This window comes from Pseudoalteromonas luteoviolacea NCIMB 1944 (genome assembly GCF_001625565.1).
GTDB classification, from domain to species: Bacteria; Pseudomonadota; Gammaproteobacteria; order Enterobacterales; family Alteromonadaceae; genus Pseudoalteromonas; species Pseudoalteromonas luteoviolacea_F.
On record NZ_AUXS01000075.1, the window covers coordinates 57,672 to 114,646 of the forward strand.

Sequence of the window (56,975 nt, forward strand, 5' to 3'; positions counted from 1 at the left end):
GATATCGACAATGCGCAGTTTTTCCAGTTTGATTTGACCCAAGATATGGCAACAGCAGAGTGGTTCAGCAATGAGTTAGATACTTTAGTGTTAGACCCGTCACGAACGGGGGCTTATGATGTCCTCAAACAAATGCCACTGAAGCAATTCAACAAGGTTTTATACGTGTCATGTGATCCGGTTACCTTGGCAAGAGACAGTGCGCTTATTTTGGCCGCTGGGTTTACTGTTAGCAAAGTCGCACTGATGGATATGTTCCCTCACACCGGGCATATTGAAACAATGGCGTTGTTCCAAAGGAGGTAGTCAATAATGGTAGCGACTCGCCAATCTCACCACGCAACACTTCCGGCTGATTTTGACGCGCGTTTGGCGTTGTTAAGTTTGTCTGAAGAAAAAACTGATCGACTCAATGAAGCATATGCTTTATGTCCCGCGGAGACCGATGGGGATCTGCTGGAGAAAGCCATTGAAATGGTTGAGATTTTGGCTGAGCTGAATTTTGACTCAGAATCCCTTGCAGGGGCGTTTCTAACCCCCTATTTTCTAGCGCAGCAATTAGATATTGAAGCGATTGAAAAGTCTTTGGGCGAAAATATCGCGCTGTTATTAAAAGGTGTGGAGCAAATGGCTTCAATAAGCACCTTGGCGCATCAAAGCAAAGGCAATGTCCAAATAGACAAAATCCGTCGTATGTTGCTTGCGATGGTAGAAGATGTGCGTGCAGTTGTGATCAAGTTGGCAGAGCAGATCTGCTATTTGCGCAGTGTAAAGGATGCCTCAGAAGAAGAGCGCGTCGTGGCGGCAAAGACCACCGCGAATATTTTTGCGCCGCTAGCAAACCGTTTAGGCATTGGTCAACTTAAGTGGGAACTTGAGGACCTTTCTTTTCGTTATCTACACCCAGAAAGTTATAAAAAAATTGCCAAAAAATTGGCCGACAAACGCCTTGCTCGTGAAGCATATATGAGTGATATGGTTGCAGCGGTACAACAAAAATTGACTGATGCGAATGTCACGGCAGAAGTTTATGGCCGTCCGAAGCACATCTACAGTATTTACAAAAAGATGTCTCAAAAAAACTACGAGTTTGAGCAGCTATTTGATATACGCGCTATGCGCATTGTGGTAGAACAATTGCAGGATTGCTATGCGGCACTAGGTATCGTACATACTAACTGGCGTCACCTCAATAAGGAGTTTGACGACTATGTTGCGACCCCTAAGCCAAACGGCTATCAGTCAATTCACACTGTCGTATTTGGCCCTGAAGGAAAAACAGTCGAAATCCAGATCCGCACCCATGATATGCATAAAGATGCGGAAATGGGGGTGGCTGCACACTGGATGTATAAAGAAGGTGCGCTGCCTGGTCGCGGCTCCGGCTATGAACAAAAGATAAGCTGGCTAAGAAAACTACTGCAATGGCAAGAAGAAGTTGTTGATGGCAGTGAATTTGCCGAAGAGTTAAAGAACCAAGTTGTTGAAGATCGGGTTTATGTCTTCACGCCACGCGGGGATATTTTTGATCTACCGCTGGGGTCAACTCCGCTCGATTTTGCCTACTACATACACTCCAATGTAGGACATCGCTGCATTGGGGCGAAAGTGTTTGGCAAAATAGTGCCTTTTACTTACAAACTTTCAACTGGGGATCAAATTGAGATCTTAACCCAGAAAAACCCCTCACCGAGTCGTGATTGGCTCAATCCGTCTTTGGGATATATATACTCTTCTCGTGCGCGCAGTAAAATCCATCACTGGTTCAAACAGCAAGACAGAGATAAAAACCTACAAGCGGGTAAGGAAATTCTTGATAGTCACCTACAAAAGCTGGATATCAGTTACAAAGAGTTAGAGCCTGCCATCGAGCGCTTTAACTTTAAAGAGTTGGACGACTTGATGGTGGCGATTGGTGCGGGGGATGTACGTATCAATCAGTTTTTGAACTTTATTCAAGATAAACCAGAATCTGAGCCTAAATTAAAGCTAAGCACCCGTAAAAAGCACAAAGGTGATAAAAACGGCATTGTAGTCGAAGGTGTGGGTAGCTTGCTCAGTCACGTTGCAAAGTGTTGCCAGCCTGTACCGGGTGACGCCATTGTTGGCTATATCACTCAGGGGCGGGGTATTGCGGTACACCGTGCCGATTGTGACTCATTTGCTCACATAACGGAGCTACACCCGGAGCGCGAAATTGCAGTCAGTTGGTCTGATGATGTGCAATCATTCTATGAAATCACTATTCGGATAGAGGCCAATGATAGGCAGGGGCTTATCCGAGATATTAGTGCGATTTTAGCGAATGAAAAAGTCAATGTACTCAATATGAATGTGCAAACTCAACATGAAAAAGGGGTGGCAATCTTTACAATGAAAATTGAAGTCGGCGATTTATCCGCAACCAACCGTTTACTGACAAAGCTTCTACAAACAGAAGGCGTGTTTGAAGCCAAGCGCCAGCATTAGGGGGATTTGATGAGTGATAATATACAGCGTCTTGTAGACATTATGGTTACTTTACGCGACCCTGAAAGAGGTTGCGATTGGGATAAGCAGCAAGACTTCAGTTCGATTGTTCCTCACACCCTAGAAGAAGCGCATGAAGTGGCTGATGCCATAGAGCAGAGAGATTTTGCTGCACTCAAAGATGAGCTCGGAGATCTGCTGTTTCAAGTTATTTTTTATGCCCAGTTAGGCAAAGAGGCTGGCCTGTTTGATTTTGAGTCCATTGTCGCAGGACTCAATGAAAAGCTTGTGCGTCGTCACCCTCATGTGTTCGACAAGAAAGCATCTTTGACAGAGCAAGAGTTGGATGCTCAATGGGAGGCAATTAAACAGTCCGAACGTAAAGAGAAAAAAGCATTCGGCGATGATGTGATCCAAGGGCTGCCGGCATTAACAAGAGCTAAAAAAATACAAAAACGCGCAGCTTCTTTGGGGTTTGACTGGCCTGATTATCATGGCGCACTGGATAAGGTTGAAGAAGAAGTAGACGAAGTAAAGGAAGCTATGGCACAGGATCCGTATTCAGAACATAGCGCGGAAGAGCTTGGCGACCTGCTTTTCGCGACAGTGAATGTTATTCGTCATGCGAAACGTGATCCCGAGCAGTTATTGCGTCAGGCTACCAGAAAATTTAGCAATCGATTCATCCAGATAGATGAGGTTTTAGCCAAGCGAAACCTGACCTTAGAGGAAGCTAGCTTAGAGCAAATGGACGATGCTTGGGAGCACATAAAAAAGCGCGCAAAGTAATCTCGGTGTTTGAGTAGACAATTTTTGCTGGATTGCTAATCGCGCTTTTGCTATACTATTGCCCCGTCTTGATTCTTATTTAAATTCCATTTTCCTTGATATTCTAGGGTTCGCATGAGTACAAAATTTATCTTCGTAACGGGCGGAGTTGTTTCCTCCTTGGGTAAAGGTATTGCAGCTGCTTCATTAGCTGCGATTTTAGAGGCACGTGGCCTTAACGTGACTATTCTTAAGCTGGATCCTTATATCAATGTTGACCCGGGCACAATGAGCCCTATTCAGCATGGTGAAGTTTTCGTAACTGAAGACGGGGCTGAAACTGACCTAGACCTTGGTCACTATGAGCGCTTTATTCGCACCAAAATGACTAGTCGTAACAACTTTACGCAAGGTCGTGTATTTGAAGACGTTTTACGTCGTGAACGTAAAGGCGAGTACTTGGGCGCAACAATCCAAGTTATCCCACATATTACCAATGACATTAAGCGCCGAGTAATTGAAGGTGCAGAGGGCCATGATATCGCGATCGTAGAGATCGGTGGTACGGTTGGTGATATTGAATCACAGCCATTCCTTGAAGCGATCCGTCAGCTTGGGACTGAACTGGGTCGTGAGCACGCATTATTTATGCACCTAACGTTAGTGCCTTTCCTTGGTGCAGCTGGTGAAGTAAAAACTAAACCGACTCAGCACTCAGTAAAAGAGTTACGCTCAATTGGTATTCAGCCAGATATCCTAGTCTGTCGTTCTAATTGTAAGTTGCCGGCAAATGAAAGAGCGAAAATTGCACTCTTCACTAACGTAGAAGAAAAAGCAGTAATCTCGCTTCAAGATGTTGATAGCATCTACAAAATCCCAGCGTTGTTAAAGTCTCAGGAACTAGACAACCTAGTTTGTCGCCGTTTCTACCTTGAATGTCCTGAAGCTGATTTATCTGAGTGGGAACAAGTGCTTTATCAAGAGTCTAACCCGACAGGTGAAGTAACAATCGGTATGGTGGGCAAGTATATTGAGCTTCCTGATGCATACAAATCAGTTAACGAAGCTCTTAAGCACGCAGGTTTGAAAAACCGTGTAACAGTTAATATTGAATATGTTGACTCTCAAGATATCGAAAGCAAAGGTACTGAGCGACTAGACCACCTTGATGCAATTCTAGTTCCTGGCGGATTTGGTAATCGTGGCGTTGAAGGCAAGATCCTTGCTGCTAAATATGCCCGTGAAAACAAAGTCCCTTATTTAGGCATTTGCCTTGGTATGCAAGTGGCACTAATTGAATATGCGCGTAATGTTGCAGGTTTAGAAAATGCTAACTCTACTGAGTTCGATGTGAATACGCCAAGTCCAGTCGTTGGTTTGATCACCGAATGGCTAGATGCAGATGGTAATGTTGAAACTCGTACCGAAGAGTCAGATCTTGGTGGGACAATGCGTTTGGGTGCTCAGCTATGTCATTTAGCTGAAGGCTCTAAAGTACGTGAAGTATATGGTAGTGCAGAAATCACAGAGCGCCACCGCCATCGCTACGAAGTGAACAACAATTTTGTTGAGAAACTAGAGCAAGCAGGGTTGGCATTCACTGGTTTATCTGAAGACAAAAAGCTAGTGGAGATCATTGAAAATAAAGATCACCCTTGGTTTATTGCAGCTCAGTTCCACCCTGAGTTTACCTCGACCCCTCGCGATGGACACCCATTGTTTGAAGGGTTTGTTGGTGCAGCATTCAGCTACCAAAAAGAAAACTCTTAAGAGAAAAAGCCGTGCACGAGTGCACGGCTTTTTTGTTTAAATACCTTAGGTATTGCTATGCGACTGAAACACACAAAGGCGGTTGCATAGCAATGCAAATTAAGCAGAAATAAAAACACTCACCACTTTGGGAAAAGAGGAATCAAGATGTCAAAAATCGTAAAAGTGATTGGCCGTGAAGTTATGGACTCACGTGGTAACCCAACCGTTGAAGCCGATGTTCATTTAGACTCGGGTGCTTGGGGCCGCGCGTGTGCACCATCAGGTGCATCAACAGGAACTCGCGAAGCACTTGAATTACGTGATGGTGATAAGTCTCGTTACTTGGGTAAAGGTGTACTTACAGCAGTAAACTTTGTAAATAAAGAAATTGCACAAGCGCTAGAAGGCCAAAATGCGCTAGAGCAACGTGCTGTTGACCAAATCATGCTTGACCTAGATGGTACTGAAAACAAAGAAAAGCTAGGTGCAAACGCAATCTTAGCTGTATCTCTAGCAACAGCTAAAGCTGCTGCGCAAGAGAAAGGTGTTGCATTGTACGAGCACATTGCAGACATTAATGGCACAGCAGGTCAGTTCTCAATGCCAGTACCTATGATGAACATCATCAACGGTGGTGAGCATGCTGACAACAATGTTGATATTCAAGAATTTATGGTTCAGCCTGTTGGCGCTTCAAGCTTCCGTGAAGCATTACGTATGGGTGCAGAAATCTTCCATAGCCTGAAAAAAGTATTGAGCGCACGCGGTTTAAATACAGCTGTTGGTGACGAAGGCGGCTTTGCACCTGATCTTAAGTCAAACGAAGAAGCGTTAGAAGTAATCGTTGAAGCAGTTGCGGCTGCAGGTTATGAAATGAACAAAGACGTGACGCTTGCACTTGATTGTGCATCTTCTGAGTTCTACAAAGATGGTAAGTATGACCTAAGTGGTGAAGGTAAGGCGTTCGATTCAGAAGGTTTTGCTGATTTCTTAGCTGATCTTGCTGCACGTTACCCAATTGTGTCTATTGAAGATGGCCTAGACGAGAGCGACTGGGATGGTTGGAAGATCCTAACAGACAAAATTGGTGAAAAAGTGCAGCTTGTTGGTGACGATCTATTCGTAACTAACACGAAAATCTTAAAGCGTGGTATCGATGAGAAGATCGGTAACTCAATCTTGATCAAATTTAACCAAATCGGTTCTCTTTCTGAGACGCTTGATGCAATTAAGATGGCGCAAGATGCAGGCTTCACAGCGGTTATCTCTCACCGTTCAGGCGAGACAGAAGATGCAACAATTGCTGATTTAGCAGTTGGTACGGCGGCAGGCCAAATCAAAACTGGTTCTCTATGTCGTTCAGACCGTGTTGCTAAATACAACCAGCTTCTACGTATTGAAGAGGCATTAGGTGACAAGGCTGTTTACAATGGTCGTTCAGAGATCAAAGGTCAGTAAGACTTAATATTTGATATGTATTGTTGAAAAGCCCGCTGTACGCAAGTACAGCGGGCTTTTTTTATTGCATTTATCAAGTGGCTCTAAGGTAGATTGGAGATGGGTTGTCAATGAAAATAATATAGGTACAATTACTGTCGGCTGGATAGCCAACTCAAATAACTAAAAAGGAAAATAAAAAATGATACATAAAGTCTCTACTCTTGCCGCTTTATTTTTAGGTGCTACGCTGAGTTTCAATGCAGCAGCCACTAAAACTCACTACTGCTTTGGCAAAGTATCCAACGTACACTTGACTAAAAATGGTTCCGTTTCAGCCTCTTTTAGTGGTATTGGTAGCACACCTTTGAGCGTAACAAACTCTGTTGTGTGCAGCTTACAAGGTGGTTCTGACGGCCATACTAGTGAGTATTGCCATGCGATGTACAGCGCTTTATTACTGGGGTTGTCGACTCAAAATACTGTGACTATGTGGTTTAAAAACAATGAGAGCAGTTGTCCTACAGGGGATTGGACTTCACTAGTATCAAAAGGTTTATACCATTTCAGAATTGTTAAAGCCTAATACTATTGTGGGCTTCACTCTACCAGTATAGGGTGGATAATTGCGAATTAAGCTGATGCTTAATTCGCAAATTGATTGACCAAAATCGTGTGTGTAAATTGCGTTTTTAAATAAAACCCTCTGGGCAATGTTTTGATTAATCCACCTCGTGGACCAATTGCATCAGTTAAAACTTTACTGTTGGCCGCTTTTGGCCTGATCTGCATGACCTCTCCTAAGTGACCTGATATTTCATCTACGCGTCCAAGTGCGATTAATTCGATTTGTTCTTCCCAATCACGTTGCAATTGCGCCTCTTGCTGCGCATCAGGTTGCCATAAAAATCCAGTGCCAATAGTTCTATCAATCGGGGGAATATCACGCTCAGCTAGGATTGGAAGCCAAAGTACATGATTGAGTTTTTTCTTAACGCTCGAGCTTTGCCATGTTAATCCCGTCAGGTTGGTCAGTGGCACAACAGACACATAGGTTGTTTCAAGGGGCTTTCCTGCATAACTGAGTGGTAAGGTTTTGAGTTCTATGCCGATATGTTCAAAATCAGGCACAGGCTTTGAACCTGCACTGGCGCCCAATACATATTCTAATAGCTGTCCGGGCCAGCCTTTTTCTCGTAGTAAATCATCTGGACTTTTAAAGTGATATTGAGCAGCTAGCTCACCCAGAGTTAACCCGGCGATCGTCTCAACACGCTGCAATAATTCTGAAACACTAGTTGGCGGAGCGGGTTTTAGCATTGCTTTACTTACCTAATATAGAAGTAGGGAAATTTTATCAGAATATAAAGGGGTTGTGGATTAAGTTGGGTTGGTTGTTTTTTGAACTGAGTTTGTTTGGTGGTATTTTAAACAGCTTTTAGTGGGGTGTGAATAGTTTAAGTTTATGATATTTATGTGTTTTATTGGTTTTTGATAAGATTTAGATGATTGCGAATCAACAAGAATTTGGATAAATACAGATATATGAACAATATTATCCACAGTTTCTGTGGAGAAGTTAGCTTTTTAACTGTAAATCTGTGGATTTGTTTGTAAAATGTGCTTGATGGTATTGAGTTATGCACAAGCTGTGAGTAACTTGAGTAAAAGCGGGAATAATATTTGCTGATGCCAGCTATATATGGAACAATCAAATAAAATAGACATAAGAATGAGGCGCTAAGGTGATTGATGCCGAAGGATTTCGTGCCAATGTGGGAATTGTAATATGTAATAACCAAGGGCAAGTATTTTGGGCAAGGCGCTATGGTCAGCACTCTTGGCAGTTTCCCCAAGGAGGTGTAGATGAAGGTGAGACCCCTGAGCAAACTATGTATCGCGAGCTTCACGAGGAAGTGGGGTTAAGGCCTGAGGATGTCGAAATTGTAGCCAGCTCTAAGCACTGGCTCAGATACAAATTGCCAAAAAGGTTAATTCGTAAGGATTCAAGTCCTGTTTGTATAGGGCAAAAGCAAAAATGGTTTTTACTCAAACTTAGGTGTAAAGACGAGGAAGTTGACCTATTGAGAACTCACCATCCCGAATTCGATGATTGGCGGTGGGTAAGTTACTGGTATCCGGTAAGGCAAGTGGTGTCATTTAAAAGAGATGTTTATCGTAGGGTTATGAAAGAGTTTGCACCATTTGCAATGCCGTTTAATCGCAAAGAACATAGCCATAAAGATCATTGGCGAAGACGATAGATAGGGTAACAAAGTGCTAGCAACGTTAAGGTCAATTGCGCAGTCAGTTTCTCAACAAGATAACTTAGGTGACGCTCTAAACCTTTTCGTTGTGATGGTAAAGCAGGCCATGCACACGGACTGCTGCTCAATTTACTTTGCGGACTACAGTCAAGACAATTTCGTTCTTATGGCTAGTGATGGCTTAAACCCCGAAGCTGTAGGCCAATTCAGGATTGGATTTACAGAGGGGTTAGTTGGCCTAGTCGCACAGCGCGAAGAAACGATTAACATCGCCCAAGCGCAGGTGCACCCTCGTTTTAAACACTCTCCTGAGGTTCAAGAAGAAGGTTTCAATGCCTTCTTATCGGTGCCAGTTGTCCACCAACGAAAAGTTCTCGGTGTGATTGTAGTGCAGCAAAGAAACACGCGAGAATTCAGTAACGACGAGGAGTCATTTTTAATCACCTTGTCTGCCCAGTTAGCGTCTCAATTGGCCCATGTTGAACTACAAACGTTGTTAAAACAAGACGCGACCAATCACAAAACATCTGTGTTAAAAGGTGTTGCCAGCACCCCAGGAATTGCACTTGGTAAAGCGTACGTCGTGTTGCCCAAACTGGACTTTTCCAGTATCGAATCAACAAAAAATACCAATCTGAGTGAACAAAAAAAGTTATTTAAACAAGCTGTGGATGCAACTAGACATGAGTTTCATGTGCTTGCTAATCGCCTATCGTTATCTTTACCCAAAGAGGCATTGGCTGTCTTTGAGGTTTATCAACAGCTTTTAGATGCGCGTAGTCTAGGTCAGCAAGTTAACAAAGAGTTAGAGCTCGGCTGGGATGCGAAATCTGCGCTAAAACATGTAATTGAAGATCTGGTAACTCAATTTGAGGCAATGCAAGATCCTTATATCAAAGAACGAGCAGTGGATGTAAAGGATTTAGGGTTAAGAGTATTACATCATTTGGTTAGTACTGAGTCGGTAACAAAGTCATATCATGAGCAGACCATTTTAGTCGCGGAGACACTCACTCCCGCCATGTTAGCACATGTACCTAAAGACAAATTGGTAGGGGTGATCAGTGTTCATGGTTCAGCGAATTCTCATGCTTCAATATTAACTCGGGCAATGGGGATCCCGGCAATTTGGGGGATTGAAAATATCCCACTACTGCAGTTTGAAGACAAGCCCATCATTCTTGATGCTTATGCTGGGAGAGTATATGTTTCTCCATCTAAAGTACTGACTCAAGAATATGAGGCACTTCGGCAAAAAGAAAGCCAACTGCATGATAAGTTTGATGCGGAACATGATTTGCCGCCCATTACCCTAGATGGAGAGCGCATCAGCTTACTATTAAATGCGGGGCTTGATCTTTCTTCAGAACATATGAGCGCAAAGTACAGTGACGGGGTCGGTTTATATCGTACCGAATCTTGGTTTATGCAACGGGGACAATTCCCATCTCAAGCAGAGCAAGAGCAGTGTTACCGAGAAGTGTTGTCTCTATATCATCCTGAACCCGTTGTTATGCGTACTTTGGATATCGGCGGAGACAAAGTCTTAGATTATTTTGACATTGAAGAAGAAAACCCATTTTTGGGCTGGCGTGGAATAAGGGTTACACTGGATCACCCAGAACTTTTTCTCGATCAGCTAAAAGCGATGATTAAGGCAAACGCAGGGCTCGGTAATTTACGAATTATGCTGCCAATGATAGGTCATACGGAAGAAGTGGATGATGCGCTGGCTCTGCTTGAGCAAGCCTATTTTGAACTACAAGAGGAATGGGCTGATCAGTTTTATCAGATAGATAAACCTGAAATTGGGGTCATGATAGAGGTGCCTTCAAGTATCTTTTTGTTACCTGAGTGGGCAGAAAAAGTCGATTTTTGCTCTGTGGGTAGTAATGACCTAACGCAGTATTTACTGGCAGTAGATAGAGCCAATTCACGTGTTGCTAAACTCTTTGAACCATATCATCCTAGCGTACTAAGGGCGCTAAATCGCATTGCCACAGATTGCCAAGCACTGGAATTACCTTTTAGTTTATGCGGAGAGCTGGGCTCAGAACCTGAAGGCGCGATTTTACTCGTGGCTATGGGTTATCGCAGGTTGAGTATGAATATTTCGGCGTTGAATAAAGTAAAATGGGTGCTTAGAAGGCTCAAGGTGACTGACATGGAAGCCTTACTTGAGCAATGTTTGAGCGCATCAAGTGCGATTCAAGTACATCGTTATTTACGAGAGTTTATTATCGCTCAGGGCTTAAGCGAAATCATCTATACGCAATCAGGGCCAAAGAACGTTTAGATTCTAAAATCGGTTTTTTCATGGAACGAGTCGTGAGCTGAATGAATAGCGTTTAGAGTTTAGTTAAAGAACGCTATTTTTGAATCAAGAGAATAGGTGTGCAGGCTCACAGCAGATGCGTTAACATAGGGCACAACAATAACAAAGAGCATCATAATGAACATCATTATGTCTATTAACGCACCTTTGGTTTTAAGCTGTGCGTTACTCGGTTGTGTGGTCGGTTTTTTAGCTGGGTTGCTTGGTATTGGTGGTGGCCTCATTATTGTTCCGGTCCTATCGGCAATATTGGTCAGTTTTTCAATATTACCCACTGAGCAAGTCATCGTAGTGGCAATTGCGACCTCATTAGCCTCAATATTATTTACTTCAACGTCTTCAGCAATTGCACATCACCGAAATGGCAATGTACCTTGGACTATAGCACCTTGGGTGGTGGGCGGTGTCGCGATAGGTGCGCTTTTAAGTGGCTTTTTTACCACCTTAATCCCTGCTTTGATCATCAAATGGATATTTTTACTGTGTGTGATTTTAATCGCTGCAAAAATGGTTATTTCAAGCCGTAAAGTCGAACAAAACGTCACTCGAAGTTTACCCAGCGGTGCGATGATTACTGGCATAACGAGTATAATGGGCGCGCTCTCAGCCATGATTGGCATTGGAGGAGGGGTGCTTGTAGTACCATTGCTTAACTATTTTTCTATAGATATGAGAAAAGCCATAGGGTGTGCCGCGGTGAGTGGTATTGTAATTGCTTTGTTTGGCAGTATTGGTTATATCGTTGCGGGTAGCGAAAAGTTAACTTTGCAACAAGGCTTTTTGGGATATATTTACTTACCGGCTTTATTTGGTATTGTACTGACTTCTTGGTTTACTGCACCACTAGGTGCTAAAGCCACACATTATTTACCAGTAGCAACAATTAAAAAGGTGTTTGCATTCATTCTCATCGTGATTGCAGGCAAAATGTTATTTTATTGAGGGAAAGCGATGGCTTTGCAGTTTCCGGAAATTGATCCGATTATATTTTCAGTCGGTCCACTAAGTGTCCGTTGGTACGGCCTTATGTACTTAATTGGTTTTGCATTTGCGATGTGGTGGGCAAATAAAGAAGCTGATAAACCCAACTCGGGCTGGACGAGAGAACAAGTCAGTGACTTATTATTTTATGGCATGTTAGGGGTCATTTTAGGCGGCCGTATTGGCTACGTGCTATTTTACAACTTCTCTTCCTTTTTATCAGATCCGCTGATGCTATTTAAAGTATGGGAAGGAGGAATGTCTTTCCACGGCGGCGCACTGGGCGTCATCACCGCGATTTTTATTTTTGCATGGCGAACTAATAAGTCCCCTTTGGCTGTGGGCGATTTTGTGGTGCCTATGGTACCAGTGGGGTTATTGGCAGGCAGGATCGGTAACTTTATTAACGGTGAATTGTGGGGACGACAAACGGATGTACCTTGGGCGGTAATTTTTCCTTCGGGCGGCAATGTTCCAAGGCACCCCTCCCAATTGTACGAAGCGTTTTTTGAAGGTTTGGTGTTATTCTTAATTCTTGTTTGGTATCGCAAACAGCCGCGTCCAGCAGGTAGTATTGCAGGACTATTCTTATTGGGCTACGGCGTGTTTAGGTTTGCAATTGAATACTTCCGTCAACCTGATGCCCATATTGGGTTGCATGCCGGTATTATCTCACAAGGGCAAATATTGTCGTTGCCAATGATAATTGGCGGCCTGGGCCTGATGATTTGGGCGCATCGCCGAGAAGCAGTTAAAGCTGCTTAATTACATGCTTATGGTCTTTGCTAAGTGAGTAAATTACTCACTTAGCTAGGCAGTGTTTTATTCTTTGTCGATTTAGCGTTATAGTAGTGCTACAAAAATCAAAGGTATCAGACTTGTGAGTGATCGCAAATTATCAAAAACAATACATAACCCTGTGCAACTGGTATTAGTTGTTGCAGTGTTTTTGATGTTTGTATTTCAGCCATTGGTGCAGGCAAAAATGATATGTGATCATGATATGCCCATAGCTTCTACAGCGGTGGCCATGCATGATGTTCACCAGAGCATAACGCAGTCTCATGACCACAGTAGCGGTATGCACCATGATACTTCTATGGCAACACACAGTGATATGGATTGTTGCAAAACTGATTGCACTTGCCCTACCAGTTTGTGTGCGCCGTTTTCTCTTTTTATCAGTGAAGCGAATATCTTTTCTACAATCAATTTAGCGACAGACAAACCTGTTTCTGGCTATGTTGGTTCACCTAACCAATTTATCAACTCCGTATATAAACCCCCCATTTTGGTGTGATCCTAGGGTTATTGCGCCCTAAATGTCTTGTATAAAAATTGGTCACCTTGATATCTGCCTATTAGCCTGTGCTGTGAACGCATTGGGTTCTAGTTTTAGCGATATGTGTCGGTGGCTATAGATCACAACTAAAAATGAGTTCCAGCATGTATAAATTTAAATTTGTAGCACTTGTGCTATGCCTTTCAGTTATTTTTGGCTTTCAAAGTCCAGTAAGCGCAACACAAAGCGCCGAGCGTCCGATGTTAAAAGTATACAAAACCCCGACATGTGGCTGTTGTACGAAGTGGTTAGCACATTTAACTCAGTTTAACGTATCTCACCAAATATATGATTTACCTAACTTAAGCGAGGTTAAACGCAAGTTGGGGATCCAAGCCCGTTATCAATCTTGTCATACTGGGGTGAGCGACAATGGTTATGTTTTTGAAGGGCATATCCCAGCAAAGTTTATTAAACAGTTCTTATCTAATCCGATAGAAAATGCCATTGGGTTGTCTGTTCCGGCTATGCCGCTTGGTTCTCCGGGCATGGAAGTAGGGAAGCGTTTTAACCCATATCAAGTGTTGATACTAATGAAAGACGGCAGCAGTAAGGTATTTGCCACCGTGACTGAATATAAGGAGCAGTTCTAATGGCCGTTATCTATGAGCAATGCATGCCATTTCCCAAACAGCAACCAAGTTTAATTAGCAAAGGTTTAGGAGGAGTACGATGATGTCTTCTGCAATAAAAACGCTTTGTACGGCTATAATTGGGATTGCGATAGGCGGCCTATCGGCTACGTTATTTATGGAGGTACAACCGCTCAGTGATAAAGAAGCAACACCGGAAGGCGAGAAGAAGCCGCTTTATTGGGTGGCACCGATGGATGCAAATTATCGCCGTGACCAACCGGGAAAATCTCCGATGGGCATGGACCTAGTGCCGGTTTATGACGAACCTCAAGGACAAGATGAGTTTGGCCCTGGCGTAGTAAAAATAGCTTCTCATGTGGTTAATAACTTAGGGGTGAGAACGGCGACCGTAAAGCGAAGCTCACTGCAAACCTCAGTAAGTACCGTGGGCTATGTTCAGTATGATGAACACGAGTTGGTGCATATCCATCCTCGTGTAGATGGTTGGGTAGATAATTTATACGTCAAAGCGATAGGTGATGAAGTCGAGCAAGGACAGGCTTTGTACGATTTATATTCTCCTGAATTGGTGAATGCTCAAAAAGAAATGCTCGTCGCGTTGAAGCAATCAGATCAGCAGCTGATAGATGCAGCGCGTAAGCGGCTTCGAGCACTTAAAATGTCAGTGGACTTCATTGAAAAGCTGATAAAGACCAAGCAAGTTCGTCAAACAGTTACATTTTACACACCGCAATCCGGCGTGGTTGAAAACCTTAAGATCCGCGAAGGTTACTATGTACAACCTGGCACGACGATGATGAGCATAGGCAAGCTAGATCAGGTTTGGGTTGAAGCCGAAGTTTTTGAGCGCCAAGCTGCGATTATCAAACCCGGGCTACCAGTTACAATGGGGTTAGACTACTTACCAGGCAAGTCTTGGCTCGGCGAAGTAGATTACGTGTATCCCAGTTTAGACGCTCAAAACCGTACTTTGAGAGTTAGACTCAAATTTGATAATCCAGGTTTAATACTCAAACCAAATATGTTTGCGCGCGTTGATATTGAAGCTGACCCAACACATGGGGTTTTAACGGTTCCGGCCAGTGCAGTGATCCGAACAGGCGCCCAAAATCGAGTTGTACTGGCGCTAGGCGACGGTCAGTTTAAATCCATTGAAATAGAAATTGGCAGAATTAATGATACTGCTATTGAGGTAGTGTCAGGGTTGGCAGAAGGTGAAGAGGTGGTTACCTCCGCACAGTTTTTGATTGACTCAGAATCAAGTAAAACATCTGATTTCAAAAGAATGCAGTTTGAGGAGCGCCCCAAATCGGTTTGGATGCAAGGTGAAATAAATAGCGTGATGGTGTCGCATCGTAAAGTCAATATTACCCATGAACCCGTTGAGGTGTGGGACTGGCCTACCATGACCATGAATTTTAATGTTGCCAAAGCCGTTGAGATAGAAACTTTACAGTCTGGTCAGTTATTGCATTTTGAAGTCACGGAACAAGATAACGGCGGGTATGAAGTAACAGGTATTCATATAATGGCACAAGCTAAGACCCCGACGGCAACAGTAAAGGGGGTTATTAATCATGTGGATCAGAAAGGACGTATTTTGAATATCAGTCGAGAAGCCATCGATAAGTGGAATAGACCTGCGGCGACAATGGATTTTGTGGTGGCTGATACGCTTGAGTTCAAAGAATTCAATGTAGGTGATGAAATCTTATTTACCTTTGAAGTCAAAGATGACCTAGTCATTGTCGCCATACAGGTAGCAGACGATGAGCAAGTGCATGATAGTCATGCACATCATTGATAGGAGCCGAGCGTGATTGAATCAATTATCAAATGGTCTGTAAACAATCGCTTGTTGGTGGTGCTGATGACACTAGTGTTGACGTTTGGCGGGATCTATTCGCTAAAACATACGCCTGTCGATGCGATCCCTGACTTATCTGATGTGCAGGTGATTATCAAAACCAGTTATCCAGGTCAGGCACCGAAGGTGGTGCAAGATCAGGTAACCTTTCCGCTCAGTACAGCGATGTTGTCGGTTCCCGGCGCTAAAACTGTGCGTGGCTTTTCCTTTTTTGGCGATTCTTATGTCTATATTATTTTTGACGACGACACCGACCTTTACTGGGCGCGAAGCCGAGTTCTTGAATACTTGAATCAAGCCGCTGCCAGTTTACCTGACTCAGCAAAACCACAGCTTGGCCCCGATGCTACTGGGGTTGGTTGGATCTATATGTATGCGCTGACTGATAGTTCAGGAAAGCACGACCTTAGCCAGCTGCGCAGTATCCAGGATTGGTTTTTAAAGTATGAACTGCAGACGGTATCAGGGGTGTCTGAAGTCGCCACCGTAGGTGGGATGGTAAGGCAGTATCAAGTAGAAATAGACCCAAACAAACTGAGAGCATATGACATCCCTTTGAGCTTAATTGAAATAGCACTCAAGCAGGGTAACCAAGAAACGGGGGCTTCGGTAATCGAATTGGCAGAAGCCGAGTATATGGTGACTGCTACCGGGTATATAGGTTCGATCAGGGATATTGAGCAAATCCCGTTGGGTGTCAGTATTAAAGGTACCCCACTGACAATTGGGCAAGTCGCACAAGTGCGTTTGGGGCCGCAAATGCGCCGAGGTGTTGCAGAGCTTAACGGTGAAGGCGAAGTCGTTGGTGGAATTGTAGTGATGCGTTCAGGAGAAAATGCACAGGCGACCATCGAGGGGGTTAAAGAAAAACTACAGTCGTTGAAGCAGTCTTTACCAAAGGGTGTAAAAATAGTGCCTGTTTACGATCGCTCTCAGCTAATTGAGGCGGCAGTTGATAACTTATGGCAAAAATTGACGGAAGAGTTAATTGTCGTGGCTGTGATCTGCGTGGTTTTTTTATTCCACCTAAGGTCGTCTATTGTGGCGGTGATCTCATTGCCACTCGGAATACTGGCTTCTTTTATCATCATGCACCTTCAGGGAATAAACGCCAATATCATGTCATTGGGAGGTATTGCCATAGCGATCGGCGCCATGACTGACGGGGCGATTGTGATGATTGAAAATATGCATAAACATATGGAAAAAACGCCACTGACTGATGAAAACCGCTGGGAAATAGTTACCAAGTCAGCATCAGAAGTGGGCCCTGCATTGTTTTTTAGTTTGTTGATAATTACCGTTTCATTTTTACCTGTATTTATATTGGAAGCTCAGGAAGGGCGAATGTTTGAACCGCTTGCCTATACAAAAACGTATGCTATGGCTGCATCGGCTGGGTTAGCTATTACCTTGGTGCCTGTGCTCATGGGGTACTTCATTCGCGGTAAGGTACTTTCAGAAAAGAAGAATCCTATAAATCGCATGTTAATAGCCCTGTATATGCCCGTACTAAAGCAGGTGATGCGATTTCCTAAAAGCACCATTCTATTAGCGGTTGTGGTATCTGTTGTGGGCTTTTATCCGGTGAGTAAAATCGGCAGCGAGTTTATGCCACCACTAGATGAAGGCGACTTAATGTACATGCCCACGACCTACCCGGGAATATCGATTGGCAAAGCGCGTGAGTTATTGCAGCAAACTGACAAATTGATCCGCACAGTACCTGAGGTAGAGAATGTTTTTGGTAAAGTAGGGCGTGCAGAAACTGCAACAGATCCGGCACCGCTCACTATGATTGAAACCTTTATTCAATTGAAGCCTAAATCGCAATGGCGCGAAGGTGTGACCACAGAGAGCTTGCAAGCTGAACTAGATAGCCTCGTTAAATTCCCTGGGCTGACGAATGCGTGGGTAATGCCAATTAAAACGCGGATAGATATGTTGGCAACTGGGATTAAAACCCCTGTTGGTATCAAAGTCGCAGGTCCAGATCTTGCGGTCATTCAAGATATTGGTCAGCAAATTGAACGTATTTTACCCGCAGTTGCCGGAACCGCGTCGGTGTACTCTGAGCGAGTTGCTGGTGGCCGATATATTAAGGTGGATATTTCCCGAGTGCAGGCCAGTCGTTTTGGATTAAATATTGCCGATGTTCAGCAAGTGGTATCGACTGCGATTGGAGGCGCTGTTGTGACACAAACTATCGAGGGGCAGGAGCGTTACCCTATTAATATTCGCTATCCACAACATTACCGCGACTCACCGGAAAAGCTCGCCATGTTGCCTGTGATCACGCCATCAGGAAAACACATTACGTTAGGTGACGTCGCTGAGGTTTATATTGATACCGGACCTGCGAGTATAAAAAGTGAAAATGCGCGTTTGAATGGGTGGACATATATCGATATTGACGGAATTGATGTCGGCACTTATGTACGAAATGCAAAGGCTTATTTATCGACAGAACTTGATCTACCTGCTGGTTATTCGATTATTTGGGCTGGTCAATATGAGTATATGGAAAGAGCAAAAGCAAAGCTTTCATATGTATTGCCTCTCACGCTCGCAATCATTGTGATTTTACTTTATTTGAATTTTAAAGCACTAAGAGAGGTGATGTTGATACTGATAACCCTGCCTATGGCCATGATTGGTGGAATATGGTTAATGTATTGGGAAGGGTTTAATTTCTCGGTGGCTGTGGGGGTTGGCTTCATTGCGCTTGCCGGCGTTGCAGTAGAGATAGGCGTGATCATGTTGGTCTATCTCAACCAAGCACTCAAAGATCTCAAAGAAAACGCGCAAAATAACGCCACCGTTATTTCAGATACAGACTATATGAATGCGCTAATTTATGGGGCCGGGTTGAGAGTTAGGCCTGTTATGATGACGGTTACAACCATTATTGTTGGGTTACTACCAATATTATATGGAACTGGAACGGGTTCTGAAGTGATGAGCCGTATTGCCGCGCCTTTAGTAGGCGGTATGACAAGCGCTGTTGTACTTACGCTTATTGTCCTGCCCGCCTTTTATAGCCTTTTGAAGCGCCAAGATATTGTAAAGTTTAATCAAAGTATTGCTATTAATAACGGCTAATTGGGTGTTTAACTTAAAGAAGCAATGTTCAAATGAACCTTGCTTCTTTTTTGACGTCGTTACGACGCGACAGGGCAATCTTGCTCCCTTGCCGTGAAGCAGCCACTGTTGTGTACCGCATTGATACATGTTCCTTGACCTACTGTAGGACACAAGTCAGGTTCACCACCAGCAACAAAGTTTGTAACTTTTGGTTGTAGTGCTTTATCACTAGATAGTTTTTTTAGGGGGGTTTTCTTGATTGTAAGCTTCATAATTTTCCTTATATATATTGATTAAAGCAAATCTAAGCTAGCAAGAAAAAGTACACAAATGAACTGCCATTATTTTCAGTGTACGTGTGAGGGTCTTGAGGCACTCGTTGTATTTATCACGCCAGCAATGATGGTTTAGCGTCAACTGGCAGTGTATGATATGACACAGTTGATTTTAGTAGAGTGATAGGGTTACGTTAATGAAGCAATATTTAGACTTATGTCAGCGCATTGTCGATGAGGGCAAGTGGGTTGAAAATAAAAGAACAGGTAAAAGATGCCTGACGGTGATTAATGCTGATTTGACCTATCACGTCGATAAAAATGAGTTTCCGCTAGATACGACTAGGAAAAGTTTTTGGAAGGCCGCAATTGCAGAGTTACTGGGTTACCTACGAGGTTATGACAGTGCGGCACAATTTCGAGAAATTGGCTGCAACACATGGAATGCCAACGCAAACGAAAACCAAGACTGGCTCAATAATCCGAACCGTAAAGGGGAAGATGACATGGGGTTTGTTTATGGTGCTGTTGCCAGAAACTTCCCAAAGCCAGATGGTGGGAGTGTCGATCTAATCAAACAAGTGATAGACGATTTGTCTAAAGGAATAGATAATAGAGGTGAAATTATCACTTTTTATCATCCAGGCTCATTCCATTTAGGCTGTTTACGCCCTTGTATGTTTCAGCATCAATTTTCCATATTAGATGGCGTATTGTATTTGAATAGCTACCAGCGTAGCCAAGATGTACCACTAGGCGGCAATTTTAATGCGATCCAAGTATTTACCTTGCTTAAACTGGTTGCTCAGATAACAGGCCTTGAAGCTGGTAAGGCATTTCATAAGATTGTGAATGCGCATATTTATGAAGATCAACTTGAGTTAATGCGCGATGTACAATTAAAACGAACACCATTTGCTTCACCGCAATTGCATATCAATCCTGATATCAAGAGCTTTGAAGATTTAGAGACTTGGGTAACTTTGGATGACTTCGAAGTGACTAACTATCAGCATCATGATGCCATTCAATATCCATTTTCAGTTTAAACTCTGAGCAGGTTAGGGCTAGATAAATTTTATCAGGCCCTATTTGTCCCTTTTTTGCATGTCATTCTTTTGTATTGCTCCAATTTTAATTGAAATCAGGCTTTTTGTTCTTTTTTTGCTCAAAAACTAAGGTTTTTATCCGATTTATTGGACAAACCAGTCTTTTTTAGTCAGTCTAACGCCTTAGCTAAGTAGTAAATCGCGTCTATAAATTTGTTAAGGTGGAATGTGCTGTATGCCTACCAAGCTTTGGTTATCAACTTCACTTACAGTGTTAATCTCACTGTGCTTAATCGGCTGTGCAAATTCAACCCAGACATTTGAAGAAAAAGTGGCTCAGCAAGAAGCGATACACGCCCATAAAGCTTTGGTTTCCTCGTATGAAGAAAATAAGGCCAGTATTGAGCGTTTGGCAAAAATGGAAGGTGACTTGACCCAGTTACTTAAATTGCTCTCTACACAGGCAGAAGTTCCTGATGTACATAGTTACTTGCAGCCCACTCAACCGGTGGTTAAACACGCGGTTAAGTCTGACTCGACAAAAGAGTCGTTTGCCGAAACGCACGATGTACCTCTGGTGAGTGTGACGGATCAAACCGAGAAAAGGTTGCAGATCCCTGATTTCGTGGTAGGAATTCATTTAAAGCGAGATGCAGCATTGTCACAAGCACAGCAGGTCCAGGCACGGATCAATATAATCAGGCAAAGCTATCCACTCGTATTTAATGGTGTCAATGCTCATATTATTGAGCCTCACCAAGACAGGAAATTATTTTTTGTCACTGCATACGGCTTTAGTTCTCGACAAGAGGCAAGCGTATTTTGTAAAGCGATATCTAGGGTCACTAGACATTGCTCTGAACTTAAAAATTATATATAAATGTATAAATATAGGGACTGATTTTATACCTATCGGGCAGTACGTGTAAGCTTGTTTTAGAGCTATCACTCAGAATAAGCCATCGCGAGATAACTAATTTTAATCACGCTTTATTTATGTTGTGATTTGTATAGGATAAAAGTATGAAAAATAACTTAAAACAGCTAGGTTTAATGACAGCGATAGCTGTATTACCATTTGCTTCTTTCAGTGCGCAAAAAGCGACATTTGATGCCAAAGTGAAAGTTAAAAATGCGTTTCAACTGGTCAAAAACAATGACTTAGACTTTGGTACAATTCGAGCTGTGGCTGATAATACAGGTACCGATACTGCCTCATTGACGATCCCTGCTGATACGACACAAACGCCGACAGTTGCTTCCACTAATGTGAGTAATGCTGAGATTGCCATTATTTCAGCTGGTAGCCCGGCTCAATTCCAAATTTCCGGTGTTGTGCCTTTTGCGACTTTGTCTATTACCGATCCTGTTGAGACCGATGTTTCATTGGCTGCAGGTAGTGGCAGTGGCGCTGCTGGATTTAAGCTTGGTTCATTTACATATTACATCGAAACGGGGGCGTCGAACTCGACTCCTGTTGTTGGTAAGCAAATTCAAGTAAACGAAAATGGTGAGGCTGTTTTTAATATTGGCGCAACCTTATCAACAACGACGGGTAACTCTGCTAATTACCTAGATGGGGATTATATTGGCACTTTCACACTGGAAGTGAGTTACTAAAGGCTATTAGCTTTGTCGTTGCGCACAGTTTGTAAAAAACAGCATGCAAAAGGTAGCCTTCGCGCTGTATTGTTCGGGTTCTTATTGTTAATAAGTAACTCTGTTAGCAGCCGAACTGAGGTGATCACACCGTTGGATTTTGGCACAATCGTTATTGCTGATCACACCCAAGTTGGCCGTGTTCAAATCGGCGCGAGTGGACATAATGTAACCAGCGGCCCTGTGCATTTGGTATCTGGAGGGCAAGCGGCAGAATTGCTTTTTTCTTCGTTACCTGCTTTACATAGTGTCACTGTTTCAACAAGTATTATCACGCCTATGCTTTCCCACAGCAATTTATACGTACAGGGAATAAACTTGGTGCAGCTAGAACATGTAGATAGACTATTTAGTGACGCACAAGGCAACGCTTTATTGAAGGTGGGGGGAACCATTGAGATTGGAGCTCAATCTACCCAGTATCCAGACGGTACTTACCGTGTATGGGCAAATATAGAAGTAAGTTATTAGTTTTATGAAAAAGCAATTGGTATGTATCGGCTTTGTGGCCCTTTCTTTTTTTACTCAGGCAGTGTATGCCTCTTTGATGATTTCGCCAACGCGCGTAGTGTTTGATGAACGTCAACGCACAGCCAAAGTATTCCTAATTAACAATGGCAGTGAAGCGAAAACGTATCGCTTGGGATGGAAGGAGAAGCGCGCTTTACCCTTTGGGGGATATCAAGACCTTCAATCTGAACAGGTCGGCCCGTGGAAATTGAGCCACTTGATGAGAATGACACCAAGGCAAGTACATTTGGCACCCGGTGAAAGACAGGCTGTTAAGTTGGCGTTGCGCCGAAAACAAGGAATGAGCGCCGGTGAGTATCGCTCTCATTTATTATTTCAAGCCTTACCGACAGAGCAACTAGATAACTCTGAAGCAATCGGCATTAGCCTAAATATGATATTGAGTTACAGCATTCCTGTCATTTATCGAAAAGACGTTGTTGCGCCTGAAGTGCGTATTATGGCGACAAAGCTATCCACTGATTTAAATGGCAACACCGTGATTGCAATAGACTTGCAAAGAAGTGGTAGCGCCAGTGCGCTTGGAAAATTGCAAGCTCATTGGCAGCCTAAAGGTGCGAAGGAGTGGCAAGTTGTGGCAACAGCAAACAATTACGCAATTTACCCTGAGGTCACTAACGCAAGCGTCGAATTAAACATTTTGGCAGGTAAGGTGTTAAAGGGCGGCGGACAATTGCGCGTCACCTATACGGGTCAAGAAGAGTATCGAAACCTGATATTCTCACAACGCACTTTTGATATAGCGAATTAACCCCAGCTGTGATCTCCAAGTGTTTTATTGCTGTGCTAGTATGCTTTAGTGCAGCGATCCCTTATTTCAGTCATGCCAATATAGAGAGCACACAGAGACAAACACACTCCGTGCTGAGCTATGGCGAACACCGTATTCAAACCGATGAAGTGTTGTTTTTTTCACTCTATATAGATGGTTATTATCTCTCCGAGGTATTTGCAAGGAAGAGTGAAACCGGGGTTCAACTAGAGTTACAAAGCTTGTTCTCAGCTTTAGATTTTGCAATTTCATATGATCAAAGTGGCGCTCAATACAGCGGATGGTTTATTGACCAAGCACAGCGCTTTTCACTTGATTTAGTACTCAGAGAAGCCTTTGTATCGGGCCAAATAGAGCACTTTGACCCAAGCGATTTCGCCCTGGTTGACGGTGAAGTCTATTTTGATGCTCGCAGAGTGTCGAACTGGTTTGGGTTGCAGTTTAAGTTCAATTATCAAGATTTAAAGTTGCAAGTGAGGGGCGAACAAAAGCTACCCATTGAGCGGCGTATCGAGAGACAAAACCGTCAGTTCAGTCCAGGAACAGCTCAACAATCACCAGTTCTGCCTTGGAAAGCAACTCCCTATCAAGCGTGGAGCCCGCCTTTACTTGATATTCAAGGTTCATTTAACACAATGAATTTGAAAGACAATGTCGCTTCTCTATCTTTGCTTGGTAGTCAAGATATCGCATTTTGGAACACCAGCTACTTTTTAAGTGGTCGTTCAGGCGATCTTTTAAGTGAAAGTCGTATCAGCGCAAGCAGAGAAAATGAAAGAGGGATTGATTTTGGTCCCATTATGGCAACTCAAGTTGAGGTTGGAGATGTACTTGGTACGCGTATAGGAGGTAACTATCGCACTTCATATACTCGAGGGATCCGTGTGAGTGACAGGCCTCTATACAGGCAAATTGACACGCAATCTGTGAGGATCAGTGGTGTGATACAGGTTGGTTGGGATGTGGAGCTTTATCAAAACGGGTTGATGATAGATCAAAGGCTAAACGTGCAATCTGGTTTATATGATTTTGATTCTATAGAACTCTATTTTGGTAGCAATGAATTTGAACTTGTGATGTATGGGCCGCAAGGCCAAGTATTACAAGAGAGTCGCTCCTACTTTGTTGCAGGGACCAATATTGCTGAAGGTGAAGGGTATTATGATACATCGATTGTTGAAACTGGAAAAACGCTATTGGGTGACAACGTAGGCATGCCTGATATTCTGGGCTGGAATCTAGTCAGTAGATATGACTATGGTCTCAGTGATGACCTCTCTGTATATGGCGGCATGCGCTATGGCTTAGAGGGGCAAAAAAATGCTTATCAGCTCAATATGGGGGCAAGTTATGACGTTTGGAGTAAAGGCATTTTAAACGTGGATTTAAGCCGTGATGAACAGGGCGCACGTTATTATCAGTTCCAAGGTCGTACGCAGGTAAATCAGCATGCATTTAGTTTTGTACTAACCGATCACAAAATGCGTACTGAGCCGGGACAAGCATCGCAGCAACATACACAAGAGTTTGCCGTTCGGGCTGCTGGCACGCTATACAGACACAATCATCTGCGGTTGAATTATCAAAACACGCTTAACTGGCGTCGTGAACAAACTGGAAGCGACTTCTTGGGGTCCAATTTACTCTCTATGGCAACGCAATATGGCACTTTCAGTAATCAGCTCGATTACCATCAACCCGATCCGGCATCAGATCATATAGTAAAGGGGGTTACTCGTTGGCAAGGACGAGTCAAAGGCACCTATGGCCGGATTGGATTGGGTTATCAGCTGCATCCACAAAAGCAGTTATCTGACTATCAAATACAGTTGAGCCGTATTCTAGACAGCCAGTTTGATGTCGAGTTTGACTACACTAAATCGTTGCTTAATGAAGATTATGAAATCGGTGCTGGGGTGAATTGGCAACACGACAGGTTTAGACTAACTGGACGATTTAGCTATCTACAAAACGATGATTGGCAAGTCGGGCTGACTGGACAGTTTAGCTTAGGTTATCAAAGTTATAGCAATGAGTTTTTTATCACGGACAGGCGTCTTGCCAGTACAGGCTCGGTATTAGTCAAAGTCTTTTTAGATCACAACAACAATGCGATATTTGATGGCAATGATAGGCTGCTGGAGGGCGTGAAGATTCGATCAGTACAAGGTTTTTCCCAAGCGTTTACAGATACTAAAGGGGTTGCCTTACTAGGAAACATGCCGCTCAATAGACAAACAGACATTGTGATGGATGAAGAGTCACTGCCAGATCCATTTTTTATTGCTGCACATGATGGCCGTTCTATCACGCCTCGCAAAGGGTTTCTCGCTTATTTGGAGTATCCGGTGGTGCATGCTGGCGAGCTCGAAGGTGTGGCGTATGAAAAAGATCTAACCGGGCAAGAGCAACCTTTGGCGTATGCTGATATTGAGTTGGTTGATCGCAATCAAAAGGTGGTCGCGACGGTTAAATCTGCCTACGATGGTTACTACGTCTTCAGTAGTATCCGCCCGGGTAAATATGAAGCGAGAGTCAAAAAACGTTCTACGGACAACTTTAGGCAGCAAAATACGGTAGAAGTGGCGCTTTCAAATCGTGGTGACGTGTTACTTGAAGTTGATTTGTTAGTGACACAATTACCCCATTATACAGGTTATATTGCCAAGGGAGGGGAGTTCGATTCTTTGACAATATTAAAGGCCTACGTAGCGATAGAGTCTAAACGGTCGAGGCATTTATTTCCGACAAAGCCTTTTTACGTACATGACAAAAAGCGAAAAAAATACTTACTTGGTTACACGTTTGCTAAACAGTCACCGCAGGCGGCAAGAGCTTGCCTTAAGCTTAAGCAAAATCACATAGCGTGTAAGGTTGAACGAATTTCCGTTTCGCAATAAGTTTTAATCAACTTCATACAAGACACGACGATATAATACTTTGAGCAACTTTTATATCGTATAAGCCCTGCTTTGGTTCGATTTTTGCATTATGTACGTCAATAAACCAGAGGTATGTCATTATGCGATTTCTAATCTTGGTGTTTGTAAGCTTGCTTGCAGGATGTAGCACAAGCGCTTGGGTTGGCTCAAGTGCAAAACAAAACCCAAAGCCGGCGCCACCTATGCGCAGCGTTCACAGCTATGTTGGAGAGTTAGCGACTCAGTTAAGTCAATATAGCAAGCCACTAAAGCCAGGCGTTTCAGTCGCTGTCACCAGCTTTTTTAAAGATAATGGGCTAGGTGCCGATACGTTAAATAATCAAGGCGCTGGTTTGAGTAATCAAGTGCAAGAGAGTTTCATTACGTATTTAACGCAAATGGGCTTACAGGTTGTTGAATTTCGGATGCAAAAAGCGATCAACCTATCAGACAGTGCCGATAGCGTTTTGAGCCGAGATATAGAAAAACTCAAAGAACGTCACAAATTTGACCTTATTTTGACAGGCAGTGTGAGTGAGAGTATTAATTCTTACACCATACATGCGAGGCTGATTGATATGGTCAATAGCAAGACAATGTCAGCCGCTTCGATTAGCTTGCCAAAAGAGACCTTGTGGGGAACAGAGCAAGTACAAATGCGAGATGGGTTACTTCATCGCGGTCAATATTAACGGAGAAAGATATGAAAAAGTATGCATTATCACTTTTATTGCCTGTGTTATTCGGCTGCTCGAGTACCGACAGTGAGCGTCATAACAGTAATGCAATGGTGGTAGATAAAAATGCTTTTGCTAGCTCTGAAAGCCAGTTTCAGGTACACCCAGGTGGAATGCATGGCATGACCGTGTCTCAGCAAATGGCAAGTCGAAATGTGACCCACTATGTACAAAATTTGATGCAAGACATGATTGGTAACTTACGCTATGTAAACGATCGAACGCCAATCGCGGTAGCGACCTTTGTCTTTTTAGATGAAGACTATAACTATGGCTCGTTGCTAGGTAACCAGTTGTCAGAGAGCTTCGTTCACGAGTTACACAACTTTGGCGTACCTGTTGTTGACTTTAAAACGACCGACTTTATGCGGGTTACTAAGCAAGGGGACTTCATATTTAGCCGCGACTTTTTAGAGTTATCTGATGAGCATACTTTTAATTACGTGTTGGCGGGTACTTTGGCAAATCATCAAGGTGGCGTGCTAGTCAATGCTCGAATTGTCGGTGTAAAAAGCAAAGCCGTGGTAGGTACTGCACAAGGGTTTTTACCTCAGTCGGTTGTTAACGCGTTACGTGATGGCATTGGCCACGATGGCATTCGTTTGGAAAGAGCAAGCAGGTAATGGCAATGAAACACAGCATAGCATTAGTTAGCTGCCTAGTAGCGCTGTTTGGCTGTGAGAGCAGTCAGCATTCGCAAATAGTGCCCAAAGGACAGCAATCGAAACAAGCACAGCAATCGTTGCAGCTTGCTCAGTTAGCCAATGAGCTAAATATGTCCCCAGAGGTCGAGTACACCGACCCGGGGTTTGTTAGCTACTCCCACAATAAGCAGCTGGCCAATTATGCTGGACAAATAGCATTGGAGTTAACAGATTCCATGTCGGGGGTTTCTCCCAATGCTGTTGCAATTACGAGTTTTGTGAGTTTTGACAAAAGTTTACGAAACAGCAATCAGCTGGGAAATCAGTTGGCTGAGTCGATGATCCACCAATTTCAAAAATTGGGTTACCCCGCGCTCGACTTTAAATCTCACCGCGGTATAGCAGTAACTAGAAATGGTGACTTTATTCTGTCTCGAGACGCCAAAAAACTCCCACAAAACCCTGTGCCAAGCCATGTTCTAACCGGAACTATGATCTATCGTGATAGGGGAGTTGAGGTCAACTCTAGACTGTTGGACTTTGATAGCCGTTTGGTCGTGGCAAGCAGTAATGTCATTATTCCCTATTTTATACTTCACCCCAGTGCAACAGTCACTTATCGATAAGCTAGGCTTGACTGTTATATGTAGTCAAGCCATTGCACCACAACTAACTCATTTATAACTCCATATCTTAGTTGCGCATTTAGGTTTCTGTTTTTGCGTACTATTTTTAAAATATACTTGTCATTTAGGGTTTAGCGCTGTTATAAATGTAACCGCACAATCAAGGGTTTAATCTTTGATGTGATGGCGTGTCCCCGTAGTTTAATGGATAAAACGGGGCCCTCCTAAGGCTTTGATGTAGGTTCGATTCCTACCGGGGACGCCAGCCGCTACAATGTGAATTTAACAGGCACTAGAGAAGCCGCGTTAAAGCGCAAAGTCTTCGCTGGGGGCGATGATAAGCTCGACAATATCGTTTATTTGAATATTGTTCATCGGTCTGCTGTTTATATTTTTCGCGATGGCATTTTGAGCGTTAACTTGTGTCACCTTGACCCGATTGATTGTTTGAATACTACGAGTAAAAAACTGGTTTCTCTCACCTGCTACGTCACTGCGATGTGCAATACTCAAAATCTGCCCTTCTTGCAATCCATGGGCACTGCCTAAGTTAATTACAACCTGATCTTGGTCTTTATGAAGGATCCTACCTTTTGTTGGCAAACATGAAAATGCTTGGTTTAGATCTTGTGCAAGGCTATTAAAAACACCTTGAATGCGTTTGCCATAGTCAGTATGCCAAAAGGTGTCGCTATATACGTCAATGATCTTGGTTTTTTCATAGGGCCACACGCCTGTAACGCTATAGTGTTGTTGCCACACTTTATCTTTGCTGATTGCGTCGAAAGCGGCAAAGTCTATTTTGAAACTTCTCACGTATTCGTCATCTTGCCAAAAAGCATAGTCACTATTTAATTGCTGTGTACTGGCGAGGTCGGTTATTTGGCTGAGCAATACATATTGGCTATTGCTTGAGGCTGTTAGGCTCTCAATAAGCTGGGCGTCGTAATCAAAGTTTTGTGAAAAGAACGCGCGTACATTAATGCTTTTATCTATAAATGGAATAGGCTTGACCGACATATTGCGCTGCATCAATGTCTGATACATGCGCTCGCTGGTTGATTTATGTATGTCAAAAATTTGACCTAGCCTGGCTTGATGAGGTTGCATCAGTTGACTTTGTGTTATCGTGATCTGTTTATTAAACGACTCTTCGGGGCACTGCTGTTGTTTAGGGAAAATATCTAAGTGAAGAGTCACACTCATAACACCATCTTGTGTGTTTTCTGAGACTAGGTTGATCTCTTGGATTTCGCCATGGCTTTTTATTTTGATGTGATCTTGTGCAAGCACGCCATCTGCGAGCGTTTGAATACTTGATACGGTTGCACCAGAAAAAATCAGCGCCTGTGTTATGGCATCTTGGACTGCTTCTTGCCTTGCCGCCGCTCTGTCAGTTGTGTATGCATTTGCATACCCTGTTACTTCAAACCATTCTGCTTGAGCACCAAAGCTTAGTAAACAGGCTACAAGAGCTGTACTACTCACTTTTTTCATCGTTTAATACCATATCAAAAATTTGACTTCTATTTCATAGTTCAGCAAATCCTATGCCAATAGCATTGGCGCAATTTGTGCATGCTGTATAAACACAAAGGCAATTTGGCGTGATTAGGAGTCGGTAACATATGCGAAAGTTATTTAAAATTAGCAAAATTTTAGCCATAGGTGTAGTGGTAGGTCTTGCTGGCTGCAGTTCAATTATCGACAAACATGTAGAGTATAGTTACGTTCAACCAGATAGCTACCCGGTTTTAAAAGCGATAGGGTACGCGCCATTGGATGCACAGCCAGGAGCGACCGATAGTGAAAAAATGCTTATGGCAATTAAAGTGTCTAAATTGGAAGCGTATCGAGAGCTAGCTGAGCAAGTCTATGGCCACCAGCTCAACGCCACGACGACCGTAAGGGGTGTAGTTGCGCAAAATGACGGCTTGCGTAGCCAAGTTCAAGGGGTGATCCGAGGTGCCCGAGTGCTCAAATCATATGCGGTCGGTGATATTTATACCACAGAGTTGGAGCTTGATATGAAAACCGTATATGACCTTTATATTGGTCAGGTAAAACCGAAGAAAATTCAACGAGTCACCTATTACTAGTCATTTCTAACTAAAAAAGCACTGTCGGTACAGTGCTTTTTTTGCCGCTAAGATTAACTTAGGCTTTGAGGTTTTTGACGATTTCGCCTACGTTTTCAACCACATTTCCTTCTTCAGTGTAGGTGGTCGACATTGGCCTACCGATCAAAATCTCTTTCAATTCACGTACTGTCATGTGCGCCAAATGAGCTGCTTTTGCATTCACTTCGTTTTGATTTTTGCATTTAAGTAGCAATAAATTTATTTGCTCCGTTAAGGGCGCCACATCTGGGTCTTGAAACAACTCTTTAGGGTAAGTTGATAAACTTTTATCAGTCTTCTGTATTGTATTTAAGAAGGTAATTTTTTGCCGCGCGATGTCTTTTAGGCCATCGCCATTTCTAGAGCTAAGCGCGTTAAGTTCATCGTCTAGAAGCTGGGTCAAAGCTTCTAGTGATGTAATTTGTGCCGTAAGTTGCTGTATACACAGCTCAATATCTTTATCCATATAAATCGAATTCAAATGCCGCTATATTTTTGGCAAGTTTCTCAGCATCAACCTGATACTTACCTTCTGCAATGGCTTTTTTAAGCTCTTCTACTTTCTTACTATCGAATGCCGGCGTTTGCTGCGCTTTGTCTTGCAAGCCTTTTAATTGCTGTGCCTGTGGCGTCAAGCTAACCGAGTCTGAAGCCGCTTTTTGTTGAGCAGCAGGTTTTGTTGCCGTATTACTTGCATCATTTCTTTGCAATTCAGCACGTTGTTGCTTAATATTATTAGCAACATTGTTTGGCTGATTTTGACCGTTAATGTTATTAACCATGACATTGACCCATATAAAATAGTTGTTTCAGTCTTTTTATCGACCATTCCACTACTAACTTTAGCAAAAATTTTAAATATTGACCGCAACGGAATCAACATCTTTTACGCGTGCTCGGATGGTTTTCCCTGATTTTACATTTTTTACACGAATTTGCTCGCCGAGATTGCCATCTTGCAGGGCGATCCCCTGAGTTTTGATAGCAAAGTGCCCATTGCCAGCCACTATTATGACAGAGTCTCCCTTACAAACCATACAAACATGACGTAAATTGATGGCTTTGTCAGCTTGGATGCGACGTTTCGTTTTACTACCAACTAACATATCAATGCTATCAATGTTTGAAGCGCGAACAAAGTGTTTTGGTCGCATTGCCATTTTTAAGTCGCCAGCTTGCAAAACAGTGCCTTTATCCAGCTGCTGAGTACTGACTATGACCGGGTATAAAGTTTCTATTTTTATATGCACAAACTGTACCCAGTTCTTTTTGTCGTTGCAGCGAACTTGTACGGTAACTTGACGATTAAATGGAGGTGAGGCTTTGCTAGAAACTTTTAATGGCGACTTACATTGCCGATTAGGGAGCCGTGAATCCAGCGGCAATGCAGAGACATTGACTTCCCCTTTTGGGTCCTCAGTGGTATGTTTTTCCACATACTTTATTGCGACTTCCTGAATTTGTACTGGCTCATAGGTGTGAGCGTAAACAGGCTGCTTGGCTAAAAAATATGCCAAAATGAGAAAGAATTGAACTGCAATTGTATTTTTTAACAAACTCATGATGTTTCGACTATGCTTATGGGGTGAAACAAGGTATAAAGATTTTGCGTGAATTGCTTCACCGCTTCAAGGGCAACTTTGAATGCTATATGACAAGCAAACATTGTTCCGATAAGCTGTATTTTGAGTAGGAGAATGAAATGGCAGGTATTTTAGACTCAGTTAACCAACGAACACAGTTGGTGGGTCAAAACCGACTTGAACTATTACTCTTTCGTTTGAAGGGGCGCCAACGCTTCGGTATCAATGTTTTTAAAGTAAGAGAAGTATTGCAGTGCCCACCTCTTACCGCCATGCCAAAATCTAATTCGTATGTGCGTGGTGTTGCACATATTCGTGGCCAAACTATTTCCGTAATTGACATGTCGCTTGCGGTGGGTGGGCCCCCAATTGAAGATATTAAAAATTGTTTTGTGATCATTGCCGAATACAATCGCTCTGTGCAGGGCTTTTTGGTTGGTGCAGTTGAGCGCATCGTGAATATGAATTGGGAACGTATCATGCCTCCGCCATCAGGAGCTGGTCGATATTCTTACGTGACAGCGGTGACAGAAATCGAGGAAGAGCTGGTTGAGATCCTTGACGTTGAAAAAATATTGAACGAGATCTGCCCAATAAATACGGAAGTTAGTCAAGATATTGTCGCAGACGGTGAGATGCAAAAAGATCTCGGTGAGCGTATTGTATTTATTGCAGATGACTCTGCCGTTGCACGAAACCAAGTAAAAAGAGCACTTGAACCTTTGGGTGTGCAAACTGAACTAGCGAAAAATGGTAAAGAAGCGCTGATCAGACTCAAAGAAATTGCAGAAGTAGATTGCCAAAACGATATCACAGAGCGTGTTGGGTTATTAATTTCTGATGTAGAGATGCCAGAAATGGATGGTTATACCTTAACGGCTGAAATTAAGGCAGATCCTAAGCTAGCGCCTTTACATGTCATCTTACATACTTCACTCAGTGGGGTATTCAATCAGGCAATGATTGAAAAAGTGGGTGCAGATGACTTTATTGCCAAATTTAACCCGGATGAGCTGGCTTCGGCTGTGAAAAAATGGGTTCATTGTGATTAATAAGTGGTGGTAAACCTTGGAAAATAAACATTTAGAGCAAAGCGAGTACGATCAGTTTCGCACCTTTTTAGAGCAGCAGTGTGGCATAGTACTTGGCGATAATAAGCTTTATTTGGTCAAAAGCCGCCTTGCGCCTTTAATGTCCCGGTTTAATGTCGATTCATTATCGTCATTGGTGACAAAAACGCTCAGCCCACACGAAAGACAGCTCAGAGCTGCTGTGGTCGATGCGATGACGACGAATGAGACTTTGTGGTTTCGAGATCAGTACCCGTTTGAACTGCTTAAAAAGAAGATTTATCCTGAATTTAAGGATTTACGTAGACCTGTCAAGATTTGGTCAGCGGCGAGCTCTTCAGGCCAAGAGCCTTACTCGATTGCGATGTCAACCAGTGAGTATCAATCGCAAAACCCTGGCGCGCTAAAAATGGGCGCCCAAGTGGTGGGTACAGATATTTCTAACACTATGTTGGATATGTGTAAAAATGCCGAGTATGACGCCTTAGCACTGGCGCGAGGGTTATCTCCTGAGAGACGTAAAAAGTTTTTCATGGACAGCGGTAATGGAATGGCGCGTGTTGTTGACCCAATTCGTAAAATGGTCAATTTCCGTCATTTAAACCTGCTTGATTCCTACGCGTTATTGGGTAAGTTTGATGTTATCTTCTGTCGTAACGTATTGATTTATTTTTCTCCAGAAGTCAAAGCGAAAATCATTTCTCAGTTTGCTCAGGCACTGAATCCAAATGGTTATTTGTTCTTGGGAGCATCGGAGTCCATGGCGGGATTAAGTAATGACTTTGAAATGTTACGTTGTAATCCTGGGATAATTTACCAGAAGAAATCCTAATCAAAAAAGCAGTCGAGAGACTGCTTTTTTGTCACTTTGAACAGTGTTATCAACCCAAAATTACGTGCGGTACGAAACGGCTCAAATCTTGTGTGATTAAACTCGTATCAGCTCTAAGCCCAATCCCTGCTGGTTGGTCGCCTATCACCCAACTGCCGACCACGATATGTTCACCTGCAAAATTGGGAAGTGCTTTAAACTCCTGATATATGTACCCTTCATCTCCATAAGTGCCAGGCGAATGCGCTATTACTTTCCCCTCTTTCAATATTTCGATATTTGCGCCCTCACGAGAGAAAATTGGTTTCTTAACACTGCCTTTTTGTGCGTCTAGTTTGTGTTTTTGATCACCAAAATAAGCAGGTAGTAAATTGGGGTGGTTGGGAAAGTATTGCCAAAGTAAAGGTAAAATGGCTTTGTTGGATAGTATAGATTTCCATGCAGGCTCTAACCATTGAGTGGACAGAGTTTGCAACGGATCCGCATACTCGTCACTAAACATAAATTCCCACGGGTATAACTTAAAACACCAATTAATAGTATTATCAGCCAGATCCGTAAAATGGTTTTCAGTGCTGAGCCCAATATCTTCAATGTAGGTAAATCGACAAGGAATGCCTGCTTCAAGAGCACAACTTCTGAGGTAGTCCACGGTACCTTTGTCTTCTTCTGTATCTTTGCAGCAACTAAAGTGCAGGGCATGACTTCGATTGAACTTGTGTATATGACGAAATCGAGAAATCAGCTGCTCCTGAATACTATTATATTGATCACTGTTTCTCGGCAGGCTTCCTGCTGATACTTGCTGCTCTAACCACATCCATTGCCAATAAGCTGTCTCAAACAATGATGTCGGCGTATCATAATTGGCTTCTAAGAGCTTAGCATGGGAAGTACCGTCGTAGCAGAAATCAAAACGACCATAGAGATGTGGATCTTTGCGCAGCCATGAGCGCCTGACCGTTGACCAGAACTTTTCAGGGATAGCAAAGCGGCGCATTAACTCATCGTCATCACATATTTTATCAACTAAAAAGAGCAACATCTCATGAAGCTCCTGTGTGGGTGCTTCAATATCTTGTTCTATTTGTGTCAGCGTAAATTGGTAGTAGGCACTTTCATCCCAATAGGGTTGGCCATGCATGGTATGAAATTTAAAGCCCAATGCATTGGCTTGCTGTTGCCAGTCAGCTCGAGGCTGGATCGGTATTCTTAGCATAATATGTAGGAGTTGGTTTAGTGTGAGGAGGGAGAGGTTATCCCCCCCAGCTCCTCGAACTGGCACTGCGGCCAAATCCACCGCGACTTTTTGTTCGTGTTACGGTTTTACTTGGTTTAGGTTGATAGTTAATCGACGTGCTTTTTACTGTGGTTGTACCGGCAGAGTTGACGCTGGAAACGACGCTATTTTGTGCATTGCGATATTGAAAGAAGTCGTCTTTACTGCGATAAAGAGGCTTGGCACCTGAATAGTATTTTCCGCTTAAAAAGGCTGCTTTTCTTTTTTTGCGCTTTTTCATCGCATCTAGGCCTTCGTCTACAGCTTCTGCAAGTAATGCAACCATAAAGCCTGCCATAACCGGACGCCATAACCCGCCATTATTTTCACAGCGCTCATATCCAAAGTCACTTTCACAGAGCTGCTCAGTAGCATATCGCGGAGCTTCAGATAAATGTTGGTCTTTGGCTTGTTGGTAATGATATAAGCACGACTCTGTCTCAACGCCAAATGATGTGCATTCATCCACATCTTTAAAGAGCAGTGCAGATTCTTCAGAGTCTGAGCAGCCAGCTAAACCAGCTGTGGTGCCCATCATTAGAGTAAGTTTGATTTGCTTGCTGCGTTTCATACTTACTCCTTAGTAGGTCATACAGGCTGCATTAAGAATACCCGTTGCCAGTGAAGCTCCACCGAGAAACAATCCAGCACTTATATGGTTATTTTCAATTTTCTCGGATAATTTAGGCATATATAGACGTACTAGAAAGAAAGTTACTAGCTGCATTACACCCGCAATAATGCCCCAAATTGCAAAATCGACCAATGACACTGCGTTGACGGCGGCGCTGGCAATTGGCAGAGTGAAACCAATCAAGGTGCCGCCAAATGCTGCAGCCGCTGCAGGATTGTCTTTCTTTACCAGTTTCCACTCACAGTGTGGTGTTATTTTGGTATAAACATATAAAAAAGTAAGGATCAGCAAGTAGCCGATCAAAAAATACAAAATAAATGGAATGAATCCCTGTAAAGACTCCAAAATCATGAGGTTATATACCTTTTATGTTCTTATTCGTGAAGTAGTAAGTGCTCCAATTCACGGTGAAGAATATCGTCATCACCGATGTTTAATTCTATCAAACGTTTCAGATGGGTAACACTGTCTATGTCAATTTGTGCACAGTGTAACCCTAAATGAGCTTCCTCGATATGGCGAATTTCGACTTCCATGTTTATTTCAATTTCACTGCCTGGCAGCATAAATTTTAAACTTGCCGGTTGTCCTTTTAGTGGAGTGAGTCCAATAGGGAGCGTGATAAGGGCACCATTTAATGACAAATCAATAATCTCACACTGATAATCACCAGTGGTTGTCATCAGCGTGGCTGCGTTAGAAAATAAAATCCGGGAAAATTTTCTGCGTTCTGTCATAAGTTGATCTCGTCATACTGTTAATTCAAGTTTAGTCATATTTTGGCGGACTAACCAGATATAAAAAAGCCCTGAAAAAGGTCAGGGCTTGTAAATCAAAAGTGGTTCAAATTAACCGATCTTTTTGTATTTGATACGTTTAGGTTCTGCCGCTTCAGCACCAAAAGTTTTCTTTAACCACTCTTCGTATTCAGTATAGTTACCATCGAAGAAGTTAATTTGACCTTCGTCACGGTAATCAAGAATATGCGTTGCTATACGGTCAAGGAACCAACGGTCGTGCGAAATACACATGACACAGCCTGGGAATTCCAAAATTGCGTTTTCCAGTGCTCGCAGTGTTTCAACGTCAAGGTCGTTGGTCGGCTCATCCAGCAGGATCACGTTGCCACCTGCTTTTAGCAGTTTAGCAAGGTGAAGACGGTTGCGCTCACCACCAGAGAGTTCTTTTACGAACTTTTGCTGATCGTTTCCTTTAAAGTTGAATCGACCAACATAGGCACGGCTTGGGATTTCAAAGTTGCCAATTTTAAGAATATCTTGGCCGTTAGAGATCTCTTGGAAAACCGTGTTGCCGTCGTCCATGTTATCACGGAACTGCTCTACAGTTGCAAGCTCGACCGTGTCGCCCAATTTGATTTCACCACTGTCTGGTTGCTCTTCACCGCTTAGCATTCTAAATAGCGTTGATTTACCCGCTCCGTTGGCACCGATAATACCGACGATAGCACCTTTAGGCATAGAGAAGCTAAGGTCGTCAATTAGAACGCGGTCGCCAAAGCCTTTTTTCAGGTTATTCACTTCAATAACTTGATCACCTAAACGCGGACCTGGTGGAATGAAGAGTTCATTGGTCTCGTTACGTTTTTGATAATCTGACTGCTGAAGTTCGGTGAACTGAGCCATACGCGCTTTCGATTTCGCTTGACGGCCTTTTGGATTTGAACGAACCCACTCAAGCTCTTTCTCAATTGATTTTTGGCGTGCTTTCTCAGATTTTTCTTCTTGTTTAAGACGTGCATCTTTTTGCTCAAGCCAAGAAGTATAGTTCCCTTCCCAAGGGATACCATGGCCGCGGTCTAATTCTAAGATCCAACCTGCAACGTTGTCTAGGAAGTAACGGTCGTGGGTAATTGCTACAACAGTACCTTCATAGTCGTGCAAGAAGCGTTCAAGCCATGCGACTGATTCGGCATCAAGGTGGTTAGTCGGTTCGTCCAGAAGTAGCATGTCTGGCTTTTCAAGTAGCAGACGACAAATTGCAACACGGCGTCGTTCACCACCAGACAAGTTTTCAATTTTTGCATCCCACTCAGGCAGTCGCAAAGCATCAGCTGCGCGTTCCAATGCATTGTCTAAGTTATGACCATCATGAGCTTGAATGATAGCTTCTAGTTCGCCTTGTTCTTTTGCCAGCGCGTCGAAGTCAGCTCCGTCCATTGCATACTCAGCATAAACTTCATCTAGGCGCGTAAGAGCATTTTTAACTTCACTTACCGCTTCTTCGATGGTTTCGCGCACGGTTTTACTTTCGTCTAATACAGGTTCTTGTGGTAGGTAACCAATTTTCGTACCGGGTTGTGGACGAGCTTCCCCTTCAAACTCAGTGTCTACACCTGCCATGATGCGTAGTAGGGTAGATTTACCTGCGCCATTTAGACCAAGTACACCAATTTTCGCGCCAGGGAAAAAGCACAAAGAAATGTCTTTTAGGATAGTACGCTTAGGTGGCACAACTTTGCTCACCCGCGACATTGTATAAATATATTGAGCCATGAATCTGTTCCGACTTATTTTTTATTTCCGCTATTGTAGTTACAACTTACGGTGCATTCAATGCAAGTCAGACGATTAGGGCTGCAAGTTAGTCTGTCTTGAGTACTTTTTGACACGAAACAAGGTCTGTCGCACCACAGGGTGTACTAAGTAGCGGCTGTCAATTATCCATTTTTATTGCTCAAAAGAGCTTAATTTTACTTGTTTACATTTGAAAATAAAATGAAACAAAAACGGTGGGCCAATAAATGGAAAACGAGTGTGTTTTTTTTAAGTCTTTATTGTTAGGGCATTTTTGACCTGTTTCAATTCCTAAAAAAAGGTATTATTTACCTATGCTCAGCAAAGCTATGAAGAAAAGCCGTTAACTTCTATGTTGCTCAGAGCACCTCAATAATTGTTCATAATTATATATGGGCACAAACGCCTCCTTGTAAGGAAGCCGATAAATACAGACTGATTAGCAAACCCTGCAAAACGAGCAGTCTCTATAAACCTCACAGCTTTTGGCTCTGATAATTCACCATTTGCTGAACACATTTCACATCACCAAGAAGCTTAACTGACCAATCGGTAAGGATCGCAATGACACAGTCAAGTTACTCATCAAACAGAATTTTTAAAAATAAGCGAACTCCGCTGGGCGCGGAGATCCTCCGTTTTGCTAGACGCATGCGCGGCTTCACTCAAGCTGAGTCTGCAGCCAATTATGGGATTGAAGAGCGCACACTCAGGCGCTGGGAAAATAAAGAGTACAGTCCGAAATGGAATGATGTGATTGGTCTAGTAGAAGATGTTTATTCACTCGATATATTAGAAGTAATAGGAAAGCTCAATGATTGCGACACAAATAACCATTAAACAAATTCGCACAGCCTTAAGACGTTGGGGTAAATATTGGCGTCAGCGAGAGCTGGGTAAAGGCTTTAGCCGCCAAGCCGTCACCGAGCAAACTGGGGGCGGACGTACCAATTACTTCTCCAGCGACATGATGAATGTACCGGAAGAAATTGAATTACTGGGGCAGTTGATCAGTAAACTGCGGCCAGAATGTATCCGAGCAATACGTGCAAAGTATTTGCTGGATGTTGAACTGAGCCAGGCTGCAAAAATGCTTGGCTTTGATACAAAGCGCTCGGCAGAGTTTTGGCTAACCAAGGCTGAAAGAACGCTCATGCTGGAGTTGAGCTACTAAATAGTAGGAAATCATATGTCGATCATGAATACGGTTGAGCAAATCAAGAAACATGAGGGCTATCGACGCTTTCCGTATTACTGTACGGGAGGAAAACTGACGATAGGTTATGGCAGAAATTTAGACAATAAAGGAGTGGATAAAGATGAGGCGGAGTATTTACTCGCGCAAGATATTCAAAATGCACTGGCAGGTGTAAAGCGTCGTATTGACGTTTCGCATTGCAATGAAGCGAGGATCGCAGTGCTGACAAATATGGCCTTAAATATTGGCTTACAAGGGTTGATGGGATTCAAAAAAATGCTTGCTCATGTGCAACAAGGAGAGTTTGAAGATGCCGCGGTAGAAATGCTTGATAGCCGCTGGGCAAATCAAGTACCTACTCGAGCGCAAGAATTAGCACAGCAGATGTTGAGCGGGGAGTGGCAATCATGAACTGGTTAACCAATTTGTTTTCGGGCAGTGTAAAGGAACCATTGCAAGTGGTTGGTGAGATTATAGACGACCTGTACACCAGTGAAGAGGAGTTGCTTGAGCAGCATGTCATTAAGGCTAGGTTGCTCAATAAGCAAAGTGAAATACAGGCGCAAATTAACTCAGTTCAGGCAAGTCACCGCAGTCGTTTTGTCGCTGGTGCAAGGCCATTTTTAATGTGGGTATGTGGGCTTGGGTTTTTATTTGCTTTTGTGATCAATCCAATTTTGCAATGGCTATTTCCAGAGCATGGTGTGCCAGTGTTGCCACTCGAGGTGATGCTTGAGCTTACTTTGGGCATGTTAGGTCTGGCTGGGCTCAGAACCATTGAAAAGTTGAAAGGAGTAACAAAGTGAGACAACCTGAAAACTGGCAAATGAAAAAGGAATTGAGTTTGGCCCACATTCTTACGACGATTGCCTTGGTTGTATCAAGTATCTTATACCTAAGTGACTTAGATAAAAGAATTACTTCTAATTCCCAAGAGCTAGCGCACTTGAAACAGATCCGAAAGGAAGATCAAAAACGGATCGAAAAGCGCCTCGACTCTATCGACAAAAAGCTCGATGCCTTGTTGAGTGCAAATCGTAATAACCCCTAGTGCCTATACAGGCCACTGTTTAAAAATCCATTCTTTGTAATTAATCACTTAAATCATGTGCACAAGCTATGAGATTGCATGTGCGTTCGTGTGCAAACGTATTATCAGGAGACGAATTGTGAGTACAGCCATCGAATTAGCTAAACTGCCACCACCTCAGGTTATTGAAGCGCTTAGTTATGATGAGATTTATAAGCAAATGGAGCAAGCGTTGCTCGAAAAGTTGCCGGATCATGCTTTGTTGGCCTCTGATCCAGCAATCAAATTAATTGAGGTTGCCTCTTATCGAGAGCTTTTACTTCGTCAAAGGATCAATGATGCTGCTAAATCCGTGATGTTGGCATTTTCTCAAGGTGATGACTTGGATCACCTCGGTGCTTTGTTTGGTGTAGGGAGAGATGCGGACGAAGCCGACGAGCGATACCGACAGCGCATTCCTTTGTCACTAGAAAGCTACAGTATGGCGGGAACCAGAGGTGCATATGAATATCATACCTTATCAGCCAATGATCAGGTGAAAGACGTTTATGTTGACTCTGAGCAACCTGGGTATGTGAACATCTACGCTTTGATAAATACAATGACAGAAACGCAGGCCAATGCCATAAAAGCAGATATTGATGCGCGTTTAAATGATGAAGATATTCGACCCATTACAGATAAAGTGGTGACGCAGTGGGTAATGCCAACAAAAGCCGCGCTCAGTGCTCAAATATACCTAAATATAGGTGCGAACAAGCAGCAAGTTGAACTTACAATACTACAAGCGCTCGATGCATTTATGGCGATGAATTGTAAACTGGGCATGGAAATTCCACATTCAGGGATCATTGATTCGCTTCATCAGCCGGGTGTGAGAAAAGTTAAATTGCTCACCCCAACAGAGGACTTGCAGCCGTCGGTAAACCAAGCGTACAACCTAGACATTAACTTGCAATTTCCTGACGAGGCCTAAATATGAGCGATAAATCACTACTGCCTCGCAATAGCACAGATTTAGAATATCAATTAGAACAACATTTATCACATACCAGAGAGCAGTTCGACACACGTACCGTGATCCCTGATTATATTGGCTCTCAATGGGACCCCATGACTTGCCCAGAGGCGCTTTTACCCTGGTTGGCTTGGGCACTATCAGTCGATGAATGGAAAGAAGATTGGCCTGTTGAAACAAAGCGTGCAATGATTGTTAATTCAGTTAGTGTGCACAAACACAAAGGCACAGTGGGGGCGGTAAAGCGCGCACTTGAGTCGCTTGGACTAGAGATTGAATTCTTTGAGTGGTTCGAAGATATTGATGATGTATATCTTGCTCCTCATCACAGCGGAGAGCCACACACTTTTATTTTTATCGCATGGGCAAATGACGTGCCCTATACCAGTCGCACGGTGGTTTTAGACCAAAAGTTATATGATGCGATTAACCGTGTGACCAATCAAACTAAGCCCCAAAGGGCGCATTTTGACTTTTTAGTTGGTATGAAAATGTCGTCGCAAATAGCCGCAGCTAGCAGTAGCCACGGCTTTGCGTCGAGTCGACTTTATGCCAAAGTTATGCCGCACACAAAAACGCGTGCGGGTAGCAATACACTTTCACTCGCTGGTGCTATTTCTGGGCATCGCACAGCCTCTTCTCGCTATTATGCTGCATCTTCTTCTGAGCGTAAGATCACCTCAACTGCTCAACCCGGATGTGCCCTTGTTATTAGAAAGCAGGTACCTTTAGTCAGTCGCCAGCGCGTGAATACCTCTAATGAGCGAAAACTCAAAGCGAGCACTAGGCTTGGTTTTGGCGCATCGCTTTCGACAGGCTCAGGTCAAGTTGTTAGAACTTATATTCGCAGTGACCAAACCATGCCTTCGCGCTTTATTGAATTTAGCTGCCGCGCAGCGGGAGCCATGACAAAAAGTGCAAAGCAAACGACAGTTTGTCGTTTGTATTTCAATGCAGTGTCTGCATCTTAAATATTGATAAACAAGGAGTGCAATAGTGAGCACGATTTTACAACCGGTGATCACGTCAGCGGGGCTGGCTGCTGTGTTCAGAGCACAGCAAAAAGGCTTTAAGGCGAAAATTACTAAAATAGGTATAGGCTCAGGTGTACATCAAGTGGATGAAAACACGACAAGCCTAAAAGCGGAGCAATATCGATTAGATATTGACTGTGCTGAGTATGATGAAGCACAAAAGCAGCTGCATCTGACGGTACGAGATGACTCTAAAGTGGCGGGTGATGGCTTCTTTGTAAATGAAGTTGGCTTTTACACGGAAGAAGAAGTTAACGGCCAAATTCGCCATGTTTTATTTGCAGTTTACTCAGCTGCGGATCCGATAGCGTACAAGTCTAACGATATAGATTTACTTCTGGCGTTTGATCTGACCCTAACAGGCGTGCCTGGCGATGCTATTACCATTATTGATAAGGGCGTAGACTTTAATATCTTAATCGCCCCTGAGCTTGCCAAAATGGCTCGTTCACAGATCATGAATATGTATCGTCATTTAAAACAAAAGTTTGCATTAATTGACAAAGGTATTTTGTAAGGAAATTTCATGAAAAAAGTAGATAACCAGCGTGCACAAACTTTAGCTGAAGAAGCGCTTAAGCTGATGCAAGAAGCCAAAGTTTTACAACAGCAAGCACAGTGTCAGGCGGCTCGTATTTTAGGCTATCAACAGCAAAGCGACGGACTGGCATTTAAGTATTTAGCCGCGCAGGCAGAGCATGGCGAACACAGTCAACAAGCATTTGACGCAAAACAAGCTTGGCTTCATGCCAGAAAGTCTGTTCAGGCTCGTTATCCAAAACTTCATGGAAAATAATTTGAAACAGATTTTTTAAAAAGCCCGCTTTGAGCGGGCTTTTTGCATTTATGGAGAGATTCAATGTCTTTAGAACAAGATATCACTCGCGTTGTTGAAGCCACCGAAGGTTTAACGGCAACGGTTGATAATCAAATCACGGAAATAAAGCAAACACTGAGCTCAACGGTTGCCAGTACCAAAACGCAAGTGGATGCGCATTTAGCAAGAGCAGATGCTTTGCTAAATTCGTATGAAGAGCGTCAGTCGCACTTCCGAATTACTAAAAACCAAGCGCTTAAAGCAAATGCTGCTGGAACTTTCCCGCTTCATTGGCATGGTGGTTACGTGACAAAAGCGACTTTACTGGAAAAAGTAGAGACGGGCGTAGAGCCAGAACAACGCAGTGCACTTGCAAGAGAGTTTTTACAGGCAATTGGTTCAGATCGTAAATATTTTGCGCAAAGCTTCAATATTTGGGAGCTTGAGTACGCCCCAAATCGTGGTGGAGATCGTATTGGCGAGTATGCATACCTAATGTATCAGTACTTGAGATTGCCAACTGAAATGACAGTTGGCGCGATAGTGAAACATATAAGTGGCGTTGTGCCGGACGCACATTGGTGTGGTGGTTTAAAAGCAGGTGAAGCGGCTAAAGTATGCGGAACAACGTATGCTCATGGCGGCAGAAACTTTTACACCCACTGTCACCCGTATGTGCGTGGCGCCAACTTACCGCCAGAGGCCAAAGGAGTGATCCAAGTTGCATTGCCAGCCGTGGTAACAGGTCATGTGCCACTAGATCGTGCATGGGGACAATTTGCTTATCTGGGTGATGCTGCTGAGCATGCCTACGATACGGTTTAAAACTAGGAGAGATTGAAATGGCAAAACTATTTGTAGATGGCCAATTGGCTGAGCAGTTTTTCGATGCCAGTATGCCACAACATGCGATTGCACAGCTAGTAGCGGATAACTTCGGTGAACAGAGTACATTTTCTGTTGAGTTGACGGTAGAAGAGGCTTTGCAACAAAGTCGTGAAATTGTTCGCTCAGCACTTGAGGAACAAGTAGCGGATTCTGAATCACTGCTTGGTACAACATCGGACACAGTGCATCTACTACTCAATGAGCTGAGTGGTTTCGTAAATAAATTAAGTGCAGCGCAAACACTTGCTGAAATGCGCGCATCTACTGTGTCATTAAAAACAGCGATTGGTGATGTAGAAACAAAAGTAACCAATGGCGAACTAAGTTTTCCTTATCAAACCAAAGGTCAAAACGACGTAATGGCTGACATTATCGCCCGTGCAAACGGCGTCGATGCTGTCATCAAGGCGCAGTAAGCGCAGTATCAATCGGGTATTGAGCACACCGGATTGATTTTAAATATTCATTTTTGAAACTAAATGCAAAGCCCACCACTTGGTGGGCTTTTTTATTTTAATTTGGAGGTAAATTATGTCTTTAGAGCAGGACATTGCAAATGTAGTCAGTGCAGCAGAGCAGCTAACTGGTATCGTGGATACAAAAATTGAAGATATTAACAGTACGGTTAATAACAAAGTAACTGAGATGAATACTCGAGTTGCGCAAAAAGAATCTGAATTAGATAGTACCGTAGCTCACCATGTGGGTAGGATTGACGCAGCTTTGGATAATTTGGGTATTATCGGTAATGGTGGAGTAGGAACAAGAGCTATTGGCGTTGCTAATTATTTTACGCCGGGTAATGGTCCTGCCACGATTCATTTTAAGCTTCCTCTCAACGTTAAACAGCATAATGAAATGTTTCACATTCGAGTGATTGGTCATGCTTACCACCAAGCTGAAGCGGTAGATGCAACATTTGTAGGATATAGCTTTCCTGATGTGCAAGGGGTTTACCTTCCGCAGGCAACCGGCACACATTTGCCAACCATTTATGTTGGTACTGATGACCATATTTATTGTCGCCTAACCTTTACAAAGTGCCACTTTCTTACTTTGAGTGTCGATACAATGAGAGTGGGAAATGGTCGCCTATTGAAACACGGCGATATCGAAATTATTAATGACCCACAGCAGCAGATATAAGGAGCAATAAAAATGGAAAATAATATCAAACTTGGTTCTGCTGAAGAGCAACAAATAGCGCAACAGAAAAATGCAAAAATGACACTAAGAAACGAGATCAACTATTACGTGGCGGACACTGATTCTCTAGTCGGAACGGCTAGTGACTTAGCTCATTTGTTACTGACGGAACTCAGTGGCTTTGTCAACAAGCTTAGCGAGGCTAATTCTTTGGCTGAAATGCGTGCATCTACCGAATCTTTAAAAAATGCTATAGGCGCGGTTGAGAATAAAGTTGCATCAGCTGAAGTGGTGTTCCCTTACCAAGCTAAGCTACCTTTGTCTGTTATCGATGAAGTAGTCCAGCGAGCCAATGGTGTGAGCCAACTAATAAATAAACAAAATAATCAGAGTTAGTTTTCTCATTAACCAAAACTACATTATCAATCAGCCCACCAACTCGGTGGGTTTTTTTATTTCTAAACGGAGGTTAAAACTATGTCTTTAGAGCAAGACATTACCCGCGTTGTTGAAGCAGCAGAGAAGCTCAGCGATGTGGTTGATACTAAAATTGAAGATATTGACAATCGGGTTGCGCAAAAGGCGCAGGAGATTGATCAAAAAAATGCGGCAGTGGAAAGCCGTTTAACAGCTAAGGAACAGGCGGTTGATGCGAAAATCCGCGATTTTCAAAAATCCTTACCGCTGGCACCAAATACATTGCTTGACTCTAAATATTTCAATTCTATTTGTGAAGCTAACAATACACCAACGGATGTTTTGGTTGCACATAAAGCACCTTGGACGGCATTTTTGCATGATGGCACAGAAGGTACTGGCACGGTCACTCGCGTAAGTTTGGACAAACTAGACGAATATGGTTTGACACCAAATGAAGATTTTCAGAACCGAGGCATTGGTTACAAAAACCATGGCGGAGAAGCTTTTTATGGTTCTAATTACCGTGTTTTACTCTTTGATATTGACATTACCAAAGGACGCAATAGTGACGTAAATAATGGCAGCTTATTTGTCTTATCTCAGGGCTGTGATACCCATTTTGGTTGGGGGCGAGGTGAGTTTATAACTCAAGCGAGTTGCTGGATCAATGTGCTTGAATGCTCAGATACAATCAAGTTCTATCCATCGTCAAATCGTTCAGCTCCCATTGAATGCAATAAGTCTGATTTAGGAAAAGGTTGGCAATACAAGCATGCGATCAGATCGGGCTGGGGTGGTTGCCATCAACCTTTATTTAGTGGCTTGGGTAAAATAAAAGTAGCAATGTGCTTGCCGTATGTTGGTACTGGTAATCACGGCGACAATATGGTTTGGGCCGACAGTGTTGGCTTCCCATACACTCACACTGACAGAGCTGCAAGCACAGGAGCATAAACATGGCAATTTTAAAGCAAATTTCCACAGGACGCATTGTAGCTGGTGGCCTGACTACGCAAGAAAGCGCGCAAAAAATAGCTAAAAGTGCAGGTGTGGCTGAAGGAGATTATCAGCTTATTTTTTCTGAAAAAGAGATTTTGGCTTTTCGCCGAGATGGGTATGCGCAAACATGCGATCACTTATTTATCGATTACATGGCTAACCTTACTGAGCTAGGTGACGCGGCACAAGCAACCATTGATGCTAAGCAAGCATGGTTGGATGCAAGGGCTGTAATTAAGGCCAACTATCCAAAATCTTAAATTGTTTTCCAGTTCTTAGCACCTGCTGTGATCAACGCCGGTGCTTTTCTTAAATCTACTGAAGAGCTTAGGTATGTCATTGACAAACTTTAGCGCCATTGATCTCAGCCGTTTGCCGGCGCCAAACCTCATTGAACCACTAAGCTTTGACAAGATTAGGGCTGAGATTTTAGATGATTTTCAAACTCGCTTTCCCGATGCTGAGCTGAGCCTTGTAAGCGATCCCGTAGTAAAACTCATAGAGTCATTTGCTTATCGCGAGTTGTTGCTGCGCCAGCGCATCAATGATAGCGCAAGTGCGGTGCTGCTGGCACATGCCACCAGCAGTGAACTTGACTATTTAGGTAATCGTTTTGGTGTGGAGCGAGCGTTGTTGGTACCAGCTGACAATGACCAAGTACCTCCTCGTGAAGCTGTATACGAGCAGGATGAGCGTTATCGCGAGCGTATTGCATTGGCTTTGGAAGGTTTCAGTACAGCAGGGCCTGCCGGTGCCTACGCTTTTCATGCACTTAAAGGGTCGCAGCATGTTAAAGATGTACATGTTGATGCGCCGCAATTTGCCTACGTGGATTTACCTGCACAAGTACAAAATCTGTTGCCACCGAGCGCACGACTTCTGGTCTGTACAGATGATGCTGGGTTGACACCAGATGTACTATCTGGCGCTCAGCCTCCAGAACCTGTACCTGGTGACGTTGTTGTAACCCTGCTTACAGATCAAGGCAATGGCCATGCTACGCCACAGGTCATTGAGCAAGTGCAATCCCAACTGAATAAAGAGAATGTGCGTCCGTTGACAGATAGAGTACATGTTAAGTCGGCAGACATTGTTGAGTTTGAACTTGATGCCGTGATACATATTTATCCAGGTATGGATGGGGCTGCGTTAGTAGATGAAGCAAGGGACAGCTTAAACGCATGGCTCAATGAACACCATAAACTTGGTCATGATATATCGCTTTCGGGCCTGTTTGCGGTACTTCATCGTGAAGGGGTTCAGCGCGTAGAACTTAGTGCACCACAGTGGGATATTGTTGTACAGGCACATCAAGCCGCATTCTGTACTCGGGCTTCGATTCAACTAGGGGATGAGTATGTCTAACTTTACCCTGCAAGGGAATACAACAGAGCTAGAGTTGGCCTTGGAGCATTGCAGTGACCGAGTGCTGCAGATCCCCGTCAAAATTGATCATTTATGGGATCCGTGGAGATGCCCTGCGACGTTTTTGCCCTGGCTTGCTGATGCATTGAGTGTCGATGTGTGGGATAGCGGTTGGCCCGAGCACGTAAAGCGTAAAGTCATTGCCGACAGTGTGCCAAGACATAGATATAAAGGCACAGCAAGTGCCGTTAACAATGCGCTGAAAGTACTCAGTGCGAAGGTGGAGCTACAAGAGTGGTGGCAATATGGTGGTGTGCCACATTGTGCAAAGCTATTGGCAATAGCAAGCGAAAACCTTGATAGCAATGGGAACACTTTCCTGAGCCCGAAATTACAGGGACAAATGTGGCAGTCTGTGGTTGCGACTAAGCCGATGCGAACGCAAATTGATTTTACAATTGGCGTTAACTTGAAAAACGACATGCACGTATTTGGTGGTGCTCAGAGCCCATCACTGCACGTTGCCTTGCACCGCGATGACCCGATATTTAATTTTTCCACTGTGGCTTTAAACACAGTGGCTTCTGCACATTCAAGCAATATGCAGACGATCACACTGGGTGACGATCCCAGCTTGGATTTTGAACTAGCCAATATTCAAATGTTCGCAGCCAGTGTATCGAGTCAACTGGGGGCTGGGAGTTTTCAAGATAATCCAAAGGTCAATTTTGCCACATTCTCGATGGTATCGTCTGCTGCGAACACTGCTAATCTGGCCTGCTCTCAAATGAGAGATGCGCCTAAGTTTCTTTACGCATCAAGCAACTCTGTATCAAGCGGTGCCCATACCGTTTCAATTCAAAATATCACGCTTAACTTTTAATCTAAGGTACAAATATGAATGTATATACACCTGTTGTGACCCAACAGGGGATAAATGCTGCGGTCAGCGCCCTTGAGCAAGGGGTCAAAATTCAAATTGGTCATATTGCTGTGGGGGACTCAGGCTATACACCTGATAGAAATCAGACTGCATTGAAGAGTCAAAAAAATACGGCGCCAGTATCCGGTGCCGAAGTTGTTGGCAATGGCCAGTTTCATGTTACGGCAACATTTACTGATGACAAACAGTATGCGGTAAAAGAGGTCGGTTTTTATCTCAACGATCATGCAGATGAAAGTCAACGCACTTTATTTGCAGTGTGGTCACACCCTGAAAATGTGCTTTTTTATCAGACGCCCATTGCAAAGATTGTGCAGGGCTTTGATCTGCTTTTAACTGCGGTACCGCCTGAAAGTCTGGATTTCAACGTGACGGGTGATTTGAGTTTGTATTATGCCGACGAATTTGCAGCGCTCACTATCGCACAGACAAAAGCAATCAGTGCGCAAATTCAATCAAATTTAAGACAAATTCATTTCAATGACCGCCTTTTAAAGTTAGAGGGGTAGTTTGATGTCAAGTTTATCAAAAAGCGTTGCGGAACTGGCCAATAGCAATGCCAGCTTAAGTTTAAAGTGCAATGAGCTAACCGATGATGTGAATCAGCTTTTACTTACATTGGATAGTAAAGTAGACACTGCGTTTTCTAAAGTGAGTACAGAAATAAAAAGCACCCTTGAGCAGACTATTTATGTCAATGCAGATCCATCTATAGGGAGTGATAGCAATGATGGGACTAGCTCGCAAACACCTTTAAAGACGATGAAAGCAGCAGTTGCAAAACTAGTACCGGGCAGTTTTGCTCGAATAAAACTTGCTGCGAACAATGTAGAGCACCTATCGGCGACTGTAGAGGTACCTGATTGTTCGGTTATCTTTTCTACCTATACACAAGATGATTGGCAGTCCATTGGTTTAAAAATGCATTTTACCGGCGCAATTGCATTTAATACGCGAGGCGATAATGCATCTATCTCCCTAGAGCTATTTGGTGAGTTTCAAAAAACCATCTTGATGAGTGGTAATCGTTTGTTCGAAAATTTGGGTAAGGCAACTTATTCATTATCTAGTGACAGTGCGAGCTTTCCCGTGGTGGTATTTTATCGCAATACCACAGGGCAGTTTTTCCCTTATTTTGTTGCGGCAAACTATGCCAAATATAGCAAGGTAGGCATGCTGTCGATGAGCAATGTAACTTTCGCATCTCGGATTGTAAATATTGCTGACGAAGTCGTTTATGAACCTATGCCCCATATCCGCTTGGATACACCTCCAGTGGGCGGTGCCGTACTTGCAGTATTTAATAACGTTGATATGCACTGTGAGCAATTGTCTAACCCTGGCGTTGAACTAGCTGCTGGCAGTTATCTAATTTCAAAGGCGGCGGGGCTGAACCATATTGCACCGCCCGTAACTGCAAGTGCTGAAGCCTAACACTTTACTTTTCTAATTCCGTCTTTTTTCAAAAACTATATTGAGGACAATATTTATGTCTACACAAGCTAAAACGCTTGAGCAGTTGATAACAGAGCTACATACGACGAATGGTGATCTGATCACTGCTAATAATGACTTAACAAATACCGTTTTAAACAAAACGGGTGAAATTGATGCCGCAGTGGCAAAAGCGCAAGCAGATGTCAGCACTGCAATTACTGCTGGTGATAACCGTATCAGTCAAGCAATTTTAGACTTGGCACAAAGTCACGCAGATATGCGTATTAACTATTATGACCGCAAGTTACATTCCAAAACGAGCCTAATTGAGGGCAGCGGCTTAACGGCTGACCCGAATGATGAAACCCGTTCGAATTGGATTTTAGTGCCACAGGGAGGATCTTGGACCGGCTATCATACCTATCCAGCAGCGAAAGCCATGACCAAGTTGCACACGGTCGCTGGATACTCCTACTCTCCAGGTTATTCAGAGTCACCTGTGCAATATACAACTGATTGGAGTCGTACTTACATGCAGTTTATATTGACAAATCATAGTGCGACGAGCGAGCAGATTAATGACAATATTGCATCTCAAGGCGTTGACGTAAATCGCTCTTTAACTGGCGGTTGGTGGAACGGTTCTATTGTAAAAGATATTCCATGTATGAGTATCTCAGGTTTGCACCCTTATAGCTGTTTGTTTGTCAGATTAGTTAATGTGGTTTCTGATGGCGTGACTGAGCCTGAAGGCTTACAACCTCAAAACATTTTACAATTTGGGGGCAATTGTAACTTCTCAATTGACCGTGCTGTTAATTACCCAAGAATTCCAGAATAGGTGAGATATGTCTGATATAAATCCTCTTGATTATATAGATACTAACTTAACACATGCTAAAGCTGAGCAACGTACACGCATTCACTATGCGGTTGCAGACGCTGACTCTTTAATTGGCACAACTTCTGACACCACGCATGTGTTGCTCATTGAGTTTGCTAAATTGACAAAGGCGATAGCGGCAGCGGCAACACTTGACGAAGTGAAATCAGCGGCTCAGCAGTCTGCGACTATGTTTGCCCCATTGTTAGATAAACAAGCGACTAATCAACTGACTTTTCCCTATCAACACAAAGGTGTAAATAACGTATTAGGTGAAATCGAAGCGCGCGCGCAAGGCGTAGCAGATATTATCAAAGCGTAACAACACTAACTCACCCAGAGAACACCTATGAACTCCCAGTACTTTGATTTTTCTGCGCTGCCAGCGCCAGATATCATTGAGCCACTGGACTATGAAAGCATTTACCAAGCCCGTAAAGAAAGATTTAAATCCATTGCGCCACAGTACGCAGGTGCATTAGAGCTTGAAAGCGATCCCTTGACAGTATGTCTGCAAGTGGAAAGTTACCGAGAACTATTGCTGCGCCAGCGCATCAATGAAGCGGCGTATGCTAATTTGTTGGCGACCGCACAAGGCGGCGATTTAGATCAACTTGGTGTCTTTTATGGTTTAGGGCGTGCCGAGGGTGAAGAAGACGGTAATTACCGTCTTCGCATTCGGCAAAAAACTCTGGCCTCCAGCACCGCTGGTAGCAAAGATCATTACCGCAATGCAGCGCTCACCGCTGCTCCCAATGCTATTCGTGATGTCGAAGTGGATAGCCCAACCTCCGGACGTGTCCGCGTATCGATTTTATTTCAAGACAATGAACAAGCCGATGTACTACTACAACAAGTGCGAGATTATGTACTAAGTGATCAGGTCAAAGTGTTAACTGATCAGGTAGAAGTCAACTTCGCACAAGAAGTGCCTATCGATGTTAAAGCCGATATTTATCTTCAGCACAATGTGCCTAATTGGGTGTTTACCCAGTTAGAGGATAAATTGCGCGCCGCCTGGCAAGAAACGATGGCGCTAGGGGTTGCAATGACGCCTAGTTGGCTTAGTGCACAGCTTCATGTAGATGGTGTAAAGCATGTTGAAATACACACACCAGATACCTTGATTGATATCGCATCAAATCAATACGCTCAATTAGGGCAAATTCAATTATGTCTCATCACCTAGATACGGATAGTGACGTATTGCTCCCCTACAATCACAGCACCTTACAAGAAGCAATTGTCAAACATGGACAACTTGAATCTGTGCTGGGAGAGGGAATACAGCTATTACGTGGCTTTAAATCCCACCCCAAACAATCCTTGTTACCTTGGTTAATCTGGGAGTACGGCTTGGGAGCCTTGGTTCCTTATCTCGATGACCTTGACCAAGTTTTACAACAGGGACTTGCCTGGCAACGGATCCGCGGTACACGAAAAAGCCTTGAAATGGCCTATGGTTGGCTTGGCTTTTCAATTGCTGACGTTGAAGAGTCTCGCTCTTATCGTCATTTTTACCGTTATCAATGCCATCTAGAACAATTACCCAATATTAATGATGCCGAGCGTATGGCACAACTGGCAGAGCTCAGTGCGCCCGCGAGAAGTGAACTCACTCGGATCACCTATCAACTCGATATAAGAGATTTGACGCTCTCAGCCAAGCCATTTGGGTCACTACTTAGTGATCATTCCGGTTTTAGACATCGTCTAAAAAATGGCAAGTTGCTTCGCATTAGTACACAGCGAACTCACCCTCAACAATTTAGTTTTAGTGGTGAAGCCACCAGTGGCTTAAATCGAAAACACGATAGTTTTTGGCAGAGCTGTACTTCTCAGGTGCTTGGCTTTTTGCGCCTCAGTGAGCCTGTAGCATGTCAATTTAGTGCGGCATCGACACATAGTCGAAAAACTAGTCGTACGTATTCACTTGGCCAAGCGCAGTGGTTTGGTCATTGGCAAGCGAGCACTTGGTCTGCGATTAGTTCCCCTCAGGTGGTGATTGCGCACCAAGGACATCGCTAATTTTATTCAACACTTCAAACTAACCCTAAACTCGGTTTTCAGTAACTGATTCTTAGTCACTTAATGTGTGCAAGGACAGTATTGCACGGTTGATATATGGATATATAAGGCGAATGAGTTAGCTGCGATGAATAACTGAACTAGGGCCAATAAGGAAATATTTTGGCTATTCTTACTCGTGCAGGGCGAACATTATTCGCCCAAACTATTGCACAAACTCCGATATATTTAGCTTGGGGGCGCGGTGCATCGCAATGGCAAACACCACCAGCAGAACCCATCAACGCTACAGAATTAGCAGATCCAATAGGCTATCGAAAAGCCAAAAAGGTTGGATATTGCTATCCCGACGATCAAGGTGACATCCTTATCCAAGGTGGTCGCTTTTCTCTCTCAACGCAACCTACTCAGCACGTGTACTGTGAGTTTTCATTTGATTTTACCGATGGTGCAGGTGAAACCGTGCGTGAGTTGGGCCTTATGTCTGGCACGCAGGCAAATGCCGATTTACCAGATGGATTGGTGTATTTGACACCAGAACAAGTGGCCTCACCGGGTACTTTATTGCTGCTTGAACATCGTGCTCCGCTAATACGAGAGCAAGGTGTGAGAGAGAGCTTTGAATTTGTTGTCAGTTTTTAGAGGTGTTTATGCTTGAAGATTACTATGAAAAATTTCATGCAGACTCCGGCTATGAACGATTGCTGTTTAGAGCTGGTAAAGGTTTGCAAAGCCGTGAACTGAATGACTTGCAGTCACAAGTTAGCCATCAGCTAAAAGGCGTCGCTGATGTCCTGCTCAAAGACGGAGACTTAGTTAAAGGCGGCGAAGTGGTGATTGACGCAAAGCTTGCAACTGCTTTGATCACTGAAGGAGAAGTGTATATAGCAGGACAGGTTCGCCCAGTCCCAAGCAGTGTTGTGCCAATTGATATGGCTGCCAGCGTCGATATAGGCGTTTGGCTTACTCACAATGTGGTCACCGAGGAGCACGATCCGAGTTTACGAGATCCCGCTGTTGACGCAATTAATTACGACGAGCCAGGCGCAGCAAGACTGCAACAGATCTGTCAATGGGGCCTGCTCAGCGATGCTATCGGTCCTGATGATGCGTTTTATCCGGTACATAAAATTGAGCAAGGTACGCTCATAATTAAACAGCCTCCGCCACAGCTCGATGCAGTAACACAAGCGCTAGCTCGGTATGACCGAGAAGCCAATGGGGGGAGCTATGTTGTTGAGGGGATGTCATTGAGCTATCGAGGTGCTGAACTTGAACAGCAAGGGTTTAGTCTGGAAGAGGGCAAGGCACATATCGAGGGTTATGAGGTGGCATTTGCCACTGCAAGAACTGCTCAATTTGACTATGACCCAGATATAGGCTCAGTCAAGGAAGAGCCAAAAACATTTCAAGCCAACGATCAAGGTGTTATGCGCATCGACACGGACTTTTTCCCAGTTAGGCAAATAGAAGAAGTCAATGTAACAGTAGAGAAAGCAACGCAGCTTACACGCGGCCAGCTTTCTGGTGGCGAAGATTTGCTTCCTGACGAGTCTGTACTTGAAATTTTGAGCATTACGCAAGGCGATACAACGTATATTCAAGGCGCTGATTTCATCTTTCTAAGAAATCATATTAGTTGGCAGCTCAGTGGTCAGGAACCTGCTGGAGGTAGCCAATATGAAGTGACTTACCGATATCGAAAGCAGTTGACGCTCGATTATGACGAGTATGGCTTTAACCTTAATAAGCAGTTGGCTGACGGCGGCAACGTAGTAGACAACACCTTGGTGACGATAGATTATCAGTGGTATCGGCCACGAATCGACCTTATTGTGCTTGACAGGCTCGGCCAAATTAAGCGCATTAAAGGACAGGCTTCTCATCAATTTCCAACCGCACCTAAAGCGCCTGCCCATCATTTGGCGCTAGCACAAGTTACCCAATCTTGGCTCAGCAACCAAGCCCCAGACATTGAAAACCTAGCGGTTAGGGCTGTGTCCATGTCGCAACTTGAGCAGATGCAAAATCAAATAGGTGATTTGTATCAGTTGCTCGCTATTGAAAGGCTTCGCAACGATGCAAACAGTCAGGATCCGGCCAGTAAATATGGCGTGTTTGTTGACCCGTTTATTGATGATGACATGCGTGATGCAGGTATTGCGCAAACCGCAGCTATTGTGGATGGGGAATTGGTTCTGCCACTGAGTGCTGATATCGCTGAGTTACCAGTACCAAATGAAGGCCTGCTCACTTTGCCTTTTGAACTAGAGGATGTGTTAGAGCAACCAAAACAAACGGGCAGTATGAAGATCAATCCTTATCAAGCGGTTGAGCCCATTCCGGCAACTATTACCTTAACACCGAGTTTAGACCACTGGACTCAGACACAGCGCAACTGGACAAGCCCCATAACAAGGCGGTTTACGCGAGGTGGAGGCTGGGCCAGACGCACAACACAAAACACCCAAACTCAAGTGGTTAGCCGCACAACTCGCAGTGCAGAGTTTTTACGTAGACGTTGGGTGACCTTCTCATTATCAGGGTTTGGTGGTGGAGAAGCGCTGCAACGTGTAGTTTTCGATGGCATAGCGGTCACACCTGAGGAGATATAATGATTAACGCAGATCCTAACGGCCGCTTAAGCGGCCGTTTTTACATTCCAGAGAATATACCTGTTGGTAGTAAAACAGTGCGCTTCGTCGGTGAAAAAGGTTCATTCGGAGAAGCAACTTATACAGGTAGTGGGACGATAGTCAGTGAAACAGCGCGACGTATCACAACCATTACAACCGTACGCTTTGACCCGTTAGCGCAGACTTTTACATTGCCACAAAGCCGCTTTATCGCCGGTGTGGAGTTATGGTTTAAAAAAGTGGGCGCGGATAAACCCGTTCGTGTTCAGATCCGCGAAACTGAGGTTGGTATCCCCAATCAGACAGTGCTCGCCGAAGCGTCTTTAGAGCGAAGCATGTTCCAGCTCAATGGTGCTCCAACGCTATTTGAGTTTGACCCAGTATCACTAAATGCAGGGCAAGAGTACGCCATTGTGGTATTAACCGATGATCCTGACCATGAGGTCGCGATTGCAGAGCTTGGCAAGTTCGATAGCGACAGCGGCTGGGTAACCTCACAGCCCTACCAAGTTGGTGTGTTGTTGTCATCCAGTAATGCATCAACATGGACACCACATCAAAACCGTGACTTAACTTTTCGGCTAAAAGCGGCTCGATTTACGCAAACGGAACAAAGTGTACCTTTGGGTCAGATTACGCTTGATGAGCATAGTGACATATTGGCCATGGCGGTTATTGAGCGGCCGAGCAGTGAAACGCAGTTACATTTTGAATTTGATGGTGCACAAATCGGCCAATTTAATCTACAAGAATGGCAAGCGCTGAGACTGGCAAATAAGGTCAAAGAGCCTTTACAGGTAAGTGCAAGATTGACGGGGACAAGTACGCAAACTCCGGTTTTGTTTGATAGCGTTCAAACAGCACTCGGTAAAGTAAGCAATGAAGCTGACTATGTGACTCGCGCTATTCCTTGCCAAGTGGGCGGTAGTTTGAAAGTGAGCTTTGAAGCTCAGTTACCTGGTACAGCCA

63 protein-coding genes and 1 tRNA gene (2 of these 64 cut by a window edge) are annotated in these 56,975 nt (G+C 43.6%); 53 read left to right on the top strand and 11 right to left on the bottom strand.

From position 1 onward, the window contains the following. The 6 genes from rlmD to N483_RS22855 form a co-directional block, all read left to right on the top strand. Positions 1-306, top strand: partial view of a 23S rRNA (uracil(1939)-C(5))-methyltransferase RlmD gene (gene rlmD / locus N483_RS22830; RefSeq protein ID WP_023397144.1) — the end only. It extends 1,008 nt beyond the left edge of the window; the window shows 306 of its 1,314 coding nt (coding positions 1,009-1,314); the start codon falls outside the window, past its left edge; the stop codon is at positions 304-306. A 6-nt stretch (positions 307-312) separates the two neighbouring features. After that, the gene (relA, locus tag N483_RS22835) at positions 313-2,469 is read left to right on the top strand and encodes a GTP diphosphokinase (RefSeq protein ID WP_023397143.1); all 2,157 of its coding nucleotides are present in this window, start codon (positions 313-315) and stop codon (positions 2,467-2,469) included. Between the two features lie 9 nt (positions 2,470-2,478). Next, entirely contained in the window at positions 2,479-3,258 is a 780-nt protein-coding gene (gene mazG, locus N483_RS22840) for a nucleoside triphosphate pyrophosphohydrolase (protein WP_023397142.1), read from the top strand. A 114-nt stretch (positions 3,259-3,372) separates the two neighbouring features. Continuing rightward, positions 3,373-5,007, top strand: a complete 1,635-nt coding sequence (locus tag N483_RS22845; RefSeq protein WP_023397141.1) for a CTP synthase — start codon at positions 3,373-3,375, stop codon at positions 5,005-5,007. A 147-nt stretch (positions 5,008-5,154) separates the two neighbouring features. Beyond that, the gene (gene eno, locus N483_RS22850) at positions 5,155-6,447 is read left to right on the top strand and encodes a phosphopyruvate hydratase (protein WP_023397140.1); all 1,293 of its coding nucleotides are present in this window, start codon (positions 5,155-5,157) and stop codon (positions 6,445-6,447) included. 181 nt (positions 6,448-6,628) lie between these two features. Then, positions 6,629-7,012: a hypothetical protein gene (locus tag N483_RS22855; protein ID WP_023397139.1), complete on the top strand. Its 384-nt coding sequence runs from the start codon at positions 6,629-6,631 to the stop codon at positions 7,010-7,012. Between the two features lie 59 nt (positions 7,013-7,071). Here the strand turns inward: N483_RS22855 and mutH are convergent, their stop codons facing one another. Continuing rightward, entirely contained in the window at positions 7,072-7,746 is a 675-nt protein-coding gene (mutH, locus tag N483_RS22860; protein ID WP_023397138.1) for a DNA mismatch repair endonuclease MutH, read from the bottom strand. Positions 7,747-8,171: 425 nt separating this feature from the next. Between mutH and rppH the strand changes: the two genes are divergently transcribed. The 8 genes from rppH to N483_RS22900 all read left to right on the top strand — a co-directional run bounded on the left by rppH (position 8,172) and on the right by N483_RS22900 (position 18,916). Further along, a complete protein-coding gene (rppH, locus tag N483_RS22865) occupies positions 8,172-8,690 on the top strand; it encodes an RNA pyrophosphohydrolase (RefSeq protein WP_023397137.1) in 519 nt (172 codons plus the stop codon). 13 nt (positions 8,691-8,703) lie between these two features. Then, positions 8,704-10,989, top strand: coding sequence for a phosphoenolpyruvate--protein phosphotransferase (ptsP, locus tag N483_RS22870; protein WP_023397136.1), 2,286 nt, complete (start codon positions 8,704-8,706; stop codon positions 10,987-10,989). Between the two features lie 168 nt (positions 10,990-11,157). After that, complete coding sequence (locus N483_RS22875; RefSeq protein WP_036974841.1) at positions 11,158-11,970, top strand: sulfite exporter TauE/SafE family protein; 813 nt, start codon at positions 11,158-11,160, stop codon at positions 11,968-11,970. Positions 11,971-11,979: 9 nt separating this feature from the next. Continuing rightward, complete coding sequence (lgt, locus tag N483_RS22880) at positions 11,980-12,774, top strand: prolipoprotein diacylglyceryl transferase (protein WP_023397134.1); 795 nt, start codon at positions 11,980-11,982, stop codon at positions 12,772-12,774. A gap of 115 nt (positions 12,775-12,889) precedes the next feature. Beyond that, positions 12,890-13,309 carry a hypothetical protein gene (locus N483_RS22885; protein ID WP_023397133.1) on the top strand — a complete coding sequence of 140 codons (420 nt, stop codon included), beginning with the start codon at positions 12,890-12,892 and terminating at the stop codon, positions 13,307-13,309. Positions 13,310-13,455: 146 nt separating this feature from the next. Further along, the gene (locus N483_RS22890) at positions 13,456-13,944 is read left to right on the top strand and encodes a DUF411 domain-containing protein (RefSeq protein ID WP_023397132.1); all 489 of its coding nucleotides are present in this window, start codon (positions 13,456-13,458) and stop codon (positions 13,942-13,944) included. An 82-nt stretch (positions 13,945-14,026) separates the two neighbouring features. Next, positions 14,027-15,751: an efflux RND transporter periplasmic adaptor subunit gene (locus tag N483_RS22895; protein WP_036974839.1), complete on the top strand. Its 1,725-nt coding sequence runs from the start codon at positions 14,027-14,029 to the stop codon at positions 15,749-15,751. 12 nt (positions 15,752-15,763) lie between these two features. Continuing rightward, positions 15,764-18,916 carry an efflux RND transporter permease subunit gene (locus tag N483_RS22900; RefSeq protein ID WP_023397130.1) on the top strand — a complete coding sequence of 1,051 codons (3,153 nt, stop codon included), beginning with the start codon at positions 15,764-15,766 and terminating at the stop codon, positions 18,914-18,916. Between the two features lie 59 nt (positions 18,917-18,975). Here the strand turns inward: N483_RS22900 and N483_RS22905 are convergent, their stop codons facing one another. Further along, positions 18,976-19,170, bottom strand: a complete 195-nt coding sequence (locus tag N483_RS22905) for a hypothetical protein (RefSeq protein WP_023397129.1) — start codon at positions 19,168-19,170, stop codon at positions 18,976-18,978. Positions 19,171-19,370: 200 nt separating this feature from the next. Between N483_RS22905 and N483_RS22910 the strand changes: the two genes are divergently transcribed. The 10 genes from N483_RS22910 (at position 19,371) to N483_RS22955 (ending at position 28,377) form a co-directional block, all read left to right on the top strand. Next, positions 19,371-20,222: a thymidylate synthase gene (locus N483_RS22910; protein ID WP_023397128.1), complete on the top strand. Its 852-nt coding sequence runs from the start codon at positions 19,371-19,373 to the stop codon at positions 20,220-20,222. Positions 20,223-20,457: 235 nt separating this feature from the next. Beyond that, a complete protein-coding gene (locus tag N483_RS22915) occupies positions 20,458-21,102 on the top strand; it encodes a hypothetical protein (RefSeq protein WP_023397127.1) in 645 nt (214 codons plus the stop codon). A gap of 143 nt (positions 21,103-21,245) precedes the next feature. After that, a complete protein-coding gene (locus N483_RS22920; RefSeq protein ID WP_023397126.1) occupies positions 21,246-21,842 on the top strand; it encodes a DUF4402 domain-containing protein in 597 nt (198 codons plus the stop codon). Between the two features lie 84 nt (positions 21,843-21,926). Beyond that, on the top strand, positions 21,927-22,352 hold the full coding sequence (locus N483_RS22925) for a DUF4402 domain-containing protein (RefSeq protein ID WP_172642393.1): 426 nt from the start codon (positions 21,927-21,929) through the stop codon (positions 22,350-22,352). A 4-nt stretch (positions 22,353-22,356) separates the two neighbouring features. Beyond that, entirely contained in the window at positions 22,357-23,163 is an 807-nt protein-coding gene (locus tag N483_RS22930) for a molecular chaperone (RefSeq protein WP_023397124.1), read from the top strand. A gap of 32 nt (positions 23,164-23,195) precedes the next feature. Next, a complete protein-coding gene (locus N483_RS22935; protein ID WP_155250697.1) occupies positions 23,196-26,084 on the top strand; it encodes a hypothetical protein in 2,889 nt (962 codons plus the stop codon). 122 nt (positions 26,085-26,206) lie between these two features. Next, the gene (locus tag N483_RS22940) at positions 26,207-26,797 is read left to right on the top strand and encodes a FlgO family outer membrane protein (RefSeq protein WP_023397122.1); all 591 of its coding nucleotides are present in this window, start codon (positions 26,207-26,209) and stop codon (positions 26,795-26,797) included. A gap of 11 nt (positions 26,798-26,808) precedes the next feature. Beyond that, on the top strand, positions 26,809-27,465 hold the full coding sequence (locus N483_RS22945) for a FlgO family outer membrane protein (protein ID WP_023397121.1): 657 nt from the start codon (positions 26,809-26,811) through the stop codon (positions 27,463-27,465). Positions 27,466-27,470: 5 nt separating this feature from the next. Then, entirely contained in the window at positions 27,471-28,112 is a 642-nt protein-coding gene (locus tag N483_RS22950) for a FlgO family outer membrane protein (RefSeq protein WP_036974836.1), read from the top strand. A 190-nt stretch (positions 28,113-28,302) separates the two neighbouring features. Beyond that, positions 28,303-28,377 (top strand) — tRNA-Arg (locus N483_RS22955). A 41-nt stretch (positions 28,378-28,418) separates the two neighbouring features. Here N483_RS22955 and N483_RS22960 read toward each other — a convergent pair. Continuing rightward, on the bottom strand, positions 28,419-29,609 hold the full coding sequence (locus N483_RS22960) for a flagellar assembly protein T N-terminal domain-containing protein (protein ID WP_023397119.1): 1,191 nt from the start codon (positions 29,607-29,609) through the stop codon (positions 28,419-28,421). Between the two features lie 131 nt (positions 29,610-29,740). On the opposite strand from N483_RS22960, the gene N483_RS22965 reads away from it, so the two are divergent. Beyond that, on the top strand, positions 29,741-30,211 hold the full coding sequence (locus N483_RS22965; protein ID WP_023397118.1) for an LPP20 family lipoprotein: 471 nt from the start codon (positions 29,741-29,743) through the stop codon (positions 30,209-30,211). Between the two features lie 58 nt (positions 30,212-30,269). Here the strand turns inward: N483_RS22965 and flgN are convergent, their stop codons facing one another. From flgN to flgA, 3 genes are all read right to left on the bottom strand, one after another. Continuing rightward, positions 30,270-30,698 carry a flagellar export chaperone FlgN gene (gene flgN / locus N483_RS22970; RefSeq protein WP_023397117.1) on the bottom strand — a complete coding sequence of 143 codons (429 nt, stop codon included), beginning with the start codon at positions 30,696-30,698 and terminating at the stop codon, positions 30,270-30,272. After that, a complete protein-coding gene (gene flgM, locus N483_RS22975; protein ID WP_023397116.1) occupies positions 30,691-31,014 on the bottom strand; it encodes a flagellar biosynthesis anti-sigma factor FlgM in 324 nt (107 codons plus the stop codon). The genes flgN and flgM overlap by 8 nt, the downstream gene beginning before the upstream one ends. 72 nt (positions 31,015-31,086) lie before the next feature. After that, positions 31,087-31,794 carry a flagellar basal body P-ring formation chaperone FlgA gene (gene flgA, locus N483_RS22980; RefSeq protein ID WP_023397115.1) on the bottom strand — a complete coding sequence of 236 codons (708 nt, stop codon included), beginning with the start codon at positions 31,792-31,794 and terminating at the stop codon, positions 31,087-31,089. A 140-nt stretch (positions 31,795-31,934) separates the two neighbouring features. Here flgA and N483_RS22985 point away from each other — a divergent pair, with 140 nt between their 5' ends. Both N483_RS22985 and N483_RS22990 read left to right on the top strand, forming a co-directional pair. After that, complete coding sequence (locus N483_RS22985) at positions 31,935-32,867, top strand: chemotaxis protein CheV (RefSeq protein ID WP_023397114.1); 933 nt, start codon at positions 31,935-31,937, stop codon at positions 32,865-32,867. A 16-nt stretch (positions 32,868-32,883) separates the two neighbouring features. Continuing rightward, positions 32,884-33,717, top strand: coding sequence for a CheR family methyltransferase (locus tag N483_RS22990; protein ID WP_023397113.1), 834 nt, complete (start codon positions 32,884-32,886; stop codon positions 33,715-33,717). Positions 33,718-33,766: 49 nt separating this feature from the next. On the opposite strand, the gene N483_RS22995 is transcribed toward N483_RS22990, so the two are convergent. From N483_RS22995 to ettA, 5 genes are all read right to left on the bottom strand, one after another. Then, positions 33,767-34,936: a glutathionylspermidine synthase family protein gene (locus N483_RS22995; RefSeq protein WP_036974786.1), complete on the bottom strand. Its 1,170-nt coding sequence runs from the start codon at positions 34,934-34,936 to the stop codon at positions 33,767-33,769. Positions 34,937-34,973: 37 nt separating this feature from the next. Continuing rightward, a complete protein-coding gene (locus tag N483_RS23000; protein WP_023397111.1) occupies positions 34,974-35,567 on the bottom strand; it encodes a DUF1190 domain-containing protein in 594 nt (197 codons plus the stop codon). Positions 35,568-35,576: 9 nt separating this feature from the next. Further along, a complete protein-coding gene (locus N483_RS23005) occupies positions 35,577-35,981 on the bottom strand; it encodes a DUF350 domain-containing protein (protein ID WP_023397110.1) in 405 nt (134 codons plus the stop codon). A gap of 23 nt (positions 35,982-36,004) precedes the next feature. Further along, positions 36,005-36,367, bottom strand: coding sequence for a PilZ domain-containing protein (locus tag N483_RS23010; RefSeq protein ID WP_023397109.1), 363 nt, complete (start codon positions 36,365-36,367; stop codon positions 36,005-36,007). A 111-nt stretch (positions 36,368-36,478) separates the two neighbouring features. Continuing rightward, on the bottom strand, positions 36,479-38,143 hold the full coding sequence (gene ettA / locus N483_RS23015; RefSeq protein ID WP_023397108.1) for an energy-dependent translational throttle protein EttA: 1,665 nt from the start codon (positions 38,141-38,143) through the stop codon (positions 36,479-36,481). Between the two features lie 585 nt (positions 38,144-38,728). On the opposite strand from ettA, the gene N483_RS23020 reads away from it, so the two are divergent. From N483_RS23020 to N483_RS23145, 26 genes are all read left to right on the top strand, one after another. Beyond that, positions 38,729-39,004, top strand: coding sequence for a helix-turn-helix domain-containing protein (locus N483_RS23020; RefSeq protein ID WP_023397107.1), 276 nt, complete (start codon positions 38,729-38,731; stop codon positions 39,002-39,004). Continuing rightward, entirely contained in the window at positions 38,979-39,338 is a 360-nt protein-coding gene (locus tag N483_RS23025) for a hypothetical protein (RefSeq protein ID WP_023397106.1), read from the top strand. Before N483_RS23020 ends, N483_RS23025 begins: the two co-directional genes overlap by 26 nt. Before the next feature lie 15 nt (positions 39,339-39,353). Further along, positions 39,354-39,773 (top strand): glycoside hydrolase family protein, encoded by a 420-nt coding sequence (locus N483_RS23030; protein WP_023397105.1) that lies wholly within the window; start codon positions 39,354-39,356, stop codon positions 39,771-39,773. After that, the gene (locus N483_RS23035) at positions 39,770-40,168 is read left to right on the top strand and encodes a 3TM-type holin (RefSeq protein ID WP_023397104.1); all 399 of its coding nucleotides are present in this window, start codon (positions 39,770-39,772) and stop codon (positions 40,166-40,168) included. The genes N483_RS23030 and N483_RS23035 overlap by 4 nt, the downstream gene beginning before the upstream one ends. Next, a complete protein-coding gene (locus tag N483_RS23040) occupies positions 40,165-40,413 on the top strand; it encodes a hypothetical protein (protein ID WP_023397103.1) in 249 nt (82 codons plus the stop codon). The genes N483_RS23035 and N483_RS23040 overlap by 4 nt, the downstream gene beginning before the upstream one ends. A gap of 118 nt (positions 40,414-40,531) precedes the next feature. Then, positions 40,532-41,368: a baseplate assembly protein gene (locus tag N483_RS23045; protein ID WP_023397102.1), complete on the top strand. Its 837-nt coding sequence runs from the start codon at positions 40,532-40,534 to the stop codon at positions 41,366-41,368. A gap of 2 nt (positions 41,369-41,370) precedes the next feature. Next, the gene (locus N483_RS23050) at positions 41,371-42,381 is read left to right on the top strand and encodes a phage tail protein I (protein ID WP_023397101.1); all 1,011 of its coding nucleotides are present in this window, start codon (positions 41,371-41,373) and stop codon (positions 42,379-42,381) included. A 25-nt stretch (positions 42,382-42,406) separates the two neighbouring features. Beyond that, positions 42,407-42,961 (top strand): phage tail protein, encoded by a 555-nt coding sequence (locus tag N483_RS23055; RefSeq protein ID WP_023397100.1) that lies wholly within the window; start codon positions 42,407-42,409, stop codon positions 42,959-42,961. 9 nt (positions 42,962-42,970) lie between these two features. Continuing rightward, the gene (locus N483_RS23060) at positions 42,971-43,240 is read left to right on the top strand and encodes a hypothetical protein (protein WP_023397099.1); all 270 of its coding nucleotides are present in this window, start codon (positions 42,971-42,973) and stop codon (positions 43,238-43,240) included. Positions 43,241-43,303: 63 nt separating this feature from the next. Then, entirely contained in the window at positions 43,304-44,086 is a 783-nt protein-coding gene (locus N483_RS23065) for a hypothetical protein (RefSeq protein ID WP_023397098.1), read from the top strand. A gap of 17 nt (positions 44,087-44,103) precedes the next feature. Then, positions 44,104-44,565, top strand: coding sequence for a hypothetical protein (locus tag N483_RS23070; RefSeq protein ID WP_023397097.1), 462 nt, complete (start codon positions 44,104-44,106; stop codon positions 44,563-44,565). Positions 44,566-44,680: 115 nt separating this feature from the next. Next, positions 44,681-45,295: a hypothetical protein gene (locus tag N483_RS23075; RefSeq protein ID WP_023397096.1), complete on the top strand. Its 615-nt coding sequence runs from the start codon at positions 44,681-44,683 to the stop codon at positions 45,293-45,295. Positions 45,296-45,307: 12 nt separating this feature from the next. Beyond that, positions 45,308-45,691 (top strand): hypothetical protein, encoded by a 384-nt coding sequence (locus tag N483_RS23080; RefSeq protein ID WP_023397095.1) that lies wholly within the window; start codon positions 45,308-45,310, stop codon positions 45,689-45,691. A gap of 81 nt (positions 45,692-45,772) precedes the next feature. Then, positions 45,773-46,669, top strand: coding sequence for a hypothetical protein (locus tag N483_RS23085; protein WP_023397094.1), 897 nt, complete (start codon positions 45,773-45,775; stop codon positions 46,667-46,669). 2 nt (positions 46,670-46,671) lie between these two features. After that, positions 46,672-46,974 (top strand): hypothetical protein, encoded by a 303-nt coding sequence (locus tag N483_RS23090; protein WP_023397093.1) that lies wholly within the window; start codon positions 46,672-46,674, stop codon positions 46,972-46,974. 73 nt (positions 46,975-47,047) lie between these two features. Continuing rightward, entirely contained in the window at positions 47,048-48,079 is a 1,032-nt protein-coding gene (locus tag N483_RS23095) for a baseplate assembly protein (RefSeq protein ID WP_023397092.1), read from the top strand. Beyond that, complete coding sequence (locus N483_RS23100) at positions 48,072-48,962, top strand: phage tail protein I (protein WP_023397091.1); 891 nt, start codon at positions 48,072-48,074, stop codon at positions 48,960-48,962. The genes N483_RS23095 and N483_RS23100 overlap by 8 nt, the downstream gene beginning before the upstream one ends. 14 nt (positions 48,963-48,976) lie before the next feature. Next, positions 48,977-49,531: a phage tail protein gene (locus N483_RS23105; protein WP_023397090.1), complete on the top strand. Its 555-nt coding sequence runs from the start codon at positions 48,977-48,979 to the stop codon at positions 49,529-49,531. Positions 49,532-49,535: 4 nt separating this feature from the next. Further along, the gene (locus N483_RS23110) at positions 49,536-50,456 is read left to right on the top strand and encodes a hypothetical protein (RefSeq protein ID WP_023397089.1); all 921 of its coding nucleotides are present in this window, start codon (positions 49,536-49,538) and stop codon (positions 50,454-50,456) included. A gap of 55 nt (positions 50,457-50,511) precedes the next feature. Next, a complete protein-coding gene (locus N483_RS23115) occupies positions 50,512-51,300 on the top strand; it encodes a hypothetical protein (RefSeq protein ID WP_023397088.1) in 789 nt (262 codons plus the stop codon). A 7-nt stretch (positions 51,301-51,307) separates the two neighbouring features. Next, positions 51,308-51,664 carry a hypothetical protein gene (locus N483_RS23120; protein ID WP_023397087.1) on the top strand — a complete coding sequence of 119 codons (357 nt, stop codon included), beginning with the start codon at positions 51,308-51,310 and terminating at the stop codon, positions 51,662-51,664. A 27-nt stretch (positions 51,665-51,691) separates the two neighbouring features. After that, positions 51,692-52,531, top strand: coding sequence for a baseplate assembly protein (locus N483_RS23125; protein ID WP_023397086.1), 840 nt, complete (start codon positions 51,692-51,694; stop codon positions 52,529-52,531). After that, positions 52,516-53,370 carry a phage tail protein gene (locus N483_RS23130; protein WP_023397085.1) on the top strand — a complete coding sequence of 285 codons (855 nt, stop codon included), beginning with the start codon at positions 52,516-52,518 and terminating at the stop codon, positions 53,368-53,370. The genes N483_RS23125 and N483_RS23130 overlap by 16 nt, the downstream gene beginning before the upstream one ends. A 162-nt stretch (positions 53,371-53,532) precedes the next feature. After that, complete coding sequence (locus N483_RS23135; protein WP_023397084.1) at positions 53,533-54,012, top strand: hypothetical protein; 480 nt, start codon at positions 53,533-53,535, stop codon at positions 54,010-54,012. A gap of 8 nt (positions 54,013-54,020) precedes the next feature. After that, entirely contained in the window at positions 54,021-55,985 is a 1,965-nt protein-coding gene (locus N483_RS23140) for a DUF4815 domain-containing protein (RefSeq protein ID WP_023397083.1), read from the top strand. Further along, a protein-coding gene (locus N483_RS23145) for a hypothetical protein (protein ID WP_023397082.1) crosses the window boundary here: on the top strand, positions 55,985-56,975 show its 5' portion. Its footprint extends 200 nt past the window's final position; the window shows 991 of its 1,191 coding nt (coding positions 1-991); it begins with the start codon at positions 55,985-55,987; its stop codon lies off the right edge, out of view. Before N483_RS23140 ends, N483_RS23145 begins: the two co-directional genes overlap by 1 nt.

Coding starts and splice junctions, on each gene's coding strand:
- relA (WP_023397143.1), top strand. CDS start 313: ATGGTAGCGACTCGCCAATCTCACCACGCAACACTTCCGGCTGATTTT.
- mazG (WP_023397142.1), top strand. CDS start 2,479: ATGAGTGATAATATACAGCGTCTTGTAGACATTATGGTTACTTTACGC.
- N483_RS22845 (WP_023397141.1), top strand. CDS start 3,373: ATGAGTACAAAATTTATCTTCGTAACGGGCGGAGTTGTTTCCTCCTTG.
- eno (WP_023397140.1), top strand. CDS start 5,155: ATGTCAAAAATCGTAAAAGTGATTGGCCGTGAAGTTATGGACTCACGT.
- N483_RS22855 (WP_023397139.1), top strand. CDS start 6,629: ATGATACATAAAGTCTCTACTCTTGCCGCTTTATTTTTAGGTGCTACG.
- mutH (WP_023397138.1), bottom strand. CDS start 7,746: ATGCTAAAACCCGCTCCGCCAACTAGTGTTTCAGAATTATTGCAGCGT.
- N483_RS22875 (WP_036974841.1), top strand. CDS start 11,158: ATGTCTATTAACGCACCTTTGGTTTTAAGCTGTGCGTTACTCGGTTGT.
- lgt (WP_023397134.1), top strand. CDS start 11,980: ATGGCTTTGCAGTTTCCGGAAATTGATCCGATTATATTTTCAGTCGGT.
- N483_RS22890 (WP_023397132.1), top strand. CDS start 13,456: ATGTATAAATTTAAATTTGTAGCACTTGTGCTATGCCTTTCAGTTATT.
- N483_RS22895 (WP_036974839.1), top strand. CDS start 14,027: ATGTCTTCTGCAATAAAAACGCTTTGTACGGCTATAATTGGGATTGCG.
- N483_RS22905 (WP_023397129.1), bottom strand. CDS start 19,170: ATGAAGCTTACAATCAAGAAAACCCCCCTAAAAAAACTATCTAGTGAT.
- N483_RS22910 (WP_023397128.1), top strand. CDS start 19,371: ATGAAGCAATATTTAGACTTATGTCAGCGCATTGTCGATGAGGGCAAG.
- N483_RS22915 (WP_023397127.1), top strand. CDS start 20,458: ATGCCTACCAAGCTTTGGTTATCAACTTCACTTACAGTGTTAATCTCA.
- N483_RS22920 (WP_023397126.1), top strand. CDS start 21,246: ATGAAAAATAACTTAAAACAGCTAGGTTTAATGACAGCGATAGCTGTA.
- N483_RS22930 (WP_023397124.1), top strand. CDS start 22,357: ATGAAAAAGCAATTGGTATGTATCGGCTTTGTGGCCCTTTCTTTTTTT.
- N483_RS22940 (WP_023397122.1), top strand. CDS start 26,207: ATGCGATTTCTAATCTTGGTGTTTGTAAGCTTGCTTGCAGGATGTAGC.
- N483_RS22945 (WP_023397121.1), top strand. CDS start 26,809: ATGAAAAAGTATGCATTATCACTTTTATTGCCTGTGTTATTCGGCTGC.
- N483_RS22950 (WP_036974836.1), top strand. CDS start 27,471: ATGAAACACAGCATAGCATTAGTTAGCTGCCTAGTAGCGCTGTTTGGC.
- N483_RS22960 (WP_023397119.1), bottom strand. CDS start 29,609: ATGAAAAAAGTGAGTAGTACAGCTCTTGTAGCCTGTTTACTAAGCTTT.
- N483_RS22965 (WP_023397118.1), top strand. CDS start 29,741: ATGCGAAAGTTATTTAAAATTAGCAAAATTTTAGCCATAGGTGTAGTG.
- flgN (WP_023397117.1), bottom strand. CDS start 30,698: ATGGATAAAGATATTGAGCTGTGTATACAGCAACTTACGGCACAAATT.
- flgM (WP_023397116.1), bottom strand. CDS start 31,014: ATGGTTAATAACATTAACGGTCAAAATCAGCCAAACAATGTTGCTAAT.
- flgA (WP_023397115.1), bottom strand. CDS start 31,794: ATGAGTTTGTTAAAAAATACAATTGCAGTTCAATTCTTTCTCATTTTG.
- N483_RS22985 (WP_023397114.1), top strand. CDS start 31,935: ATGGCAGGTATTTTAGACTCAGTTAACCAACGAACACAGTTGGTGGGT.
- N483_RS22995 (WP_036974786.1), bottom strand. CDS start 34,936: ATGCTAAGAATACCGATCCAGCCTCGAGCTGACTGGCAACAGCAAGCC.
- N483_RS23000 (WP_023397111.1), bottom strand. CDS start 35,567: ATGAAACGCAGCAAGCAAATCAAACTTACTCTAATGATGGGCACCACA.
- N483_RS23005 (WP_023397110.1), bottom strand. CDS start 35,981: ATGATTTTGGAGTCTTTACAGGGATTCATTCCATTTATTTTGTATTTT.
- N483_RS23010 (WP_023397109.1), bottom strand. CDS start 36,367: ATGACAGAACGCAGAAAATTTTCCCGGATTTTATTTTCTAACGCAGCC.
- ettA (WP_023397108.1), bottom strand. CDS start 38,143: ATGGCTCAATATATTTATACAATGTCGCGGGTGAGCAAAGTTGTGCCA.
- N483_RS23020 (WP_023397107.1), top strand. CDS start 38,729: ATGACACAGTCAAGTTACTCATCAAACAGAATTTTTAAAAATAAGCGA.
- N483_RS23025 (WP_023397106.1), top strand. CDS start 38,979: ATGATTGCGACACAAATAACCATTAAACAAATTCGCACAGCCTTAAGA.
- N483_RS23030 (WP_023397105.1), top strand. CDS start 39,354: ATGTCGATCATGAATACGGTTGAGCAAATCAAGAAACATGAGGGCTAT.
- N483_RS23035 (WP_023397104.1), top strand. CDS start 39,770: ATGAACTGGTTAACCAATTTGTTTTCGGGCAGTGTAAAGGAACCATTG.
- N483_RS23050 (WP_023397101.1), top strand. CDS start 41,371: ATGAGCGATAAATCACTACTGCCTCGCAATAGCACAGATTTAGAATAT.
- N483_RS23060 (WP_023397099.1), top strand. CDS start 42,971: ATGAAAAAAGTAGATAACCAGCGTGCACAAACTTTAGCTGAAGAAGCG.
- N483_RS23065 (WP_023397098.1), top strand. CDS start 43,304: ATGTCTTTAGAACAAGATATCACTCGCGTTGTTGAAGCCACCGAAGGT.
- N483_RS23070 (WP_023397097.1), top strand. CDS start 44,104: ATGGCAAAACTATTTGTAGATGGCCAATTGGCTGAGCAGTTTTTCGAT.
- N483_RS23075 (WP_023397096.1), top strand. CDS start 44,681: ATGTCTTTAGAGCAGGACATTGCAAATGTAGTCAGTGCAGCAGAGCAG.
- N483_RS23080 (WP_023397095.1), top strand. CDS start 45,308: ATGGAAAATAATATCAAACTTGGTTCTGCTGAAGAGCAACAAATAGCG.
- N483_RS23085 (WP_023397094.1), top strand. CDS start 45,773: ATGTCTTTAGAGCAAGACATTACCCGCGTTGTTGAAGCAGCAGAGAAG.
- N483_RS23090 (WP_023397093.1), top strand. CDS start 46,672: ATGGCAATTTTAAAGCAAATTTCCACAGGACGCATTGTAGCTGGTGGC.
- N483_RS23095 (WP_023397092.1), top strand. CDS start 47,048: ATGTCATTGACAAACTTTAGCGCCATTGATCTCAGCCGTTTGCCGGCG.
- N483_RS23100 (WP_023397091.1), top strand. CDS start 48,072: ATGTCTAACTTTACCCTGCAAGGGAATACAACAGAGCTAGAGTTGGCC.
- N483_RS23105 (WP_023397090.1), top strand. CDS start 48,977: ATGAATGTATATACACCTGTTGTGACCCAACAGGGGATAAATGCTGCG.
- N483_RS23110 (WP_023397089.1), top strand. CDS start 49,536: ATGTCAAGTTTATCAAAAAGCGTTGCGGAACTGGCCAATAGCAATGCC.
- N483_RS23115 (WP_023397088.1), top strand. CDS start 50,512: ATGTCTACACAAGCTAAAACGCTTGAGCAGTTGATAACAGAGCTACAT.
- N483_RS23120 (WP_023397087.1), top strand. CDS start 51,308: ATGTCTGATATAAATCCTCTTGATTATATAGATACTAACTTAACACAT.
- N483_RS23125 (WP_023397086.1), top strand. CDS start 51,692: ATGAACTCCCAGTACTTTGATTTTTCTGCGCTGCCAGCGCCAGATATC.
- N483_RS23130 (WP_023397085.1), top strand. CDS start 52,516: ATGTCTCATCACCTAGATACGGATAGTGACGTATTGCTCCCCTACAAT.
- N483_RS23140 (WP_023397083.1), top strand. CDS start 54,021: ATGCTTGAAGATTACTATGAAAAATTTCATGCAGACTCCGGCTATGAA.